Source organism: uncultured Fibrobacter sp. (genome assembly GCF_946062555.1).
Classification (GTDB): domain Bacteria; phylum Fibrobacterota; class Fibrobacteria; order Fibrobacterales; family Fibrobacteraceae; genus Fibrobacter.
This window is the reverse complement of record NZ_CAMGVQ010000002.1, coordinates 57672-115158: the sequence shown is the minus strand read 5'-3', so window position 1 is coordinate 115158 and position 57487 is coordinate 57672. Positions and strand designations below refer to the sequence as shown.

Below are 57487 nucleotides of genomic sequence, written 5' to 3'. Positions count from 1 at the left end.
TTCGCAATTTCGATTCCGTTACCCACCTTACCCTGGGCGTAAAGAATCTGGGTTGCGGTAAGTCCGATGCTGGACTGCCAGCGGTATCCCTGGGACTTCATGCCGTAAATGAGCCCGTCCATGGCTGGGGCAAGTGCGTTTGCCGCAAAAGGTTCATTGTCACCTGCATCCATAGCGGATGCGGCCTTGCTTAAACTCTTGCTGTTTTCCACATCGTCCAGCCCAAAAATGCGGGTGACGGTTGCGTCGAGGTCAATGGAGGGTAGGGCGCTTCCGTACCCGGCGTCAACCTGTGAATTTGCCGAAACGAGCTCTTCTTCGGCGGTTTTGACGTCTGAGGACTTTTCGAGGGCGATTTTGACGGCTTCTTCGCGCGTATAAGTTGTTGCACCCGCCCATTGCGGGGTTGCGAGGCACAGCGCCATGGCCGATAATGCTGCTAAATGCCTGGGCATTCTTTCTCCTATAGTTTTTTTGTGCTCCAAATGTAAAAAAAACTTGCTCTATAAAAAAGGGGATGGGGAGTGTTTAGGGGATGAAATGCACTAAAAAGGGTATGAATGGAGGGGGAATGCGAGATGAAAAATGTGAAATGCGAAAAGTGAAATGAGTGAGGTGTGAAGCAAATTGCGCTACCCGTTTAACATTTTACAAAAAGCGGAAAACGAGATTTATTTCTATTAAAAAACTTATATTTGTGTTGTAGGACGGGGTGGGATAATTCTATCCAGTATTGATGTGTTTATGAATTTCAAAAGAATCACGAAACCATCATTACCTGCAGTTGCCGCTGCATTCTTGCTTGCTGCTTGTTGCAACAGTTCCGGCGTCCCTCCCGAAGAAACGAATCCTTTGGCGACTCAGGTCCGGGGAATGTGGTGGAGCCTCAATGACCGCCATGATTCAGGAATGGGATTATTTCGCCAATGGTGGAGCCACAGTCCCTACGAGCTACAACATAAACGATGCGGATTTTACGCGCGACAACTGGTGCAATCAGGAGGCTATCTACATTTGGGATGGACAAACGAAGATAAATGACGACAATCGAAAAGATCCCAACTCCTATACGCTTGTAACCTTGCCTTGCATTCCCTTTTGGTTATGGGTTGCCGTCTACAGCGAATGTCAAGGATAAAAGTTTGCTAGGCCCGACCGGGAATGGTACAATGGTGAACTATGTGGCGCCCTGGGTAGAAATGAAAAGCGATGACAGCCTCCATCGATGGATCTTTGAAAGTCGAGGAATCCAAAACTTCGGGCAGCGATATTGCCAAAGGTGTTTTGATTGCTGGAACTAAAAAAGACTCGCCTTCGGGTGAGTCTTTTGCACATAAGAACAACGAGATGTGTTGTCGAAGAACATTCCGCTGATTACATCAGGCCGGGGATTTTCATGCCGCCGGTAATGCCGCTGATGCTTTCTTGGGTGGCGTCGTCCTTCTTCTTGACGGCAGAGTTGATTGCTGCCATGAGCAGGTCCTCGAGGGCTTCCACATCGTCCTTGTCCACGGCGTCGGGATTGATCTTGATCATCGTGACGACCCCCTTACCGTTCATGGCGACCTTCACCATTCCGCCGCCGGCTTCGGCTTCGAAACTTTGTGCCTTGAGGTCGCTCTGGGCCTTCATCATCTTGCTCTGCATCTTTTGAAGGTCGCGCAACATTTTGCTCATGTCCATAATGAAATCCTCATGGTTGTTTATTAAAAGTGTTGATTCCGCGGTAAATATAACATATTATCGCAAATAGATTGCTTCGAATTTATTTCGCCAAGTCATCCTTGACGGTTTTGGCGGCAGTGCTTGCCTTTTCCGATGCCGTTTCTGCAGCCTTCTCGATAACATCCTTGGCGGCCTCCTTGGCTGATTCCGCGGCCTTGTCGGTAGCCTCTTTAATGGCGTCTTTTGCGGCATCGGTGGCTTTTTCGGTCGCTTCCTTGGCGACTTCGTTTGCCTTCTCGGCGGCCCTGTCCGTCAGGGACTTGGTAAATTCGCTTGCCTTGCGTTCGGCAACGCCGACGAGGTCAACCGGTTCCGTGGAGTATCCGAATAACTTGAGCGCGCACTTGTAGGTGGAGTAGGCCAGGGCGTTGTCACGCTTTTCGTGGAGAACACCGCCGAAGGGCAGGATGTGCAGGATTGTCAGGATGACAAAGCAGATAAGGATTGCCTTGATGGCTCCAAAAACGCCCCCCAGGATACGGTCCGCCTTGCCCGCAGCGGTTCCTGAAATGGACTTGTTGATGACGTGGCTGATAAAGAGAAATCCCAAGAAGGGGACCAAGAATCCGATGCAGATGCAGACTAGCGTCGCGGAAAAATCGCTTGTTTCAAGGAATTCGGCTACCTTTTCCGAAAGGAGGCTGTTTGCAAAGTAGGCGCCAGCGATTGCTGCGGCCCAGGCGAGCAGACGGAAAATGCCTCGCAGGAGCCCGTGCCAAAGGCCGAGCAGCGTAAACAAGAGAATGATAACCAGACAGATGATGTCAATAGCGTTCATGTTGTTTTTACAGGTTGGTTAGTGAGCGGATCAAAAAGAAAATGAATGAAGCGACTGCTGCCCCGGAGATGGCCCCTTCGATAAAGAGCCTTTTGCGGTGGGTGGGGTAGACTGGCGGGTTCATGTAGAGCGTCTCGTCGAGGTCGTCTGTTTTCTGCTTGATGGAATCCTTGATGGCGAAAATCCAGTTTGCCATATAGGGGACCATGTCGCGGGGGAGGTTCCGCATGACGATGGAGACTTGTTCTGCAGCGTCGAATGCGGTTAGCGGGCGCTTGCGCGGATCCTTGTTTAGCAACTTCACGATAAGCTTGACTAGGCGCGTGGGAATGTCCTTGGAAAAGGCTTTCTCGGTAACCTTGAGCTTTTGGATTCGCTGGATTGTATCGCTGAAGCTTGTTCCGCGGAAAAGGTTTTGCCCTAAAAGCATTTCGCAGGCGATGATCCCGACTGCAAACAGGTCCGAGGCTGGGCTCGCTTCTTCGCCAATGGTTTGTTCGGGGCTCATGTAGGTGACTGTACCGAGAATGGCGCCGGTCTGCGTCAGGCGTTCTCCGTCGTCGTCCTTGCTGAACTTGAGTGGCGATTCGGTGTGGGCGATGCCGAAATCGAGCAGATGGATTCGTCCGTCGTTGTCAACCATGATATTCGCGGGTTTCAGGTCGCGGTGGACGATTCCCTTGCGATGGGCTTCTCCCAGGGCGCAGAGTATTTCGTGCAATATGGCGTAGACGACCCAAAGCGGAGGTTGCTTTACTTTGTCTAGAATTTGGCGGAGCGTGAGCCCGTGGATAAACTCCATGGAGAGCGAAAGTTTCCCGTCTTTTTCTTTCCACAGGGCGTATGGCTTGGTAATGGCAGGGTGGTTCAGGTGCGCAAGGATATTGCCTTCTTGCATGAATCGGCGAATGTTTGTGTCGCTGTCTTCGATATCCTGCTGCATTTGCTTGACGACCACCATTCGGTCGAGCGACTTGTCGTGGCAAAGCCATAGCTTGCCCATAGCGCCGGAACCAAGTTCCTGCGTCGGGGTATATCCACCAATCTTTGGAGGCTTTGTATTCTTCGTTTCGCTCATAAATCAAATGTTTTGGTTTGAGGGCGCTTCGCTTTGAGCTCGGGCTTTCGCCCTTTGAGTTATAATCGCGCCTTTGGCGCCTTTATTTAGCACATAGCCTTGCGAAGCAAGGCGTCCTCAGAACCTCATCGCTCAGACCCCTTTAAGTAAATCGTATGGTGTTTCGTCTTGGGGTCCAGATTCGGGTAATCAAGAATATAGTGCAGCCCGCGGGACTCCTTGCGGTGGAGAGCGGCGGTCAGGATCATCTTGGAAACTTGAAGCGCGTTCAGGAATTCGATAAAGTAGAAGTTTTCGGTTTCCTTGTTCTTGATGGCTTCGTCGACGTCTTTCTGGAGTTCTTCGATGACTTTGATGCCCTGGTTGAGGCCGGCCACGGTGCGTACGATGCCGCAGTGAGTCCACATCATGTCCTGCAAAATCTTCTTGCGCTTGCGCCAGTAGGCTGCCTTGGTGAAGGTAACCTTTTCCTTCTTGCTGGACCTGGATTCCGTGATTTTTTCCTTGAGAAGTCCGCTTTCGCTAATGTTGTCAACGGCACGGATGGCAAAGACGACGCTTTCTAGGAGAGAATTGGAGGCGAGGCGGTTTGCGCCGTGGACGCCCGTCGCGGCGACTTCGCCGCAGGCGTACAGGCCCTTGATTTCGGTCCTGGACCAGGTATCGACCAGTACGCCTCCGCACATATAATGTGCGGCGGGCACCACGGGAATCCATTCCTTCGTGATGTCGATGCCTGCGTCGAGGCACTTCGCGTAGATGTTCGGGAAATGGCTCTTGATGTCTTTCGGCGTGCGGCCCGAAAGGTCGATGAACATGTTCGGCTTGCCGAGGCGCTGCATTTCGCTGTGGATGGCGCGAGCCACGATGTCGCGGGGGGCGAGCGAATGGAGCGGGTGCACCTGGTTCATGAATTCTTCGCCCTTGTAGTTCTTGAGGATTCCGCCGAATCCGCGCACGGCTTCCGAAATCAGGAAGGGCTTCTTGAGGCTAGGGGCATAAAGGCTTGTGGGGTGGAACTGCATAAATTCGATATCTTGCAGTGCGGCACCTGCGCGTGCCGCAATCGCCATGCCGTCACCGCAGCTGTCGTGCGGGCAGACGGTGTACTGCCAGATACGGCCTGCACCGCCGGTAGAAAGGATGGATGCCTTTGCGTAAAGGTTTTCGACAAGGCCAGTCTTCTGGTGAATAATCTTTGCGCCTACGCAGCGCTTTGCCTTGCCTTCACCCTTGCAAATCAGGTCCTTGATGTAGCAGTTCTCGATGTAGTGAATGTTCTTGTGGTTGTGGAGCTCGGCGAGGAGGGCCCGCATGATTTCCTTGCCGGTGAGGTCTGCCGCGTGCAAAATGCGGTGGTGGCTGTGGCCGCCTTCGAGGTGCAGGTCGAACTGCGTCTTGTCGGTCGGATTAGGGGTGAACTGTACGCCCCACTTGACGAGCTGGCGGATGGTGTCGGGACCGCTCTTGGTCAGGATGTTCACGGGTTCCTTTTTGCAAAGGCCTGCGCCTGCTTCGAGCGTGTCATCGATGTGGAACTTGAACTTGTCGGTCTTTTCGGTAACGGTGGCGATACCGCCTTGTGCATAGTTGGATGAACCGTCCGGTTTTGCTCCCTTGGTAAGGATGACGACCGAGAGGCCTTTTTCTGCAGCATGGATCGCTGCGCTTAAACCGGAAATACCTGCACCCAGGACTAGAATATCGTACATGACCGCACTCCGTTGGAGAGTTTTAGATTTTGTTGCCTAATAGATAGAAAAAATGCGCTATTTCGGCATTATTTGAATGCAAAATAAAAGATTTTCGTTTTTTTTGCTACATTTTGCGCGACAAAATTTATATGGAGTCTACTTTATGTTAACGTGGATTAATGAAAAAGCCAAGTGGATCATCGTTATCTTTGCCGCGGGTATCGTGGTGGGCCTTTTGGCCATGGACCGCGTCCCGAACCAGGGACACAGCTACCCGGTCGGCGTGGTGAACGATAAGAAGATTACTTATGCCGAATTTGATTCCCGCATCAAGAATATCGTGCAGAACCAGTACCAGGGCCAGCACCTCGAAGACGAACAGTACAATCAGCTCCGTACTGAAGTGTTCCGTAGCTTTGTTCGTCAGATTCTCCTGAACGAACAGTTCGAAAAGGCCGAACTGAGTGCTTCGGTCGCGGAACTTGAATCCGAATTCAGCCGCAATCCGGATGCCGTTCGTGCCCGTCTGGTGCAGGAAGCCCAGCGCCACCTGTATATGATTCAGCAGCAGGCAACGAGCCAGGAAGACCTGATGCAGCGTTCTCAGGCTTATATCGCCAGTCTGCCGAAGTTCCTCACGGACTCTACCTTCAATAAAGATGAGTATGACGCTTGGCTCAAGACTCCCGAAGCTTTCCGCTGGGGTGTGATGCTTCAGTTCGAAGAAGATTTGAAGGCCAATACCATCCCGATGCGCCAACTGCAGATGCTGGTCGGAGCTTCGGTTCACCCGACTTCTCTCGAAGCGAACTGGGCAGTCAATCGTCGCTTGAACGATTACGAACTGCAGGTGGCGGTCGCCTCCAATGCAGATTTCAAGGTCGAAGACAATTCCGTGGATAGCGTGATGGTTGCCGGTTATTTCAATGCCCATCGCGACAGCTTCTTTGTGAAGAAGGATATGGTTCAGTTCGAATTTGCCTATCTTCCGGTCGATGCCACTGCCGGTGATGATGCTCGCATCCGCGAATATGCCATGACCCTTTACTACCAGCTGACCGACTCCTCTTCGACCACCACGTTTGAAGATATGGCTCGTATTTCTTCTGAAGACCAGACCACTGCCGAAAAGGGTGGCCTCCTGAGCGAAGACTATGTGGGACATGGTGTCTATGTGAAGGAATTTGAAGACGTTGCCTTCAAGCTGGATTCCGGTGCCGTTTCTGAACCGGTCCGCACCCGTTTTGGTTACCACATTATCAAGAGCTACGGCAAGTCCAAGGATTCTACCGGTGCTGAACTCGTGAAGGTCGGGCACATTCTTCTGGTCGTTAATGCATCTTCTGAAACGATTGACAGTCTCGAAGGTATTCTGAACAAGGTCAAGGCTTCTGTCGATGCTGGCAAGAGCTTTGCCGAAGCCGCCAAGGAACAGAACCTCGATACCCATACTTCGAACTGGATTTCCCGTGGTGACAATATCGAAGGTGTCGGCTATCTCAAGGGCCTTGCCGCTTATGCATGGCCGAATGAAAACCTTCCGGATGAAACCAGCAAGGTTTCTCCGATCATGAAGAACAGCAAGTGGGTGGTTGTTGCCGAAAAGGTGAAGGAACTCAAGGCCGGCGAACGTAGCCTCGACCTCTATTTCGACAATATCAAGAGTACGCTTCTTCGCAACAAGGCTACTGCTGCTGCCGAAGAATACTTGAATTCTGTTGCCGAAAAGGTGAAGGCCTGGGTCCCGGCTGACAGCGCTGCCGATTCCGCAGCCGTTGCCGCGAACAAGATTGAAAAGGTGAACATCGAAAAGGCAAATGCCTCTGTCGACGGTTATGTCCCGGGCTTTGGTTATGGCAATGTCCATCTCGCCAAGACTCTCGAAAATGTCAAGGAAGGTGAATGGTCTTCCGCTATCGCCACCGATAACGGTGCCGTGATGGTGAAGGTCGTTTCCAAGAAGGCTCCGCAGGAAGATGCCGTTAAGGAAGCGGTGCAGTCCGAAATTGCCAATACTTCGAGCTATGCGGTGATGAGCATCTTCAACGAATTTGTCGCAAATCTTGAAAATTCGACTGCTGTCGAAAGCAATCTCGACCTGTACTACAGGGACTAGTCGAGTGTAGACAAATATCTAATTGTTTGCTATATTTGGCGAACCCAAATGGGCAAACATAACGGTGCCATCGTCTAGTGGTCCAGGACACTGGCCTCTCACGCCGGTAACAAGGGTTCGAGTCCCTTTGGCACTATAAAAAAGGACGGATTCCGTGTGGAGTTCGTCTTTTTATGTTGTTATGTTCACAAAAGAATGTAAAAAAATATTAAAAAAGAAGATTTTACAAAGAAAAAAAGATATATATTTGGGTGCGGATTGGGTTGTCAATGAGAATATTCAATAGAAAGCTTTTCCTTAGAGCCTTGCTGATGTTGGCAAGCCTGTTTTTTGCTGCTTTTATTCCGGAAATTTTTGCTGCGAAGGGCCATATTTTATGGGCGATTCCCTATATTTTGGCTGTTTTTTTCCTGGTCATGGTGGCTGTCCTGTACCGTTTTCCGTCGGCGGACCGTAACAAGATGCGAGACGATGTGAAGGTGCCGCCTGCGACAACTTCGATCCCGACGCGAGATTTCCAGAAGGACCTGCAGGAACGAGATGAATTGTTCCGGATGATGGTTGATATTTCTTCTAATGGCTTTTGGACATTTGACTTTGTTACTGGCAAGGTTTACTGGTCGCAGCGGGCGTTGAACATGTTGCAGGTCGATGTTGCCAATGCGGATGATTCGTTTGATGTCCTGCGTCGGCAGATTGTCGAAAGCGACTGGGATCATTTTAGGGAACTGTTGAATTCGTCGCTTGAATCCGGAGATCGGCTCAATTGCGTTGTTACGCTGCTAAAGAGCGGATCAAAGAATGAACAGCTGACTGTTTCGGGAAATGTGCAGAAAAATGCGGATGGCCGCCCTGTGCGTGTTATCGGCTCGGTCACCACGTATTCCGACAAGCAGGCGATTGACAAGCAGAATTTCTACTACGCTTATCAGGATGCCCTGACAGGAGTGTATAACCGCAAGTTCTTCCTAGAAAAGCTGAAGGTCGATGTCGATATGGCCCTGCAGCGCCCCGATTACCTATTTGCCGTTGCCCTTTTGGATATTGACCGTTTCGGTGCGATCAATGCATCCTATTCGGTCAACGTGGGTGACAACGTGCTGCGGGTCGTGGCAGACCGAATCAAGTCTCAGTGCCGTACGGGAGATACGATTGCGCGCATCGGTCCCGACGTTTTTGCTATTGTCCTGCACGATATTCAGTCGGGTGGCAGCGATAGCGATGTGAAGTCAATTGTACGTCGCATCCATAATGCGGTCAAGTTGCCGATCCAGCTGGAAGGCCGTGAACTTTATATTGGCGTTTCGATGGCTGTTGCCCTGAACCGCGAAGTGGACTGCGTCGAGGATATCCTTGCGAATGCGACGGCTAGCCTTCGTGAAATGAAGAAAGGCGTCAACCATGGGGGCATCCAGTTCTCGTGTGGAGGCATTCGCGAAAAGGCGATGCGTCTTTACAAGCTTGAATTCGAAATCCGCAAGGCGATTCAGGCGCAGGAATTCGTGCTGTTCTACCAGCCGATTGTCGATATTACGGATGGAAACCGCATTGTTGCTTTCGAGGCGCTCGTTCGCTGGAACCAGGCGCAGAACGGTTTTATTTCGCCGGCCGATTTTATTCCCATTGCAGAAGAAACCGGACTCATTATCCCGTTGGGCGCGCAGTTGCTTGAAATGGCTTGCATCCAGATGAAAAAATGGGTGGATATGGGTTTTGATAATGTCCAGATGGCGGTCAACTTCTCGGCCAAGCAGTTTGCCCTGGATAATATGCTCGAAGACGTGAAGCAGGTCCTGTTGCGCACGAAGCTGAATCCGAAGAACCTGAAACTTGAAATTACTGAATATACCGCAGTGTGCGAAGCCGAAAAGACGGTGAAGATTATGCAGGCGCTTTCGGGAATGGGTATCCAGATTTCGATTGACGACTTCGGAACGGGTTATAGCAGTCTTTCTTACCTGAAACGCTTCCCGATCCATACTCTCAAGATGGACAAGTCCTTTATCGACCATGTGACAGACGACGAAGAAGACGCTTCGTTTGCCCGTATGGTGATCGGTATCGCGAAATCGTTGAATCTTGACCTGATCGCCGAAGGTGTCGAGTCTGAATCCCAGCTTGAATTCTTGAGAGCTGAAGGTTGCAAGCTGATTCAGGGATTCTACTTCAGTAGGCCTCTTTCTTCGGATAAGGCTCTCGAATACCTGCAGGCGCATTACCAGCCTGAAGAGCTTCAGACTGTATAGTTAGATGCCGTAGCAACGGCGAGTATTTTCGCGGCAGTCCCTGTAGAGTTGATCTATGGGGATTTGTTTTACCTGGGCGAGAGCTTGTGCAATGTAAGGAATGTAGCCCGAATGGCAGGGCTTTCCGCGGTAAGGAATGGGGGACATGTAAGGGGAGTCCGTTTCTAGGAGCATCTGGTCCATAGGCACGAGTGCCGCGGCATCGCGCACATTTTGCGCATTCTTGAAAGTCACGATTCCCGTAAATCCAATAAAGATGTTTGCGCCGCGGTACTTTAGGTCAAGTAATTGTGCGCAGAATTTAGGCGAGCCCGTAAAGCAGTGTACATGAATCTTGCTTCCGCGAAGGTCTGTGTTTCGCAATACGGCGAGCGCTTCGTCATCTGCTTCGCGCAGGTGAAGCACTAGCGGCTTTTTTGAGGCGAGACCGAGTTTTAGATGGCGCTCGAAAAGTTTGACCTGTTCGGCCTTGGTTTCGGAACCGTAATGGTAATCCAGCCCGAATTCGCCACACGCAACGCACTTGGGGTGCTTTAGAAATTCCTGCAGGCGGGCTTCGTCTTCAGCGGTTTCCGTCAAAACATATTCCGGATGAATCCCATAAGCGGTGTAGACGTTCGCGTATTTTTCAGAGAGCTCCTGGGCTCGCGTAAAGTCTGCCGGGTCGCAGGCCACGTGAATATAGGCTTCGGGGGGCTTCACATTTTCGTCGGGATCGTGGGAAAGGCGTGCAAACAAGTCGCCGACGGTTTCGCCGGAGTGCTGCTCGTAAGAATCTAGGTGACAATGAGTATCAATGAACATGGTAATTAGTTCGGAATTCGGAGTTCTGAGTTCCGAATTGAATTAATCGCGGCGTTGCCGCTTTACTTATTAATTCCGAAATCCGAATTCTGAAATCTGAATTAATAAGTGACTTCTACGATCTCGTAAGTAATCACACCCTTGGGGGCTTGCACTTGCACCTGGTCGCCTTGTTTTTTGCCCATCAGGGCTTCGCCGACGGGGGACTTCATGCTGATGCGGCCTTGCAACGGGTCAATTTCTTTTTCGCCTACGATACTGTAGGTGCGTTCGCGCTTGGTCTTGATGTCCTTCATCTTGACTGTGGCGCCAAAGCGAACCGTGCCGTCATCGCTTGCCTGCGATTCAACGACCTTGGCGCCGTCTAGGATGCGGTCCAGTTCGCGGAGCCTACGGTCGATTTCGCGCACGCGCATACGCCCATACGTGTAGGCAGCGTTTTCGCTACGGTCGCCTTCGGCCGCTGCCGCCTGCACCTGATTGATCATCGCCGGGCGTTCCACGTATTTCAGGTGTTCCCATTCCGCCTTGAACTTTTCAAAGCCTTCTTTAGAAATCAAGTGTTTCATCGACCTAAATGTAGAAAATGTGATGACGACTAGCTACATATTTCTGCTGACTGTCTATTGTCTACTTCCTACTATTGCTATATTTGGCTAGCAATGATTCAATTTAAGCACAAGCGTATCGACCGCAACGAGTCGAAGTATAAGAGACTGAGCCGTATCTATTACAACCGCTTGTTTCCCAAACGGCAAGATGCCTTGAAAGTGGCTTGGTCCGTTGCGGCGGGCGTATTTATTGGTATTTGGCCGACCATTGGTGTCGCGATTATTTTGACGGTTGCGTTCTGTGCCCTGTTCAGACTCCCGAAGGTGCCGGGAATTGTTTCTTCTTTCGTGGCAAACCCGCTCACTCAGTTCGGTTTCTTCTATCCGTCGGGATACGCCATCGGTTGCTGGCTGTTGAAGCCTGAAAAAATCAATTTCGATTTTCTGGAAGAATTTGAAGGGCTTTCTTTCAAGAACTGCTTTTCCCTGATTTCGCACTTGTGGCACGATGCCGCAGGGCATTTGGCGGCATTTATGGTCGGAATTACGATTGTGGCTGCCATTGGCGGTGCCATCTTCTTTTTCCTGGCCTATTTTATTGTAAATTATCGCAAGAAAAAATGGATGGAGGCGAAAACCGGCTACATCCAGAGCTTGATTGCTGAAGACGAAGCTTTAATTAAAGAAGCACACAAAGGAAAACACCCTATGATGCATATCTATCCGTTCAAGGCGCTGCGCCCGGTGAATCCGGCCGAAGCCGAAACGATTTCCGCCCTCCCGTACGACGTGATGAACCGCGCCGAAGCTAAGGCCATGGCCGAAGGGCTACCGCATTCCTACTTGCGCGTGACTCGTGCCGAGCTGGAACTTCCTGATTCTGTGGATGCATACGACCCGAAGGTCTATGTGCATGCTCGCGAAAATCTCGACAAGATGATTGCCGACGGCGTAATCGCTTACGACAAGAAGCCCTGCCTCTACGTTTACCGCCAGACCATGAACGGTCGCGAACAGTACGGCCTCGTTTGCTGTGTGCCCGCTGCGGACTACTTCAACGGCATTATCAAGAAGCACGAACTGACCCGCGCCGACAAGGAAGAAGACCGTCTGCGCCATGTGCTAGCCACCAACGCCAATACCGGTCCGGTGTTCCTGACTTACCGCGACCAGGGCCAGTTCGACGTGTTCGGTGCCGTGACCAAGCGTAAGCCTATTTACGACTTCGTGAGCAAGGGCGACGGATTCGGCCATACGGTTTGGATCATTGACGATGACGCCGAAATTGAAGCCATCCGCAAGTCTTTCGAAGCCGTTCCGGTGAGCTACATTGCCGACGGTCACCACCGCAGTGCTGCTGGTGCTCGCGCCGCCAGCTACCGCGCCGAACAGAACCCGAACAACACCGGTGACGAAGAATACAACCGTTACCTCGCCATTCTCTTCCCGAGCACCCAGCTCAAGATCCTCGACTACAACCGTGTGCTCAAGGACCTGAACGGTCGTACTCCGGAACAGCTCATGGACGAAATGAAGAAGGTGTTTGACGTTGCTGAACTTGACAAGATGCAGAGCCCTGCCAAGCAGAACCAGGTGAACTTCTACATGGGCGGCAAATGGTACGCTTGCACGTTCAAGGCTGAATACCTCAAGAACCTCGGCCCGGTGGACAGCCTCGACGTGGCTCTCCTCCAGAAGCTTATCCTCAAGCCGCTCTTCGATATCGACGACCCGCGTACTTCCAAGCGCATCGACTTCGTCGGTGGCATCCGCGGTCTCGGCGAGCTGGTGAAGCGCGTGGATAGCGGCGAATGCGCCTGCGCCTTTGCCATGTACCCAACCACTCTCGATCAGCTCATGAACATCGCCGACGCCGGCGAAATCATGCCGCCGAAGAGCACTTGGTTTGAACCGAAGCTCCGCGACGGTCTCTTGGTTCACTCGCTGGACTAATTGCTGAACAGTTTCGATTTGAAATAGAGTCATAAGGTTCGCCTTATGATTCTTTTTTATATGAGGTTATCGGGGGGGGGCTTCAGGAGTCAGCCTTGTGGCGTCCTCTTAATCCATCCAGCTTCCTACTGTCTACTTCCTACCATCTACAGCATCATCTTCCGTAGCGAGGAGCGACAGCGCAAAATTCATTGCTTTGTCGAGGAGTTTTTTCGCTGGGACAACGACCTTGTCCTTGATGCGGTCAGGCCACTTGATATAGCGCCCGATGAAGTCGTTATGGGTGAAGTAGCCGAATTCACGGGAGTCGGGACAACTGGTTCCTTTTGAACAGGTCAAGTAATAGCAGTCTTCGTCGATAATAATTTCGTTGAGCGGTTCTTCGAGGTATTCCACGGGCTTGGGTTCCGCCGCCGTTTCAGCCACGATCGCTGCAGTGTCCTTGACGGTAGAGTCCTTGATTGCTGCGGTTTCGGCCTCGTTTGTATCCAGCGTCTGCGGCGGTGGTGGATTTAGTTCAAGCTTGGCAGGCTTGAGACGGAAGAGCTCGCGCTTGATTTTGATGGGGGCGTTACCCGGTTCGCTTTGACGGATTTGCAACTCGATAAGGTAACGGTCCTGCCATGGGAGAAAATCAATTTCCTTAAGGCTGACCTGGCGGTTCGCGATCTTGGTGGAGCCGACACGGTCCAGGTTTATTTCGCGGTCACCTTGCCATAGGCTCGACTTGACGGCAACCTTTTGCCCGTGTGCATGCAGGTAAGAGAGAACATAATCTTGTTCGACGTCGTTTAGTTTTTCAAAATAGAGCGTGTCGCCGGCCTTGGGAATGTAAATGGTCTTACTTTGTATAAAGGAATCTTCGTTTTTCCATTTGAAGTTGCGATGCGGTGTCCGGACGATGCCTTTGTCTGTAATTTCAATGGAGTCTCCCGGCATGGCAAGAACGTTACGGACCATGGCGTCTCCGCTCTTGAGGGCGACCCAGACGATGTCTTGGTCCTGGATTCTGCTTAGGCATTGCGGAAGCTTGCACATCCAGTGGATGGAATGCTCCTTGAACTTGGGGGCCATCGATGAATCCATGATCTTTACGGGAGCGATCGCATAAAGTCGAGCCGCTAAGGCAAGCCCCAGTATTATCATGAGGATAAGGAATAAAAAGAAGATATGGCTTTGGGAATTGCGCCGCTGTAAACGTCGAACTTTTCTCGAAAGCCTGGACATCTTGTTTTAGTCCCCGTTGCTGGTGGAGTTGTCGGAGAGCGAAAGCACGGCGAGGAACGCCTTCTGCGGCACTTCCACCGAGCCGATGCTCTTCATGCGCTTCTTGCCTTCCTTCTGCTTTTCAAGGAGCTTGCGCTTACGGGTAATGTCGCCGCCGTAGCACTTGGCAAGCACGTCCTTGCGCACGGCCTTCACCGTAGAGCGGCTAATGATCTTGCCGCCGATGGCGCCCTGGATGGCCACGTCGAATTGCTGGCGCGGAATAAGGTCCTTAAGCTTCACGCAGATGGCGTTGGCATAAGTGTGGGCCTTGTCCTTGTGGATAATCACCGAGAAGGCGTCCACCGGGTCGCCGTTCAACAGGATGTCCAGCTTGACCAGGTTGTTTCTGCGGTATTCGCTTGGCGCATAGTCGAGGCCAGCGTAGCCGCGGCTTACGGATTTCAGGCGGTCGTAGAAATCGAACATAATTTCGGCGAGCGGCAGGTTGTACTTGAGAATAACCTTTTCTTCGTCGAGGTATTCCATGGTTTCGAATTCGCCGCGCTTTTCTTCGCAGAGCGTCATGAGCGCACCCACGAATTCCTTGGGCGTAAATATTTGCGCCTTCACGTAAGGTTCTTCGATGTGGTCGTAGCGGCTCGCGTCGGGGAGCTTGGAGGGGCTTTCGATTTTCACCATGGTGCCGTCGCTCATGTACACGTGGTATTCCACGTTCGGTACGGTCGTGATGATGTCCACGTTGAATTCGCGGTCGAGGCGTTCCTGCACGATTTCCATGTGCAAGAGTCCGAGGAACCCCGTGCGGAAACCGAAACCGAGCGCTTCGGAAGTTTCCGGTTCCCAACTCAAGGCGGAATCGTTCAGGCGGAGTTTTTCAAGGGCTTCGCGCAAGTCCTTGTAATCTTCCGGGTTGATGGGGTAGATACCGGAATAAATCATCGGCAGAATATCCTTGTAACCAGGAAGCGGCTCGGTAGCCGGGTTTGCCGAATCGGTCAAGGTGTCGCCGATTTTCACGTCGCTAATCGTCTTCACGTTCGCAAGTACGTAGCCCACCATGCCTTCCGAAAGTTCGGGTCGCGGGTCGCGGCGCATGCTGAAGGTTCCGACTTCGGTCACCATGTATTCGCCGCCGGTCTTCATCATGCGGATTTTCATTCCGGCCTTGAGCGTACCTTCTACGATGCGGATGTAATTGATCACACCGCGGTAAGAATCGTATACGGAGTCAAAGATGAGTGCCTTGAGCGGCTTTCCGCTATCGCCCTTGGGGGCTGGAATTTCGTCGACAATTTTGTCCAGCACCTGCTCCACGTTCAGGCCTGTCTTTGCCGAAATGCGGGGAATCTTGTCGGGATCGTAACCGAGCAAGTCGCCTACGAGCTGTGCCACATGGTCGGGCTGAGCGCCCGGAAGGTCTACCTTATTGAGCACCGGAATAATTTCCAGATCGTTTTCCAGAGCCAGGTAGAGGTTCGATAGTGTTTGTGCCTCGATGCCTTGGCTTGCGTCCACGACGAGAATCGCCCCTTCGCATGCGGCCAGGGAGCGGCTGACTTCGTAAGTAAAGTCCACGTGCCCCGGCGTATCGATCATGTTCAGGATGTATTCCTTGCTGTCTTTTTCGTACACCATGCGGATGGCGTGAGCCTTGATGGTAATGCCGCGTTCGCGTTCAAGGTCCATGTCGTCCAGGAGCTGGTTGGTCATCTCGTTTTTCGAGACCGTCTTGGTCAGTTCGATCATGCGGTCTGCAAGTGTCGATTTACCGTGGTCAATGTGGGCGATGATGCTGAAATTTCTGATATTGTCGTTTTGCGGCATAGGTGCGATAGATTTACCGGGTGAATACTGCTAATTTTCGGGGTAAATATAGAAAATGCGCAAATGGGCTTTGACAAAATTAGCTATATTACCGATATAAATTGTAGAAAAGCACCATTACTTCATGGTTGTCAGGAATATGTTTTCAAAATTTTCAAATCGCATGGTCCACCATTCCTGGTGTCGTCCGTTAGTTTTTTTTGCCGTTGTCTGCACCCTTGCATCGGGACTGTTCTGCCTATCATTTGCAGAGGGCAAGGTTTTCAATAAAGATTACTCTGGAATCAAGGCTATCGAGGCTGTCATCGAAACTCACGAAGGTAAAATCGTAATTAATCTTGATTTCAAGTCCGCCCCGAATACGGTTGCCAATTTTGTGGAACTTGCGAACAAGGGATTTTATAATGGTCTCCTGTTCCACCGTGTGATTCCGGGATTCATGATCCAGGGCGGCGATCCCGATGGTAATGGCACGGGCGGTCCCGGCTATTCGATCGACGATGAAATTTCCAGGTTGACGCATGAAACCGGAGTGATTTCGATGGCCAACCGTGGCCCGAATACGAACGGTTCGCAGTTTTTCATTACGCAGACGCCCCAGCACCATCTGGATGGTAAGCACACCGTGTTTGGCAAGGTGCTCGAAGGGCAGGATGTAGTTTGTCGCATCGAACAGAACGACCCCATTATTAACATCACTATCGTGGAAAAGAAGTAACCTATGAGTTCTAAGAAAGTCGCATCTAAGGATTCCAAGTCCAAAAAGGCTCCCGCCAAGGCTGCTGCAAAGAGTGCCGCCAAGCCGGCAGCGAAGGCTGCCGCTAAGGCTCCAGCCAAGAAGCCTGCTGAAAAGCCGGCTAAGAAGGTCGCCCCTGCTGCAAAGAAGCCTGCTCCGGCTCCTGCGAAAAAGGCCCCCGCCAAGGCAAAGCCCGCTCCGAAGGCTGAATCTAAAAAGTCAGTGACTAAGGATGCTCCTAAGACTTCTACTGCAAAGAAGGCTCCCGCCGCGAAGCCCGTTGCCACGGAGAAGAAGGTCTCTAAATCCTCCGCGAAACCTGTTGCCGCAAAGACCGTCGAAAAGGTTGCCTCAAAACCGAAGGCTGCTGAAAAGGTGGAAAAGGCCGCTCCTGCTGCCAAGAAGTCCGCGCCCGCTCCGGTAAAGGCTCCTGTCAAGGAAGAAAAAAAGGTCGCTCCGGTAGAAACACCCAAGGTTAAGGAAGAATCCGCTGCAGTCGCTTCCGTTGCTGCTGACGACAAGGGCGAAGTCAAGAAGAAGAATGCTCCGGACTACGCCTATGCCGTACTTCTGCAGGGAGTCAAGCGTCTTGCCAAGACGATCATGTTCGTAAAGGTCGATGAATCCGAAGACCGCTCCAACAAGAAGAAAATGTCCAGCGATGTCAAGAACCTGGACATGAAGCCGACTTCCCCGATCCGCCACAAGGCGTCCCTCGCCGAAGAAACGCAGGAAGAATTGACGGAACGTATCCTCAAGGAACTGGAAGAACAGAACCGCTTGTTCGAGCGTGAAGCGGCGACGCAGATGTGCACCCGTTGCAACCGCAACTTGGTGTCTCCTGAATTCTGGGTCGACAAGCACCTCGGCTTCTGTGAAGAATGCGCCGCAATCCTTAAGCTCGGCCAGTCCAAGGAAGCCCGTAAGGTGGAATACCAGCTGGGCGCTATGGACGGAGACTCCCTGGATGAAGAAGATGACGATATTATTGGACCGGACGCAGACGACCTGAAGGCCGCTGAAGAAGATCTGGCCGAAATGGACGACTAATATCTCCATTCATCGCAATTTCAAAAAACTCTCGCAAGGCTGCGGGAGTTTTTCATCTTTCTTGGACGCGCCAATGAAGAGGCTCCGGTATTTTTTTAGATATATCAATAAATTAGCGTCGATACTGATTGACAGTATAGACGCACTGGTCGAACGGTGCGACAGATGAATCTCGTCTTGGCGAGATTGCCTGTTAGTTCACCTTGCGCATGACGCCGATTAGCTTTCCTGCGATAGTGAAGTCCTTGTCGTTCTTGACGATGATGGGACGGTAGCGCGGGTTTGCTGGGCGAAGTTCTACATGGTCTGCCAGGGGATGGTAGTACTTGACGGTGGCTTCGTTGTCAATTTGAGCAACGATGATTTCACCGCGTTCGGCAGTCTTTTGCTGACGAGCGAAGATGAGGTCTCCGTCAAAGATGCCGGCGTTGATCATAGAATCGCCCTTGACGCGGAGTGCGAATACATCCGAACGGCAGGCGAGGAAGTCGCGGTCAATCGTGACGGTGCCTTCGAGGTTCTGCACGGCAAGAATCGGCGTACCGGCGGCAACTCGGCCGACGATAGGAATTTCGATCGTGTTGCTCGGGGCTTCGGCGACATTTCCGCTTTTGTCGTTGTCGATAACTTCGATGCCGCGGCTGAGTCTGGGCGAACGGTTGATGTAGCCCTTCTTGATGAGGGCTGCAAGAATGGAACGCACGCCGTTTGTCGAAGAAATTTCAAAATGGTTGCCGATTTCGCGCACTGTGGGTGGCATACGGTTTTCCTTTGAATATTTCTTGATGTATTCAAGAATTTCTTCTTGACGGGAAGTCAATTCCTTGCGTTTGGAGTTTTCCAAACCGTCGAATTTTCCGTTGACCATATTTTACCTCGCTATTAACTTTCTATACACAAATATAATGCACAAAAGGGCATTTGTCAATATTTTCACTGCACAAAAGTGCTTTTTTTACAAAAAAATATGAAAAAGTTCCGGTGGCAGCAGCATGCCACGCTGAATTACTATCTTTCGTTTCATGAATACCGCATTTTATGTCTTTATGAAGTTGTTGCCGAAGAACGCGGTAAGCCGTGTATTCGGAGCCTTTACCCGTCTTCGCGTGCCGGTGCTTTCGAAGGTGGCACGCAATAAGTTTGCCGCCTACTACAAGCTGAATATGGAAGAGTCGGAATATCCGCTCGAACATTACGCAAACATCGGTGAACTTTTTATCCGCAGGCTCAAGCCGGGAATGCGCCCGATTGCTGATTCCGAAATTGTATCGCCGGTAGACGGCGTGCTTTCGCAGACGGCCGTTTTCGACGGCAAGCAGGAACTGATCCAGGCCAAGGGCAAAACCTACACGCTCAAGGACTTGCTCCGTGACGAAGACATGGCCGCCCGCTTTGAAGGAGGCGCATTCGCGACGATTTATCTGGCTCCGTTCAACTACCATCGCATTCACAGTCCGGCTGCGGGCGAAGTTATTGGCGCGAGTTATTGTCCGGGAACTCTCTGGCCGGTGAACGTCGGCAGTGTTGAACGCGTGGAAGGCCTGTTTTGCATCAACGAACGACTCACGAGCCATATACGCCTGGACGACGGTTCTGAAATGCTGGTGGTCAAGGTCGGAGCTACGAACGTGGGCCGCATCGGAGTCGCTTACACGGACGAGCTCCTTGTGAATGCGGGCAAACTCCCCAGGGACTGCAAGCGCTACGACTGGAAACCCTCGCAAGAAATCCGCGCGGAAAAGGGCGGCGAACTCGGCCGTTTTGAAATGGGCAGCACCGTGATTCTCGTGGTTGACAAGAAGATTCGCGAAAGAAATCCGGGGCTTTTCCAGAGCCGTGTCGGGACTGCCGTGAAGGTGGGCGAGGCGCTCTAATACAGTATCGAGGCGCATTGCCTTTAGGTATTTCCGGTGGTATCTGTTAAGCGTTTTATTCACGATGAGCCGGCGTTGTTCAAGGCGACGGCTGAATTCGTGCGCTTGTTTGCGCGAATCGATGACCTGGTTCTTGCCGTCGCAACTTGTGAAAAAAATATCAATGCGCGTATTGCCTGGACGCTTTTCGGAACGGCGCTTTTTCAAGACGTTAGCTACCCTGAGTTTGTGACGCTTTTGCGGACTCTGAACGAAAAATTCCCTGGCGAAAAACTCTGGACATTGCCGGTGCCGAAGGCGCAGGACATTGAGGACTGTGTAGAAACCGCTTTCGGTTGTCGCTCCTGGTCCATGTTTGAGAACGTGTCGGGAATTTTCTGGAGTGTAGGGCTCTTTGTGCGCCGTCACCTGGATTTGCAAGGCTGGCTTAAGTCTCGCACGCCCGAAGAAATCTGGCGCGATCTGGGTGAAATCTATTTTATGGGCAAGGGGAATCCGCGCCCGAAAGTTTGTGCCGCGATTTATCGATTGCTTGCTCCTGCTCCGGTGGGGCTTGGGCTTGACTGTATTGAATGTGAATCCGGGCATAATTCCGTGAAATGGCCTCCGTTGCCTTTGACGATGGGCGCTCGCCGCTATCTCTCGATTCTTGGGCCTGCGAGCGACGGCTTTGCGGATTTAGAGTCTTCGCAAAAGCAAACGCTGGCGATCGACATGTATGTGGCGCTTGTGCGGTATTTGATGGAACAGTCCGAGAATGCCGAAGTCAAAAAGTCGAAGGTCGACACCTTGACCGCCTATGTGGCTGCTCATAGTCTGCAGTTCTACTTGGAAGACGGTACGGATGATTTTATCTGTCGACAAGCTACAAACCGGTGTCGCAAATGTCCCTTGCGCAAATATTGCAACTACGCTATTTGATTCGGATTTCGGCATTCAGATTTCGGAGTTGTTTAGATTTGGAGACTTTTGAAATTTTGACTCTTTTTTTTTCTACATTTCACGTATGTTTTTCTCTTGTAAATCCTTGGGGCTTGTGCTTGCGGCGAGTATTGCGGCGCTTGTGACTGGCTGCCAGGAGAAAGATGAAATCCCAGTCGACTATTCCGCGATTGCGTACAAATTTTTGAAGCCTGTTTCCTTTGCACAAGATTCTTCGAAAAATTCAGAAATATCTTCGCTGGAATGTCGCTTTGATTACCGTTATGCGGTTATGCTTGGCGATACTTTGGACGTGACGGTGCTTGAGTTCGAAAGCGATGTGTATGCGCTCGACTATTACATGAATAGCGGACATTTTCAGGGCAGCGTTCCGATTCTGAGGGGTAACTTCCTGGAGCAGAGTTTCCGTGCCGACAAACATATCTTTATTTTCAGACACGACAGCTACCGCCGCTATGAACGAGCAGACCTTGAAAATTACGTCCGCAAGTTCCCTGGCTACCATGGCGGCTTCCCGCAGGCATTCCTGAGCTTGCCGTTTGAATTCCGTGAACAGGGACGTTCTTCGATTCAGACGAAGTTTTTCCTCGGCGTCAAGTCGAGCTTTCCGGTGCTGGTGCAAAGCTATCGTGACGGTAATTTGCGCTGGAATGTGGCTCGCAGCTGGGACCAGGTCGAATCGGATGCGTTCAGAGCCTGGGTTTCCGGCTTGAAGCACGTGGAACCGGTCGGCATCTTCCCTGCGAATGACTGCATTTACTTTGAGGCGGGTGAGGGCTCAAACGGAATTGCAAGCCGCCTGTCCGGTGGGCGAGTGGCTGTTGTCTGGGGCTATATGTCCTGGCCGGACTTGGAACGCACGTTCTTTACCGCCGGCGACCGCATTTACGAGGCGCGATATTAGCGGTTATGAGCTCGGCACGATGTGCCTTTGAGGAATGTGCTCGCCTTGCTTAGCATGGCTTTGAGGTGAGTTAGGCGCCATCGGCGCATTTTTCAATTCTGAAATCCGAAATCTGAATTCTGAATTTGTTATATTAGTGCTATGGCTATTGAAAAACTTGCAGAAACTCTTTTGGAAAAGCTCCGTTTCATCACCAAGGCTGAAACGGTTATCGGTAACCCCATTCAGGCCGGCGAATCGACCGTTGTGCCCGTGAGCCGCGTGTCAGTGGGTTTCGGTTTTGGTGGTCATCAGTCCAAGGGAGATACTTCTGCCTCTGGCGGTGGCGCCTCGGTGGAACCGGTCGCCTTCCTCGTCATCAAGGGCGACGACGTGCGCGTGATGCCTATTAGCAAGGACAGTTCGCTTGTTTCTAAAGTCATGGACATCGTGCCCGATGTCGTGAACAAGTTTAAGAAGACAGACTCTGAATAGTGCATTGCCGTGACCGTGACTTTATATTGCGGTCGACCTCTTTTATAAAAAATGATCTGTTTGAGTTGATCGTACCTATAAGTTGTCACTTTTGAGTGTCTTATAGGTACTCTTTTTATGTGCGAAGTAATGTGCGACCTATAAATGATGGTCGGCCGTTGTTTTATAGGTGTTTTTTTCTTGAATTTCGAGATTTTGTGTGGTTAATTTGTTTGTAAAATGCAAAAAAGTACCTATAAAATGTTGCTTGTGAAAATGTTTATAGGTACATCCTTATAATCTTTTTGTTTTATGTACCTATAAAGTCCTTTTTCCGTTTGACTTTATAGGTGGTTCTTGCCAAAATAAATGCCCCAGCATTGAGCTGAGGCTTTTTGAATGGTTTTGATAGGGCTTTGGGCTAATTAGCCGAGCACCTTCTTTTCGAAGTCGCCGAGGCAGTCAACGAGGGCCTGCACGCCTTCGACCGGCATCGCGTTGTAGATGGAAGCACGGAAGCCACCCACGGAGCGGTGACCCTTGAGCTGCTGGAGGCCGCGTTCCTTTGCGAATTCGAGGAATTCCTTGGCGAGGTCATCGGCCTTGTCGGCAGCGACCACGTCCTTGTTGAACACGAACGGAACGTTCATGATGGAACGGTCTTCCTTGGCAGCGGTACCGACGAAAACCTTGGAGTTGTCGAGGGCGCTGTAAAGGAGAGCAGCCTTGCTGCGGTTCACCTTTTCGATAGCTTCGACACCACCGAATTCCTTGAGCCACTTGAGGGTGCGGTTCATCACGTACACGGCGAATACCGGAGGAGTGTTGAACATGTTGGCAGCGTCGATGTGGGTCTGGAAGTTGAGCATCGTCGGGATGGTGCGGTTCACCTTGCCGAGGAGGCCCTTCTTGATGATGGTAACAGTCACGCCAGCGCAGCTGATGTTCTTCTGGGCGCCGCCATACACAACGCCGAAGTCGGACACGTTGATCTTGCGGGCGAGGAAGTCGGAGCTCACGTCAGCCATGAGGAAGCCGGACTTCGGCTTCGGGAAGTTGTGCCATTCGGTACCGTAGATGGTGTTGTTGGCAGTCACGTGGAGGTAGGTCGCGTTGTCGGAAAGCTTCAGGTTCTTGTCGATGCGGCTGTAGGTTTCGGACTTGGTGTCGCAAGCGGCGAGAGCGTTACCGAACTGCTTGGCTTCCTTGTAAGCCTTGTTTGCCCAAACGCCAGTCAGAGCGTAGTCTGCCGTAGCGTCCTGGTCCAAGAAGTTCATCGGGAGCATGCAGAACAGAAGGGAGCAACCACCACCGAGGAAAACGATGTCGTAGTCTTTAGGGATGCCCATCAATTCGCGGAGATACTGTTCCGTCTGGGCGAACATGTTTTCAATTGGCTTTGAACGGTGACTCATGGAGAGAATGCTGATACCGCTGTTTTCGAAGTCGATGCATGCAGCAGATGCTTCCTTGAGTGCCTGTTCGGGCAGGACAGACGGTCCTGCGCTAAAGTTATAGACTTTATTTGCCATGGTTGTGTTCCTTTTTGTTTTGCCCCGCATGGTTTACGGGACTCTTAAATTACGCGCGTAAAAATAGCAAAATACGGCTTTTTCGGCTACTGTTTTTTAGACGAGAGATGAGAGACGAAAGACGAGAGATAAAGAAAAAAGACGAGATTTCTCTCGTCTCTAGTCTGTAGCCGCGTAGCGGCGTTCTTTGACGCCTTTGGCGTCAGGTACTGCGGTTCGGTCATATCGGCAAACAGGTTTGCCGCTGCGACGCTCGCCTTGTAACCTACTCGTCTAACTTACACGCCGAGGGCTTCGATAGCCGCCTGGTACTTCTTGAGGCGGAACTTGGTCTTGAGTTCACGGCGTTCCTGGCGTTTGATGTACTTGTCTTCCAAAAGAACGTTCAGAATGGCGCTCTTGGCCTTGGCCATCAGCGGATCGTTCTTGAGGGTGCCCATGAAATTTACGAATTCCTTTTCGCGGGCTTCGTAATTCGCTTCTTCGGCGGGGACGCCTTCGGCCATCAGCTTGCAGCTGTATTCGTCGATCCAGCCCTGGTTCTTGTGGTATGTCATTTTCTGGATCTTTTCGACCATATCGGCCGGAACGCCCATGGCAATCACTTCTTCTGGGGTCTTCTTGGTAGAATCGGTAATCAAGTCCTGCAAAATGGCGAGTGTCTGAACCTCTTCGGATTCACCCCTGTTCTTCAAGAAGTCCGCGACGTTTTGGAGAAAATCGATATAGGGGCCGCCGGCCTTGTCTGTTTGGTTCTTGTGGACATCGGCGGCAATTTTGTAAGCTTCTGCGTAAGAGAGCATAATGATCCTTTTAAAAAATAAAACTATCGGTGCTAATCACACTATACCTTCAATATATATAAAGATTTCAAGAAAAAGTGTCACGTTTTTGTCTTATTTTTCAAAAAAAGGATTTTTTTCAAATATAGGGCAAAAAAAAAAGCCCCAGCAAGGCTGTTGGACCATTTTGCCGGGGAGTATTCCAAGTTGGAATAGGGAGTTTTTAGGCGAAGTTTTTGCCCAAAATGTCGGAGACGTTCTTCAGGATTCCTTCGGCAACGTCCGGCTTGTTCATGGAGTAAACATGTACGTTTGTGATGCCGTTGGCGTACAGGTCGATGATCTGGTCGCTGGCGTAAATGATACCGGCCTGCTTCATGGCTTCTGGATCGCTGCCGAACTTGTCCACAAGCGATTTAAAGCGCTGCGGCATAAAGGAACCGGAAAGCTTGATGGCGCGTTCCACCTGGTTCGCGTTCGTGATGGGCATAATGCCTGGGAGCACCGGGCAGTTCACGCCAGCATCGCGGAGCTTGTAAAGGAAACTGAAGAAGAGGTTGTTATCAAAAACCATCTGCGTCGTGAGAAAGTCGGCGCCGGCGTCGACCTTTTCCTTGAGGTGTTTGATGTCTTCGGCCTGGTTGGCGCTTTCGGGGTGCTTCTCGGGGTAGCAGGCGGCTCCGATGCAGAAGTCCGCGTCTGCGTCCTTGAGTTCACGGATGAGTTCCACGGCGTAGTGGTAATCGCAGTTGTCGCGACCGTTTGCAATCAGCTCCGGCGTGAGATCGCCACGGAGTGCCATCACGTTCTTGATGCCTGCGGCCCTCATATCTTCGATGCGCTGGCGGATGGTTTCCTTGCTGCTGGAAACGCAGGTGAGGTGGGCGAGCATCGGGATGCCGAACTTTTCCTTCAGGTTCTTTGCAATCTGGAGCGTGTACTGGCTCACGCCGCCACCGGCACCGTAAGTCACGCTCATAAAGGCGGGACCGAGAGCTGCAATCGATTCGGTGGCGGCCTTTACGTTATCGAAGCTTGTCTCTTTTTTAGGCGGGAAAACTTCGAACGAAAGGCTTATCTTGTCTTGCTTCAGAATGTCTACAATCTTCATAATTTCTCCGTGGGCGGGCGAACCGGCACCCTAAGTCTATGCAAATATGTTAATACGCGCATAAATATAGTAAAAATCTAAAAATAAAGTTTAATCCGCGCAAAGTTTGTCGAGTTCATCCTTCTTTTCGAGGATGGTATCAAGCCGGCTTTTGTAATCCATGTCGGTTTCCCTGCGCAACAATTCGGTGATTTCTGCAACCGGCGTATAAATCGGCGTGAGCGAGAGGTTCCCGAGAACACCCTTTAGCGCATGGGCAGCGTCGAAGGCTTTTTTGGTTGCGAGGCGAGTCGCCAGATTCGTGCCCTGCCCGACAAGGCGAAGGCTAGCGTTCCCATTATCGCCATGACTGCGAACGCCTTTGGCGATGACCTCAAGAAGTAGAAAGACTCCGGCATGAACGCTCACCTGGCAAAGCCCATCGATGTCGGCATGCTCACAGAAACGCTTGCGCAGTGGGTGCGGTAGCAGAACGCGGGAAGAAATTATGACTTATTCAATTATTGGCGTCCTGGCGACAATCCTTTTGCTCATCGGCAACCGCGATGTGTTGCGGAAGCAGCGCGAGTCGGAGTATTCGCGTACCCGCCTGTATTATCGCTGATTCTTGCTCGGAGTACTGCGTATTACATTACCGATATGCTGTGGGGCTTGCTGGACGAACAACGCCTGACTGGCCTACAGCTTGTAGATACTACTATCTATTTCGTTGCCATGATTGCGACGGTCGTGCTGTGGGCGCGCTACGTGGTGTCCTACCTGGACCGCAAGAATTTCTTTGAACGCTGGCTCTTGCGCACGGGGCAGGCGATTTTCTGGGTGTTCCTCGTCTTTATCGCGATCAACTTCTTCTATCCGGTGTTTTTCTGGTTCGATAACCAGAGCGAATATCACACCGCCTGCATGCGGCATGCTGCACTCGTGGCGCAAATCGCAATGTTCCTTTCTACATCGATTTATACTTTGTACACAACTGCGAAGACGCAGGGCGATATCCGCCAGCGGCACTTGGCTATCGGGCTTTTTGGTCTTGCCATGGTGGTGTTTCTCGGGGTTCAGGTGTTCTTCCCGCTGTGGCCCTTCTATGCGATGGGCTACATGCTCGGCATAAGCCTACTGCATAGTTTTGTGCTCGAGGATGAAACAGAGGAATACCGCCGCGAACTGGAGCGGAGCCGCGAGGCGCTCAAGGAAGCGCTTGATTCCGCCGAAAAGGCAAGTAAGACGAAGACGGTGTTTCTTTCCAACATGAGCCACGAAATCCGCACGCCCATGAACGCCATCATCGGACTCAACTGTATCGCCATGAACGATGCCGACCTTTCGCAGACAACGAGGGTGCTCTTGCAAAAAATCGGGACATCGGCGCAGCACATGTTGGGAGTCAATAACGATATCCTGGATATCAGCCGCATCGAATCGGGCGGCATGTCGCTCAAGAATGCGGAATTCTCGTTCGTGCAAGAACTCGAGCAGAACAGCCTGCAGGCGGGCCTGAACGCTCACCTGAGCAAACCCGTGGAACCCGACGTACTCTTTGAGACGCTCGAGGAATTGCTGTAACTGTAATGAACTTGTTTATATGGGAAATGCGGAATCATTGACGCACATCCTTTTTTTGACTATATTTGTGCAACCTTATAATGAGGTTCGCTCGCGTAGCTCAGTTGGATAGAGCAGCTGCCTTCTAAGCAGCGGGTCGTGGGTTCGACTCCCGCCGTGAGTATAAAAGACTCGGACACCAACGGTGTCCGGGTCTTTTAATTTTAAGGAAGTGCGAACCCGAAGGGTTCGACCTCTGCGTAAGGCGAGTATGCCCCACGGCGAATGTTGCAGGGCTGCTTGCAGACCTATAACTGAGCCGTTTGACAAGACGCGTAGCGTCAACGCAGTGACCGAGCTAGCTCGGGCTTTGCTGAGCCGTAGCAGAGGCTACAAAGCACGAAGTGCTTTGTGAGTCCCGCCGTGACGATGTCAAAGCCGAGTAGCCTCCCGCCGTGGAAGTTTCATTGCTGAAGTAACACAAGCGGTGCAGCCTCCCGCTTTTTTCCTAAAAAACGCCCGGTTCAAGGAACCGGACGTCCATAAGGAGACTGATTTTTTGAAGTATCAGATTACATCATGCCGCCCATGCCACCCATGCCCGGGTCCATGGCCGGAGCAGCCGGCTTGGGTTCCTTCTTCTCGGTGATCACGCAGTCAGTCGTGAGGATCATCGAGGCAATGGAGGATGCATTCTTGAGAGCCGTACGGGTCACCTTGGCCGGGTCAATCACGCCAGCCTTGATGAGGTCTTCGTAGGTGTCAGTCTTGGCATTGTAACCGAAGCTATCCTTGCCTTCCTTCACCTTGTTCACCACGACAGAGCCTTCGAGGCCAGCGTTCTGGACAATCTGGCGGAGAGGTTCTTCGATAGCGCGGCGGATGATTGCGGCACCAGTCTTCTGGTCGGCGTTGTCGAACTTGAGGGCGTCAATAGCCTTTTCGGCGCGGATGAGGGCTACACCACCACCCGGAACGATACCTTCTTCGACGGCAGCGCGGGTTGCGTGCATAGCGTCGTCGACGCGGTCCTTCTTTTCCTTCATTTCAACTTCGGTAGCAGCACCGACCTTGATCACTGCAACGCCACCGGCGAGCTTTGCCAGGCGTTCCTGGAGCTTTTCTCGGTCGTAGTCGCTGGTGGTAGCTTCGATCTGCTTCTTGATCTGGGCGATACGGCCCTTGATAGAAGCTGCGTCACCGGCACCTTCGACAATCGTGGTGTTGTCCTTCGTGATGGTGATGGACTTGGCCTGGCCGAGCACGGTCACCGGAGCGTCTTCGAGCTTGGCGCCAGTGTCTTCGGAAACCAGCATACCGCCAGTGAGGATAGCGATGTCTTCAAGCATTGCCTTACGACGGTCGCCGAAGCCCGGAGCCTTGACGGCAGCGACCTTCAGGGTGCCGCGCATCTTGTTCACGACAAGCGTCGCGAGAGCTTCGCCATCGACGTCTTCGGCGATGATGAGGAGGGACTTGCCCTGCTTTGCCACGTGTTCGAGCATCGGCAGCAAATCCTTCATGGTAGAAATCTTCTTGTCGTACAGCAGGATGTACGGATTTTCGAGGGCCACTTCCATGCTGTCGGTGTTAGTGACAAAGTACGGAGAGAGGTAGCCGCGGTCAAACTGCATACCTTCGACAACGTCGAGGATGGTTTCGGCAGTCTTGGATTCTTCGATGGTAATCACACCGTCGTTACCGACCTTTTCCATAGCGTTGGCGAGGAGTTCACCGATTTCGGGGTCGTTGTTGGCAGAAATCGTGGCGACCTGGGCAATGTGTTCCTTGCCGTTGATCTTCACGGCCATCTTGCCGATTTCTTCGATGACGGCGTCAACTGCAGCGTCCATACCGCGCTTGATGTCCATCGGGTTTGCGCCGGCGGCCACGTTCTTCAGGCCTTCGCGAGTAATAGCCTGTGCAAGCACAGTAGCGGTGGTGGTGCCGTCACCAGCAGCGTCAGAAGTCTTGTTGGCGACTTCCTTGGCCATTTGGGCGCCGAGATTTTCGTAGGCGTCTTCGAGTTCCACTTCCTTGGCGACGGACACGCCGTCCTTGGTTACATTCGGGGCTCCAAAGGCCTTTGCGATCATCACGTTGCGGCCCTTAGGACCGAGGGTAACCTTAACTGCGTTGGCGAGTTTGTCGACACCCTTCATCAGGGATTCGCGAGCTGCTACATCAAACTTAAGTTGCTTTGCCATTGTTGTTGTTCCTTTTTTAAAATTTTGAAAGAGTGGTTAGTGATTTGTGGTTGGTGGTTAGTTTTTATAATCGCGACGAAGCCGCCTAACTTAACCTGTTTACTGCCTACTGTCTACTAACCACTACAGAGTTGCGAAAATGTCGGATTCCTTGACAATCAGGTAGTTTTCGCCATCGACGGAGACTTCCGTTCCGCTGTACTTGCCGTAAAGTACCACGTCGCCGACCTTGACTTCCATGGGGACGATTTCGCCCTTGTCGTTCTTGCGGCCCGGGCCCACTGCCACGACCTTACCCTGCATGGGCTTTTCCTTGGCGTTGTCCGGGATAAAGAGACCCGAAGAGGTCTTCTGTTCGGCTTCTGCCGGCTTGACGACGATTCGATCTGCAAGAGGCTTAATCATTTTCTTTTTCCTTTTTTACGGGTGGATTCGCACCCAATGTTTGAACTGTTTTGCCCAAATTGGTAGTCCAACTTGGACTATTTATTTTGTTTCGCCCATTATCAAGCAATTTCCGTGCCAAGAAAAGTTGCTGGCCTGGGCGGGTAAAAAAAACGTTGAAATTCTACTAAAACCGCAATATTTTAAGCCTAAATGCCTCCCTGCGGGGTAAAAAAGAAAAAGGAATGTTCCTTTTTGAAACACTCCTTTTAAAGCACAACCGTTTGTTTAAATTTGAAACAATTACTTGATCGTGCTAGTCAGGCGGAGGGCGAGACCCACGTCGCTCATTTCGTTTTCGCTGTAGACACTGAGCTGGATCTTGGACTTGCCGATGCTCTTGACATAGGCGACGGTCCATGCCCAGTCGTCGTAAGTGTGGTTCGGCACGGCATAAAGGTTGTCGCGCTTGTTGATATATTCCCATTCGACCATGAGGTGGCTCATCAGGGTGTTCAGGATGCCTTCGCTCGGGGCGAAATCAAGACCCAGGTAGAAGGGCTGGTAATAGATGCCCGGCTGGAAGTACTTGGATTCGGGGGCGATGTAGTTGTCCACTTCGGTGTTGATGTCGTCGTCCTGCGTGTAGATGCAGGCGTATTCACCATAGGCGCGGAGAATGGGGAAGAGGTTGAAGCTGGCGTAGGCGGCCACGCGGTGGGTCACATAGGCGGTGTTCTGTACCACGTCGACGAGGTTGGAACGGTAGGCGACCTTGACTTCCAGCGGGAAGGTGAACTTCATGTCGTCTTCGATACGGATGTAGCCCTGGTTGGCGGTGCCGTTCTTGGCGGCAACCATGGCGTTCAGCTGGTTGAGGCCGCTCTTCCAGCCGAGTTCAACGGCGTTGTGGCTATAATCGCGCATCCAGAGACCGCGCTTGGTGAGATCCTTGTCTACATAGGTACCGAAGTTGGTGGACTGCGACCAGTCAGTTTTCCAGCGACCGATTTTGAGGTTGACCTGGTCGGCTGCGCCGAGGGCCCACTTGTAGTTTACCCAGTAGAGGTCGGCGAGAATCTTGTCCTGTGCGGACTTGGTGGTCTTGGTCTTGCCGTCGGCATCGGTAGATACGTCGGTCACGTTCTTGTTGCCGAATTCAGGAGCAAAAATGCGGAGCATGATGGTTCCGTCCAGGTTGTCGCTCTTGTACTGGCCACCGATGTTGGCGCGGATCCAGCCGCTGCTGAAGTTGTTGTCTTCGTCGGCGATGGACTTGGTGACTTGAGTCTGTACGTTGCCCTTGAGGGTCATGTTGTCGACGACGTCGGCTGCGAAGGCGGAAACGCCCATGGCGAGAGCGGCCGCTGCGATTTTCCTGAAGTTCATGAATACTCCTTAGAAGTTTAATTTCGGTTCCAAATTTAGAATATGCGATGTGTTTTGCAAGGAATTTTTTTATTTTTGGCGCGTTTTTAAAGGGAGTGTTTATGAACCGTTTCGGATATGCCGCTTTGTTTGTCGTTATGTTGGCGTTCGGCCAGCCGCTGTGCGCCCGTGATCTGGAGCCGAATAAGACGCACGCCGTGTTGACCGTGACTTTTACCAATGAAGAGGATGTTCCGCAGGCGAAAAAGAAACTGATGTTCGTTGGACAAAATGATCCGAAGAAAAAAATTACGGTGACCACCGATAGCGAGGGAGAAGTGACCTTCCATATCCCGCGCGAAGATTCCTACACGATTTTTTGTGAAAGCCTGACTGGATATTTTGAATGTGGCAACACGCCGTATGTCTCGACGACGGCGAGTACGGGCGGAATTACGGTGACTTTTGACGATACCCGCGTGGAACTGACCGGCGTGACCTTCAAGGCGGGGAGTGCTGAACTAGAGCCGAATTCGCTTGCGACTCTCGACGCGGCAATCGCGGGGCTGAAGAGAAATCCGAAGGCCAGGATTGAAATCCAGGGACATACCAGTTCCGAAGGCGACGACGAGATGAACCAGAGGCTGTCGGAGGCGCGTGCGTATGCCGTGCTGCAGTACATGAAGGAAAACGGCATTGACTGGGGGCGTCTATCGGCAAGCGGTTACGGTTCTTCGCAACCACGCGCGACGAACAGCACCGAGGAAGGCCGCAAGAAAAACCGCCGCATCGAGCTTCGCGTCTTGAACGAAGACGAAGTTCCGGTGGAGTATAAATAGAACTTAGAGCTTAGAGCTTAGAACTTAGAGCCTAGAAAAAAACTAGGTTCTACCAACTAACATTTGCGGAAACCGTCGTCGCCGAGGACGATTTTACCTTCGCGGAAGAGCGTGCCCAGAATTTTCTTGAAAGTCTTCTTGGACATATTGAATTCGCGGCGAATCTCTTCGGGATCGCTGTGGTCCCCGTAGGGGAGGAATCCACCCGCTTCTTCGAGTTTCTTGAGGATAGCGGCGGGACTTTCGCTCTTCATGATGCCCTTGTAGCCTACAGGCGTGAGGTTCAGCGTAATCTTACCGTCTTCGGTGAATCGCTGGATGTAACCGGACATCGTGTCGCCAATGTAGATGCGCGGCGTGTTCGGCGTGACCATGAGGCGACCCGTGTAGCGGTAATCGACGAGGAAGTCGATGTGGTCGCGGGTGACCTCGTAGGCGGCGAGCTGCACATGCTGCCCCAGGTGAAGTTCCGAGGTGTTCGTATCGAGGAAGCTCTTGATTTTTTCGGTTGCGACGATGCGGTTGCTCTTGTCGTCTTCGAGGATGTAGACAACGCAGCGGTCTCCACGACGGAGCTCGCCGAGTTGCTGTTTGAACGGCAGGAACAGATCCTTGTTGAGGCCCCAGTCCAAGAAGGCGCCGTAGCGGTTCACGTCCTTGACCTCGAGGACTGCGAATTCACCGACGGTCGCGTAGGGCTTGTCGAGGGTCGCGATGGGGCGGTCTTCGGAATCCATGTAGACGAATACATCGAGAACTTCACCCTCCTCGAGTGAGAATTCTTCCCGTTTGCCGGGGAGCAGCACGCGCCCGCCTGTTTCAAGTTCCAGGTAGTAGCCCTGCGGCATGATTTCTTCGACGCGGGCGCGGTTGTATTTGCCTAATTCCATTTGGACCTTCCGTTCAATTTTAATTTGTATAAAGTTCTATAGTCCGTTAGCCAAAGAGTTCCGGATCGGATTCGTCGGAGCTTTCGTCTTCGCTGGATCCGTCGTCGAAACTGTCGGGCGGAGTGATTCGGGTAGCGCGCTTCACCTTCTTCGCGGTGAACTTGCTGCCCAGAGCCTTGTAGCCCTTGACTTCGGCGACTTCGGTGAGGTCCAGTTCTTCCTTCTGGACTTCGCGGCCTACCTGGTATTCCATGAGTTCGCGGGCGTCATCGGTGGCGAAGAATTCAATCATCTGCGTGTCCTTGTGGTCAGACACGAGGCTGAATTCCGTGGTCATGGGGCAGCCTTCCAAGTTGAATCGCTTCACCATGTAGTTGAAGTTGCCACCTTCGAAGTAGAGAATCGTGAAGACCTGTTCCGGATTGAACTTATGGATGTACTTGACACCGGTACCCACGAGAATCGGATCGGCCATATCGTGCACGCGGGCCGTACCGTTTTCCTTGACGATGAGAATCTTGTCCTTTTCGCCGAATTCGCCGATGCGGTCGCCCTTCTTCTGGGTGCTGATGATGCCGGCGAGGGCGTCAAAGTAGAGAACGCGGGCGCCCAAGGTGCTCACACCCTTGCGGACGCGCTTGATGCTCTTGACCGGGTACTTGGTCACAATGTTACCCATGGCGCCGCGGCCCTTCACGTCGATGGTGCTGAAATCCACCTCGAAGTTGAGCTTGGTGCGCGGACGCGGCTTGAGCGTGACTTCCACGACTTCGGCTTCGCCGTTCAGGTTGCTGGACATGTAAAGAATCTTGCTGCCCGGCTTGCCCTTACCCATAAAGTAATCCTTGTCGCGGGTAACGCCACCCACGTTGAATCGCTTGATGTAGTAGGCCCCGTCCTTGCCGTCCTGGTGAATCACGTTGTAAATGTGGCGGTCGTCGTCCTTCTTGAACTTTTCGACGAGTAAGATGTTCTTGCCCACAAAGTCCTTGTCGCTGACCTTGACGACCTTGAAGCTGCCGTCGGCCTTGAATACGATCAGGTCGTCGTATTCGGACACGTCGAAGAGGTATTCTTCCTTCTTCATGCCGGTGCCGAGGAAGCCTTCCTTGCGGTTTACATAAAGTTTCTGGTTTGCAAGAGCCACGTGCACGGCTTCCACCTTGCCAAATTCCGCAATCTGCGTGCGGCGTTCCTTGCCTTCGCCGTACTTCTTCAAGATGTTCTTGAAGTGCTCGATGGTGTATTCGGTGATGTGTTCCTGATTGTACTTGCAGGTGGCGATGCTTTCTTCGAGTTCGCGCAAAAGCTGGTCGGCCTTTTCACGGTCGTAATAGCTGGTGCGGCGGATCGGAATTTCGATGAGCTTGCCGATTTCTTCGTCCGTGATTTCCTTGCGGTGCAGACGCTTGACGTAGGGCATAAGGCCTTCGCGCACGAAGTTGATAATCTGCTCGCGGTCCTTCGCCTTCTTGATGACCTCGTAAACACCCTTTTCGATGAAGATTTTTTCGAGGGTGGTCATGTGCCATTTGTCTTCGAGGTGTTTGAGTTCGTTGGCGAGTTCCCATTCCAGGAGCTTGACCGTGTGCTCCGTGTTCATGCGCAGAATGTCGGAGACGCCGAGGAATTTCGGGTGCTTGTCGACGATCACGCAGGTGCAGGGCGAAATGGATTTTTCGCAGTCGGTAAAGGTGTAGAGGGCATCGATGGCGACCTGCGGGTCGGTGCCCGGCTGCAGGTGCACGAGGATTTCGACTTCTTTACTGGTGTTGTCGTCCACGTGCTTGATCTTGATTTTACCCTTGTCGTTAGCCTTCACGATGCTTTCGATCAGGCTTACGGTAGTGGTGCCGTAGGGAATTTCGCGGATGGCGAGTGTCTTGTTGTCGACCTTTTCAATCTTCGCGCGCACGCGGATCTTTCCACCGCGCTGGCCGTCGTTGTAGTCGCTCACATCGATGATGCCGCCGGTAAAGAAATCCGGATAGAGCGTAAATTTTTTTCCCTTGAGGATAGCGATGCTTGCTTCGCAGAGTTCGCGGAAGTTGTGGGGGAGGATCGAGGTCGAAAGACCCACGGCAATGCCGTCCACACCTTGTGCCAAGAGCAGCGGGAACTTGACCGGGAGTGTCACCGGTTCCTGGCTGCGACCGTCGTAGCTCGGGATCCATTCGGTCGTTTCAGGGTTGAATACGACATCGATTGCGAACGGCGTGAGTCGGCCTTCGATGTAACGTGGGGCTGCGGCGCGGTCGCCCGTGAAGGGGTTACCCCAGTTGCCCTGGGTGTCAATCAGCAAATTCTTTTGACCGAGGCCCACGAGGGCATCGCCAATGGAGGCGTCTCCGTGCGGATGGTAGGCCATGGTTCGACCGACGATGGTGGCCACCTTCTGGTAGCGGCCGTCGTGGTTTTCGAAAAGGGAATGCAGAATGCGGCGCTGCACCGGCTTAAGTCCGTCCTCGTAGTAAGGAACGGCGCGGTCCAAAATCACATAGCTCGCGTAGTCCAGGAACCACCCGTCGTAGAGTTTTTCAAGGTGGTTCACGTTCGAAAGTCCAAGGGTCGAATCTTTAATTTCTTCGCTCATATTCAAAAAATGCGTTTTAAGGCTTAAATTTCAACGTACGGACACAATGTAGTAAAAAATCTCGTCAAAAAAATGACACTACTGCACAAAGGTGCAAAAAAATCCCCCGGCCGAGCCGGAGGATTTGGTCTTAAGCTTGTATCGTTTCGATTAGAAGCTGAATACGGTTTCGACACCGAAGTAGAGGTTCAGGTCTTCGCCGTAATCCTTGGTGCTTACGAATGCTTCGTGACCGTCCTTTTCCCAGTCGTCCCCCATGGGGAGGATCGCCATGGCGAAGCCCGTGACGTCAAGACCGTCGACCGGAGAGAAGTAGATACGGGTACCGAAGTTGAGTGTACCGAGGTCGGTGTCATCTTCAAGAGAGTTTGTATGCAGTTCGCCGAGGAGGCCGATGGTAACGGCGTCTGTCAGCTTGATGTCGCCTTCACCGTAGGCAAACATGTATTCGGGAAGTTCGTTATCGTGAACGGTCGGAGTCTTGTCATCAAGCAGGGCGTAGAAGAAACCGCCCTTGATGTTCACATTGGAAACCTTGAAGGTCGGTTCTGCCAAGAAGGCGTGCGTGGCCTTCGGGTCGTCTTCGGTCAGACGGTCGGCATGCAAGCCGTAAACGGCGTGGATAGCGAACGGACCAAATTCAAGAGCTGCTTCCAAACCGGCGTGCAGTTCGTTGGCCTTGGCTTCCTGCCAGCTCTTGTAGTGTGCGAACGGACGCAGTGACTGACCTGCATAGTCGAACTGGTAAGCGACATGAGCGTCGTAGCTCTTGCCCATGCTAGCATAGCAGTTGGGAATCGGATTGCCTTTTTCGTCAACGGCATCGACGCAGACGGTGAGGATGTCATTGTTGCCACGACCAAAGCCCAAGCCGAGCTGCAGACCGTAGAGGTTGAGTTCAAGACCGCGAATGTCGTGTTCCTTCATACCGGCGGCATAGTCTGCGGGGTCATTGTAGTCGTAGTAGTTGAATGCGCCTTCCGCATGGGTCAGGTCACCGAACTTGAAAACCGCGTTTTCGCTATGCTGGTATTGGACAAATGCTCCGTTGTAATGGACACCCGGGGCTTCGTTGTCGGCATCGGCTTCGAGTTCTACGAAGGCAGACCAATTTTCGTTGAACTTGACATCAAAGTCCACGTCAACAGTTGACCAGTAGTCGTGGGTCAGTTCCTTCTTGTCGTCATTTTTCCAGTGGCCGTAAGCGTCAAATTCGGCCTGGCCGGAAATCTTGAATTCCATGGCCTTCTTCGCTGCAGGGGCTTCATCTGCCTTGGTGATGTTCAGACGGTCAACAAGTGAACCTTCGTTGCCTTCGGCCTTCTTAGCTTCTTCTGCTTTCTTAGCTTCTTCTGCTTTCTTAGCTTCTTCAGCCTTCTTGGCTTCTTCTGCCTTCTTGGCTTCTTCTGCTTTCTTAGCCTCTTCAGCCTTCTTGGCATCTTCTGCAGCCTTTGCTTCTTCGGCCTTCTTGGCTTCTTCTGCAGCCTTTGCTTCTTCGGCCTTCTTGGCTTCTTCTGCTTTCTTAGCCTCTTCAGCCTTCTTGGCTTCTTCTGCAGCCTTTGCTTCTTCGGCCTTCTTGGCTTCTTCGGCGGCTACGGCCTGCTGGTCTGCGGCCGGTGCGGCGCTCTGTGCTGCAGGAGCGGCGGCGGGTTGGGCTGCGTCAGCCTTGGGGGCTTCGGCTGCGGGTTGTGCAGCGGGTGCGGCAGCCGGGGCTGCATTTGCAGGAGCAGCCTGGGCAAGGGCGCTGGCGGCGGCAAGGCCGAGCACGATTGCGGAAAGTTTCATGGATTTCATTTTTACTCCTTTGGGCGGATTGGTTTATAATTCGTGCAAAATATAGTTAGTTCTTTCTCTTTTGGTGAAAAAAGTTTACAAAAAGCTTTTTTCAAATTCTGTTTTTGCGTATTTGTACTAAAAAAAAGCGTTTTTTGAGGGTGGAAAGGCTTCTTTTTATGTATTTTCGGGGTATGAAACTAGCTTTATCTTTTATTGTCTTATTCGTTGCGTTAGCCGTAGCTCTTCCGCAGACGGGAGTGTTTGTTGATAATCGTGACGGTCACAAGTATCGTACGGTAGTCATTGGCTCCAAGACCTGGATGGCTGAAAATCTGGATTACAAGACGGACGAATCGGAATGTTACGACGACAAAGCTGAAAACTGCAAAAAATACGGCCGTTTATATACTTTCGAGGCTGCACGCAAGGCTTGTCCAGTTGGTTGGCATTTGCCCGAAAACGATGAATGGATCCGCTTCAAAAACTTTATTGAAAATAGCGACGGCAAGGAGGCTGCATGGGTAAGCCTGAAATCGCGCGACAAGTGGGACGGTTCTGACCGTTACGGCTTTGATGTCATTCCGGCAGGGCGTGCAACAGATGAATTTGTCGGCTTAGGGGAGTCGGCGCATTTTTGGAGTTCAACAGATGAAGATGGAGATGCCTACGGTTGGCACCTGATGCCTCCAGGTGATTTCGCTCGTGACATAGATCCCGCCACGAATATGTATTCCGTGCGCTGTTTAAGAAACTGATTTGCGGAAAAAATTATTTCTCCACCACGTTCCCGAGGATGTGGTGGATTTTTTTGATGCCGTCGAATGCCGAGGGGTTGCTGATGTAGTAGAAGATTTGTTCTACGAGCGCGTCGGTGTTGAAATCGTAAGAGGGAATGCGCAGCAGGTAGCTTTCCATGGAGTTGTCGAAGGCGATATAGGTGGGCCCGAGGTTTGGCTGCGGGATTTCCATATTGTTCTCTTCGGCCATTTCCATGAAGATTCCTGCGACCTCGTCGTTCACGCAAATCCAGGGCATGTTGTTGCCGTTTGTCGCCTGGAATTCTAGTGCGCGTTCGGCAAGCGTCTTGAGCTTGTCCTTTTCGAGGCTGCGCGCCATGATTTCCACAGAGAGTTTTTCGACTTTCTTGCGGGCGATTTCTTTGTAATCCCAGGGGCTTGCGAATTCGGCGTCCACGTAGGGGTGCACCACGAGCCCCGATTCTTCGAGGCCGGTCAAGCGGTCCTTGGACCAGGAGCTATTGTGGTACGGAGAAAAATAACCGACTTCGGTGACTCCGAGGCCCAGCAGGTATCGGCCGATTTCTTTGCCGGGGGTCTTGCCGAAGGTGGAGTTGAAAAATATCCAGTTGTCCTTGCGCAAAAAGCTCCTGGGCACGGCGTCAATGGGGTGCTCCCACCATACGGCTACGGGGAACTTGGCCTCGGCAAAAAATGTCAGGAGCGGCCTGAAGTTCTGCACCAAAAGTGTCGAAAGCACAGCTCCCACGGCATTCGGATGTTCCGAAAGTTTGCAGGGCTTGCCGCTGCGGTCAATGAGCTTGCCCGTGGCATCGTTGATGCCGAACAGAGTCAGCTTGTAATGGTTTTTACCCGCAGTCTTGTAAATCAGTCGCAAAAAGTCCAGTTCGCGTTCACTTTCGGCGCTGAATCCGCCCCAGCTGTTGCAGCGTGTGACAAAGATGAGCTCGCTGAGGGGAGCGTCGTCTTTCTGCTGCTGTTTGCGGTAAAAGACATACTGGCGACCTTCTTTTTTCAAAATACCCAGAGTCACCTTTTCTTCTAGGAATTTGCGGAGCGTGCCTTGTGACACGTTATAGCGGGCCGAAAGTTCCTTGGAAAGCGGAAGCGGCTGCGAAGGCTTCAGGTAGCCTTGCGCAAAGTCGCGTTCGAAAGCCTTGGCGAGTTTTTCGGAGACCGTCTCGTGAATGTAGGGAACCTTGCTCCGCAGGGGAGACGTGCCCCAGAAGCAGCCCTTTCCTTGAATCTTGCAAATTTTTCCGGCGGATTCCAGCTCGGCAAGCGCCGCCTGCACCGTGCCCGACGAAGCTCCAAAACTCTTGATCATAGAACGCACTGACGGGAGCCTATCGCCCTCGGCGAGGTTCATGTCGAGCAAAGCCTTAATAATCCGCTGTTTCATACCTAAATATTAATAAAAAGTCGTGAGCCACAAAGCCCCAAGCGTTAAGCAGGGGCTGTGGCGAGAGCGCGAGCCAATGGGAAGAACCGACTTATTAGCAGCACGCGCGGTTTGTAAACAAATGACCCGCACAGGGGAGGTTCCTATGCGGGCCGGGGTTGTTTGGGGTTGGTTGATTTTCTAGAAGTTGAAGTCTACCTGGTAGTTGGCCTTGTTATTCGGGTTCACGCGAGCGCCCTTGGCGTTGACCGTTCCGCGGATTTCCTTGTTCTGGAGCTTCACGCGGGTCGGGAGGATGCTGGTCGGATCGGCAGAAGAACTCGATGACACGAACGGATTGTTTTCCTGACTGCTGGAACTCGGCGGGTTAAATTGTTCGCTGCTAGAAGACTGCTGCGAAGATCCGTTGAGCATGGCGTCCCCTTCGGGATCTTGAGGGACCTGGCCATTGAAACTTTCCTGGCCTTTCTTGGTCAAGGCGATGATGACCATGCCGTCTTTTGCATAGATGTTGTTCGGGCTGATGTCGACTCGGTTGCCATCAAAAGTCCAATCGCCCTTGCTCCAGCGGTTTGCGTCGAATGTCTTGAAATCGTCCGTCCATTGAAGTTTGAAGTCGCTTCCGTTGTCGCCCTGTCCCGGCTTGTATTCATAAACCTTGACCCAGTTGATGAACTGGTAAACGGGGAGAATGTTGTCGTTCCATGCACCAACCCATCTGGCATCTTCATGAGACCAGAGGTTGAAACGGAGACCCTGCGGTTTTTTGCCGAGGTCTTGAACCTGACTGCAGTAGCTCTGTTGTTGGCCTCCGTTTTCGGTTTTACAACCGCTTTCCTGTCCCTTGACAGTCTTGCGAACGACTTGGCCGTCAAGAGTCCATGCAACATAATCGGGAGTCCATTCCATGCCATAAGTGTGGAAGGACTGGTTCGATGCCGGATTTATGGCGTGGTGTTTTTCACTTGTAATCTTGCGGTTGGGTTGTCCATCACCGGGACCGTAACCCGTAATGATGTTCGACTGGAAGCTGCTTGGGTTCTTGCCCAAAATTTCGATATCCACTTCGACCCAGGGTTCATTGCCACCCAGGTAGGAATCGTTGTGGTAGAGGAACATGGAGCTTACCGTACCAGAGCCGGCGGCCATTTGCATACGGGCTTCAAACTTACCGTACATCCAAGTTTCGTTGGTATAGAGTTCTGCCCCGGAATAAGCTTTGTCTTGAGCCATGGTTGCTACCGCCGCGATTGCGAGTACGGAAAGAGTCGTTTTAAGATGCATTATGCCTCCAATTAACACATCCACATTCACCGATAATGAATTTATAAAGAAAAAAATGACACTGCAATATCTGCAGATGTCATAATGTTATAAGTGTGTCGTTTGATTTTTTTGAAAGGGGAAAGCCTTCCCCTCGTAAGCATTTCATTGCTTGCTACCCCTTCTGTGGGCACATCCCGCAACGCCCTTTACAGACCGCTCGACTCTATTGCATACTTTGAATTGTGATATCGTCTCGCTCTCGCCACCGCTCCAGCTTAACGCTTGGAGCTTTGTGGCTCACAATAGACCGCTCGATTCTAGTTACAAGTCGAGCGATTCCTGCATTCCGGATTCGGCGAGTGCCTTCGGAATGTTCTTGTGGAGCATCTCGTAGGCGGTGCGCGTGGCGGTACGGCCACGCGGCGTTCGCGCGAGGAGCCCTTTGCGGATAAGGTACGGCTCATAAACTTCTTCGAGGGTGTCCGGCTCCTCGCCGAGCGCGGCCCCGATGGTGCCCAGCCCCACGGGGCCACCGCCGAACTTGTCGATGATCATCGATAAAATCTTGCGGTCCATGTGGTCGAGGCCTTCACCGTCGATTCCAAGCATTTCAAGCGTCTTGCTCGCCGACATCAGGTCAATGACTCCTGTACCGCGAACCTGGGCCACGTCCCTGCAGCGGCGGAGCACGCGGTTAGCGATACGCGGCGTTCCACGGCAGCGTCCGCTCAAGAGTCTTGCCGCGTCTTCTTCGAGTCCGACATTCAGAATTTTCGCACTGCGCATCAGGATGCTCTTGATGTCATCGTCGTCGTAAAGCTCCAGTCGGTAATGAAGCCCGAATCGGTCTCGTAGCGGGCTAGTCAAAAGTCCACTTCTTGTGGTCGCGCCCACCAGCGTAAAATGCTTGAGCGGCAGGTTCACGCTCCTGGCCGCCGGTCCGGAATCGAGCATGATATCAAGCCTGAAGTCTTCCATGGCGGGATAGAGATATTCCTCGACCACGCGGTTCAGACGGTGGATTTCGTCGATAAACAGGATATCGTTTTCCTGTAAACTCGTCAAGAGTCCTGCAAGGTCGCTCGCCTTTTCAAGGACAGGGCCGCTCGTGATATGGATGTTCACGCCCAATTCTTTCGCGATAATCCCGGCAAGGGTTGTCTTGCCGAGCCCCGGAGGACCGCAGAACAGGCAATGGTCCAACGCGTCGCCACGGTGCTTGGCGGCTTCGATTGCAATCGAAAGGCTCTCTTTGATGTTCTTCTGTCCGGTAAACTCTTCGAGACTAGGCGGTCGAAGTGTTCGTTCAACATCGCTTTCGTCGCCTGATCTGCGTTCCGGAGAAATAATGCGCTGGTCGTCCATAATCAAGTTCTTCTAGAGATAGCTTTACCCCCTGGGGGGCACGCAATGACATTTAGTCTTTTTTTTATTAAAGATACTTCAAAGCCTCAGGGATAAGGGCTGCCGCATCGGCGGAATCACCCAAAATTTCGGCTGCTTTCATGACGGCCTTTTCTGCCGCGGGGTCCTTCACGCCGAGAGTATGCAATGCGAGAACCGCTTCCATCTTCGGTCCCGTGAGTGCGCCCATACTGGCGATTCCCGAGCCTTCTACACCGCCCAGGGCGGATAGCATGGCTCCCGCCTTGTCCTTGAGCGACAGGACCATCTGCTCGCAAGTTTTCTTGCCGAGTCCCTTGATTTTACCCAAGGCGCTCTTGTTGTCGCTTGCAATCATGTTCAAAAGGTCTGCCGGGGTGCTTCCGCTCAATATCCGCTGGGCGAGCTTGGGGCCGACTCCGTTCACGTCTAGGAGCATCAGGAATGTGTTTTTTTCGGTCTTTTCGGCAAAACCGAAGAGCGTCATGGAGTCTTCGCGCACGACGAGGTTTGTGAACAGCGTGACTTCGGCCCCCTCTTCGGGGAGTTTGCCTGCAGTGTAGGCGGATATGTTCACTCCGTAACCTACGCCGTTCACATCAACGACCACGAAAGTGGGGGTCTTTTCAACCAAAATTCCATGAATCTGCTCAATCATGACAGGACCTTTTGCACCATTTTGATTATAAACATCTGTTCACTGCACAAATATATACTATATCTTTGACTCTGTCAAGTTTTTTTTTGATTTTGGAGTCATTTTTGATAAGTTCTTGTCACACATTTTCGCCTTGTTCGACTTGGACTGCCCTTTAAGAGGTAGAATAATCTATATTGATGCAAAAGAAAGGAGGACGATGATGGATATTCGCAAGAGTAAAGTTGAAAAGAATCGGGAATGGTCGGTGTCTACCCAGAGGCGTCTTGCTGCCGCGTTGGGAGTCTCGGCGCTGGTTTCGCTGACAGCCTGCGATCCTGAGCCGACTAGTGGAAGCATCTCGGCTCCCGATGAAAATTCCTCCTCGTCGGAGGACGCAATTTCGTTTTCTGCGGACCAGAAAAACGTATCCTCGAGCAGTATTGCTCCTGTAAGTGGTGTGTCCTCGGCTTTTGATGATTTCCCGAAAAGTTCGTCCTCGGTCAAAATTGATTCGCTGGAGGTGACCGCTGGCGAAATCGTTCCGCCGCTGGAATCATCCAGTTCTTCGGCTAGGCTTGAGCCACCCATGAGTTCCTCGGTTGAATATCCACCCTCGGCGGGAATTCTTCCGCCGGATCTTCCTCCCGTAAAAACGCTCTCGAGTTCCTCGCAGGGCCGTATCGAGTCAAGTGCTGCGACTGCGGGCTTGTCCTCTTCGTTCAGCGACGTGGTTCCGCAATCCAGTTCATCTGAGCCTGAGCCATTGGCCGGCGATCGGGTTGAAATTGCGCCTCCTCTGGCGGACGTTATTGAGAATCAGCCTGTCGAAAAATGAATCTCGTCCTCTCTTTAACGGAACGGTGCAACCTGCGTTGCACCTACTGCTATTACAAGGTAAGCCACGAGGCGCGCAGCCTGGTGATGACGGATGACGTTATGGAGACGGCAATTCGGCTCGCTTTTGAACGAACCCTGAAGCTTGGCCAGAGTTTTTTGAATATCACTTTCTTTGGCGGCGAACCGTTGCTTTGTATGGACGCCATCCGCAGGGGCGTGGATTTTGCCAAGAATCTTGTGCGTGAACGGCTTGACGAGAGCGAATTCCGCTTGCGCTTTGCGGTGAATACGAACGGAACTTTGCTCGATGATTCCGTTGTCGAATTCTTGGAACGGGAAAATTTCCGCATCTATCTTTCGCTCGATGGTCATGAGGCTCATCACGATGTTTGTCGCAAGCAGGTCGGCGGGGCGGGTTCTTTCAAATTGATAGAACCGCATATTGCAGCACTCCGTAGACTTGATACGGTTGTTCTTTCAGTCGTGACCCGTGAAAATATGGGCTCGCTTTCGGCGGCTGTCCGCTGGATTCAATCCCAGGGGTTCAGGAACATGACGACGGCGGTCGATTTCGACGGCAAGTGGACGGGGGAGGAATTCGATGTTCTTGCCCGTGAGTACGCAAAGTTGGCTGGATTTTGGGTTGAACTTAAAAAGAATAAGGTTCCTTTTTACTTGGGAACTGTTCAGGACAAGCTAAAATTTCGATTGACGGGAGCGCGTCACCGTCTTACGAGCTGCCATGTGGCCGAAGGCATTGTCGCTTGCGCCGCGAACGGAAACCTTTTTCCTTGCACGCGTTTTATCAGCAGCAAGAAAGACGCCCCCTACGTCATGGGGAAAGTCTTTGACGATCCTGCTCAGATTTGGAATGGCTCGGTCGCACGGGATATTCTGGATTTCTTCAACCGCGACAAGGAAGATTGTGTAGGTTGCGCCCTGCGTTTCCGGTGCCATGCGCATGAATGTGCCTGTACGTCTTTTTATTCTACAGGTTCCATTCACGGAGTTTCGCCGGAAGTCTGTACGCACGAACGGATGCTCGCCGCAATTTGCGACGATGCTGTTTGTGACAATGCTTTTTTTTACAAGGCTCTCGGCGAAAACTAGAACAGGCTCGGGGGCGGATTGTTGTCGTCAAGGCCGGCCATGTTGCGGTCGGAATCTGACATTTCGTTCGCTTTATATTGGTCGAGCGGGTCTTCGGGTTCCACGATCAGGTTGTAGTAGACGTTGTTCTTGAGTTCGTCCTCAATGTAGAACAGCGTGCCACCCATGGCGGAGCCGCATCCGGCGCAGGCGCCCTGGTAGCGGATTTTCAGTCGGTTGTCGTCGGTGAGGTCCAGGATTTCTACGTCGCCACCATCGCCCTGGAGCATTCCTCGGACGGACTGGTGCAGCCAGGCTTCCACCTTTTCGATCTTCTGCACCTTGGTCAGGGCATTCCATTCGGCATCGGCTTCGGCGCGGCCTTCGGCGGTCTGCGTGCGGTACTTGATGCGTTCCATCTTTTCGCGAACGAGGATGGCGGTTGCCTTCTTTTCGGGGTACTCCGTGAGAATCTTTGCGATGAGTGTGTTCATCTGCTTGATTTCCGGAGCGGTTTCGGGGATGGCCCGCACATCGGGGGTGTCGCGGAGTTCAAGTTCGATGCTTTCGGCGGTAATGGCGCAAGCTTCGTCTACGGTTACCATCTGGATTTTCTTGCAGAATGTATCGGCAAGAGCGGTAAAGATGGGACCACCGTAGGTGAAGAATCTCGTTTCCAGAATCTTGTCGCATTCCGGGTCGATCATCAGGTAGACTTTCAGGCTCGCTTCCTTGACGTCGACGAGGGCGAGTCCCTTTTCGTCGGCTTCAATCTGGAAAATGGCTCCCCTGTACTTGGGGGCCTTCGCTAAATCCTGCAACTTTTGTGACAAATCTTCGACACTCATCTTTTAAATCCTGTTATGCTCGCACCTGGCCATTGCCGCGCAAAATCCACTTGTAGCTGCAGAGGCTTTCGACACCCATCGGGCCGCGCGCATGCAGCTTGTCGGTCGAGATGCCCACTTCGGCGCCGAGGCCGTATTCGCCACCGTCGGCAAAGCGCGTACTCGCGTTCACCATCACGCTGCTGCTATCCACGTTCGCAACAAAGTAGTCCTGCACGCTTGCGTCTTCGGCCACCACGGCTTCGGTATGGCGGCTGCTGTTCTTTTCGATATGGTCGCAGGCTTCGGCGACGTTATCGACGAACTTGACGCTAGCCTTGAGGGCGAGGTATTCGTGGTGGTAGTTGGAGTCGTCGCCAAAGTCTTTGATGCGGCTGTCGTGGCTCTGGGCGTCGTGATCGCCAAAGAGTTCCACGCCGCGGTCGGCGAGGCAATCAATCAATTTCTTCGTGGTGGCCGCGTCAATATGGCGGTCAATAATCACGCATTCCATGGCGTTGCACACGCCGGTGCGCTGCGTCTTGGCGTTAATCAGAATGTTCACCGCCTTGTCCATGTCGGCGGACTTGTCCACATACACGTGGCAGATGCCGTTAAAGTGCTTAATCACCGGAATCTTGCTCTGTTCCACGACCGCGCGGATCAGGCGTTCGCCTCCGCGGGGAATCACGAGGTCGAGGCAGTCGTTACGCTGCAAGAGCATGCCCACCAGGTCGTGGCTCGTTTCGGTCACGAGCTGCACGGCGTCTTGGTCGATGCCTTCTTCGGCGAGGGCTTCGTGGAAAATGCCGGCGAGGCACTTTGCGGAATTCAGCGATTCCTTGCCGCCGCGCAAAATTACGGCGTTGCCCGCCTTAAAGCAGAGGCAAGCTCCGTCAATCGTTACGTTCGGGCGGCTTTCAAAAATAAAGAACACTGAACCGATAGGCACGGCCACGCGGCTTATCTTGATGCCATTCTTGAGTTCGCGGCTTTCGAGTACCTTGTTCAGCGGATCGGCAAAAGAGGCGATTTCTTCGGCGCCCTTGGCCATGGCCTCGATGCGGGCATCGTTCAAGGTCAAGCGGTCCATCTTCGAGTCGTCGAGCTTTCCGGCGGCGGCTTCGAGGTCTTGCTTGTTTGCTGCAAGGATTTCCGGCTTACGGTCGCGCAGAATCTGGGCGACACGGTTCAGTACGGCGCTACGCTTTTCGCCCGGGAGGGTACGGAGCGCCTTGCTTGCCTTCTGGGCGTTTTTGGCCAGAAGGTCGGAGTATTCTTCCAAGTTGGAATATTTCAAGTTGGAGCAAGTCATAAGCCGTTTTTATCCTTTTTTGAGCATTTTTTTAACTGTTTGTCTTATTTTACAATATAGAAACTTGTTTTTTGTCACATTGGAGTATAATTTCAAAATACAGGTTTGTTGTTACCCGCGACGTTGGTGTGTTGTCGCAAGGTATCGGACTTGGGTGTTTTGACTCGGTGCAGTCCTTCTCTCTCGGGGAGGCACCGGGTCTTTTTTTGTGCCTCGGAAAAATTCTATCTTTTTACCCATGGCAAAGAAGAAAAAGATTTGGAAATCTCCGGCCATGGCACAGGCCATGCGCAGCAAAGAAGACAAGCTCCGTGAAACGCTGACGCAGATTGTAAGCGGACAGAGCAGGCTTTTACACCGCCCCGAAGACTTGTACGAGGCGATTGCAAACGGCATTGACGATATCGAAAACTTCAAGAATCCGAAAGATCAGCTGGAACTTTTGGCTTGGACGTTGCGTGCGGACTTTATTTCGTTCAAGGCCGATACGGACGAAGAAAAGGAATACTGGGACAGCCTCTTTTACGATGCGGGCACATTCTTTGTGGAACTTGCAACGCAGTATACCGACAAGGATTATGTTGCGGACTTGGTTCATGACCTCGCCATGCGCCATGTGGGTGGCGAAGGCCGCTCGGTGGTTTTCCTGAGCGTCGGAGAAATTTTGCCCAAGGAACGCGCGCAGGCCTTGCTTGAAGAATTGATTAACAAGGTGACCGAAGTTGACCAGGGCAACCGCGAAGATGTTCTTGACGCGATTTGCGATATGGCGGACTCCATCAAGGATGCGGCAAATTTTGCGAAGGCTGCACTGTTGAAAGATCCTGACAAGAGCAATGCGACGCTTATCGACATTGCCAATGCGCAGTTTATGGCGGGTAACCTTGAACTGGCCAAGCAGTGGCTCGGCGATGTGCGAAACCCTGGTTCCGAAGACGAAGAAGCGTACCTCGATTTGCAGGCCGCCATTGCCGACAAGGAAGGCCGCAAGTCCGACTGCATCAAGATTGCCCGTACCTTGTACGAAACCTTCCCGAAGGTGATGAACCTAGGGCGTTTGGCCGCCTTCTTGCCCGAAGCGGATGCTGACCGTGTACTCAAGGAACATGAACAGTTCCGTAACGGTAATACGGCGAATCTCGAATTTATGCAACTGCTCGCAGGCATGAAGCGTTACGAACAACTTTCGGGCTACGTGGACCGCTACGAAAAGGATTTAACGACACTCGATGCCGAAGAACTGACCGAACTTGCCGATGCGATCGAAAAGGATGGCCAGAAGGCTCTTGCCGACCACATCCGCGACTGGATTGTGGAAGAACCCGAGGATGCCCAGGCCTTTGATAATAGTGATAAGTAGACGAACGATTTAAGTCATCCTGGAGACCGTAGGTCGATACCGGACAGCACTTGGCAACTTGTTGCCTTAGTGCGCATGGTCCCCGAATGGGGAGGATCCAGTACTTATTATTCCAGCAACAGTTCCTGCGGGATAGCGCCTTCGATAACGAGGAAACGCCGCTTGAGGTCGAGCCCCAGGGCGTAGCCGACCAGGCTTCCGCCCTTGCCCACCACGCGATGGCAGGGGAGGATAATCTGTAGCGGGTTCGCGCGGAGGGCGGCGCCCACGGCACGCGTGGCGCGGGGCTCTCCAACTGCTCCGGCCACCTGCTGGTAGGTGCGCGTTTCTCCGTAAGGAATCTCGGCGATGGCTTCCCAGACCTTCTTCTGGAAATCGGTGCCGTACACCTTGAGTGGGAGCGAAAAATCGCGGAGTTTACCCGCTAAATACAAATTAAGCTGTTGCACGGCCTTGCGGTAGGCGCGGGCCACCGTCGAAGATAGTGTCTGAACCACATCCGGCTCGGCATAGGCGCAGGCCTGAACCGAACTCGGCACGCCTTCTCCCGTATAGCGCAGGCTACACAGTTTGGATTTCTCGAACACGAAAGTCCACTGCCCCCACAAGTTGCGGTGCGCAATCGTCGTGAATCTTGAATCCGAGAAGTTCATGGTATGAATATATAATTTGACGGTCATCTGGTTGTCAAAATTGATTGTAAAAAGACAAAAATGGTACAATTCCCTAAATTTTCCAGTTTTTTGAGCCATTTTACTATTTTTAGATTGGGTTAGGAGGTTTTTGTGGGCTTTTACAACTGGAGGTTTTCTGTGAAGATTTTTTCATAGTGTCATTTTTGGTCTGTCATTCTCGAAGCGAAGCGTAGGGAATCCATACTTCTTGCCTTGGCCCTTGTCTTTGCTGTATTTACGGCATGCGACAGCGTTTCCAGCAGTGCCGACCCTGATCTGATTGCGGAAGTTTCGAACAGTAGCGGTGATGATGAAAACCTCTCCTCGAGTTCCGTTACGGATAAAGGAACGTCTTCCGGTAGAAGTTCGAAGTCCTCTAGCTCTATAAGTGGCAAAAATAGTAGCTCCTCAGTGAACTCTGGCTCGGACACATCTAGTTCCGATGAGGGATCTCCTGTCAAATCTTCGTCAAGTAGTCTTGATTCTTGTAAAGAAGAATATGAAGGACGCGAAAAGATTTCTTTAGATGAAAATCGCCAACGTGTTGAATTTGTATGTCATGATGGCTTTTGGATTCCCTTGCCTAAATCTAGTTCGTCAGAAATTTCTAGTAGCAGCTACTACGATATGTCGAAACAGTATAATGAAAATATCAAGTATGGTGAGTTTACGGACCCTCGCGATGGAAAAGTCTACAGAACCATTACGTATGAAGATAAACCTGTGAAAGCGACGTATGTTATTATGGCGAGCAATTTAAATTATGGCGAGATGGTTCCCGTAGACTCGGCAACGAACGCCGACGGCGTTGTCGAAAAGTTTTGTTATAACGATGATCCTTGGTATTGTGATAATGGTTTTGGTGGGCTTTATTCCTGGAGCGAGGCGATGGGGTTCCACCGGGCGTGTGACACTCTTTTCCTAGGAGCATCTGCTGACTGTCCTGATGTTTTTGATAGCTTGTCTACTCGTATTCAACACCAAGGAATTTGCCCAGATGGATGGCGTGTCTTGAATGAGTTTGAATGGAGAGGACTTCCGGCGACTGGTTTTGGATCCTTTAAGATGCTTTCGAAACTTTTTATGGGTACGGATCAGGTTGGATTTTCTGCACTGCTTGGAGGCGGGTACCTTAGGGGTAAATATAAAAGTATGGGTGTGTATGGTGAATACTGGCTCCCTGCCGAAACAGGAGATGATGCCTTGTATGCGCAAACAACACTTCTAGATGAATATGAAGTTGTGTTTCGTGATTCGGAACAGAAACCGAGCAAGTTACCCATCCGCTGCGTGATGAATTATAGTGTAGACTAATCAACGATTGTCGACATCCATTTTAAACTAAAAAAACAGGGCTTTTGGGAAAAGCGTGCAAGGCTCTACTGCGCGGGCGCTTGCGCACGCATAGGAGAGCCGCCGCAGCGGACGCCGTAGGCGTCAAAAGCCTTTTGGAAGTTATTATGTCAAACAAGAACAACAAGAAGAATTCTACCCGTAAGAGCTATAAAATTGAGTCGTTAGAGCCTCGTATGCGCTAAAGCGATCTTTTTTTTACACAAGTTTTACAAACGTACTCTTGCCAAAAATGAGAGTCTTTCTATATTCTCGATGCAGTTCTGAAAAGTGTGCAGAGACATCCAAGAAATTGGATGTTTTTCTTTTTTCAAAGGAATACTGTACATGAACAAAAACCGCAAACCCTACATTGTCACGAATGCCGCCGGCGTGGAATATCTCCTGCCGACATACCCGCAGACATTCCGCGCCCTGATGGATGACAAGGAAACCGTCAAGGACGTGCTGAATAGCCTGCTCCATCTAGAAAAGTCCCGCGAAATCGTCAATCTTGAATACCAGTTCGAAAAGAACATTGATGTGTTCATGCCCGGCGCGGAGCCAATCCGTCTTGACGCCTGGATTTCCACCAAGGACAACAGGTTCATTAACGTGGAGTTGCAAAACCGCCTGCATCCGTTTTTTAGCGACAGAATGCAGCTGTACAATGCCTACCTGACCATCCGCAGCAAGCACGACTACAACGAGTCGGAATACTTCAAATCGCTGCCCGAAGACGAAAAAAAGACTCGGTATTACGAGCTGCCCGAGACGGTTTCTATTTGGCTTTGCAATTTCCCGATCCTGAAATCGCCTGAAATTTATAGGGATTCGTGGTCGGTGTTCAGCGAACATGATGTAAAAACGGGCGCCACCCTCCCCATTTTCCCCAAAAATAAATATATTGTAGTTGACCTGCCCAAGTTCATCAAGTTGCACGAAGGTGTGGATTCCCGCGAGGCGTTCTGGCTCAGGCTTCTTTCCAAGGGACCGCTTGGCGTGCCTGAGACGGAGGACCCGCTCTTTGCTGGTGCGCTTGATCGCTTGCGTGTCAGCGTCGCGAAACCGGAACTCATCGATTCCTTGGAGGCCTACATGTTTGACGAACGCCATGCGGAAGAAGCGATTATCGCCGAAGCCTACCTCAACGGCAAGGCGAAAGGAGAAGCTGACGGCCATGCTGAAGGTCTTGCAAAAGGTCTTGCAAAAGGTCTTGCTAAAGGTCGCGCAGAAGGCCGCGCAGATGGAAAACGTGAAATGGCGCGGGCTCTTAAGGCCATGGGCGATTCTACGGAAAAAATCGTGGCAGTTTCTGGGCTTACTCCGGCAGAAGTCGAAGCGCTGTAGCCCGGTATGATAGCTAAAATAGACGTCTTTTACTACATTTCCTCGCATGGAATCTTACTTTTTTATCGGTGTTGCGGGCGTAGGCATGAGTGCCATCGCCCAGTATTTGGTTGGCAAGGGTATTGCAATTAGCGGTTCTGACCGCCAGTTCGGTGAGTTTTTGGCAGGTAAGTGCGAAAAGCCCCTCGTCATGACCCAGCTCGAGGAATGTGGCGTCAAGTGTTTTGCACAGGATGGTTCTGGTGTCGTGGAGGGCCTGAATGCAGTGGTCGTGAGTACCGCCATCGAAGACACGAACCCGGACCTCAAGCGCGCCAAGGAACTGGGAATCCCGGTAATGCACCGTAGCGAAATGCTCGCGAAGATTTCGAAGGAAGCCCGCACGATAGCCGTGAGCGGAACCAGCGGAAAATCAACCGTGACCGCCATGATTTACCACATTTTGCAATATGCGGGTCTCCAGCCGTCGGTCATGACGGGGGCGGGCCTTGTGAACTTGCAGAAAGAAGGCAAGATCGGTAACGCCGTTTCGGGCAAGGGCGAATGGCTCGTGGTCGAAGCAGACGAAAGCGACGGAACGCTGGTGCGCTACGAACCCGAAATCGGTTTGATTCTGAACGTGGACAAGGACCATAAGGAATTGAGCGAACTTCAGGAAATCTTTCTCAAGTTTAGCCACAACATTTTGGACAACGGCAAGATTCTGATTGTAAACGATGCGCACCCACTGGCCAAGAAGTTTAGCGCCGGTCGCGAATTCGATTTTGGCTTCGAAAACTATGTGGGCGTGCAGGGCACGGACTTCAAGTCAGTCGGCACATCCATTCAGTTCCGTGTGCGCCACAATGCAGAACTTGTGAAGTTCGTGGTGCCGCTCCCGGGCAAGCACAATATGGAAAACGCCCTGGCCGCAACGGCCGCCGCTCTCCGCGCAGGAGTAACGCTGCATACCTGTGCCGATGCCCTTGCGACATTCCCCGGCGTGTTCCGCCGCCACCAGATTTTAGGGACATTCAACGGCGTGACGCTTGTCGATGACTTCGCCCATAATCCGGCGAAAATTGCCGCAAGCATCAGAAGCGCACAGGACTTTACCGAGGGCCGCGTCATCGCCTGGTTCCAGCCTCACGGCTTTGGCCCCACGCGATTCCTGCGCAAAGACCTTGTGGAATTTATCGCGAAGACGCTCCGCCCCAAGGACTTTGACGACGACCGTGAAAACGACGTGATGTTCTTCAGCCAGATCTACTATGCAGGCGGCACCGTCACCCGCGACATCAGCGCCGGTGATCTCGCCGACGATCTGCTCCTCAAGGGCTGCGAAGCCATCTACATCGAAGACCGCAACGAATGTGCCGAAAAGATGGTGGAATATGCCCAGCCCGGCGACACGATTTTGCTGATGGGTGCGCGAGATCCGAGTCTACAGAATTACGCTCAATATGTGCAGAAGTTACTCGAAGAAGAGTTAATGTAAGCACACCCATCGCTGTGAGCTGAACACGACTCGTATTGACGAGTCGTGTCAGCGAGAGAATCGGCGTTGGGGAAGTCCCTTGTTGATTCTAGCCGATTCGGTCTTTATAGGGTGCGCGAGATCCGAGCTTGCGGGCTTATGCACAACACGTGCAGAAGTTGCTTGAAGAAAATTTGATGTAACTCTTCTAAATAAAAAAACTGTGATTTTCAAGTCACAGTTTTTTTTGCGAGTGCGTCGGTCGTGTCTTAAGCACTTTCGTGCTTGCTCATGCAATGCAGGCTACCGCCTTCTTCAATCACGGTGCGGCAGTCCAGCCCGATGACCTTGCGGTCAGGGTACACGCTTTCAAAGTAGCGCTTGGCGACAGCGTCGTTCGGCGACTTGTACTTCGGGAAAATGAGCGCTCCGTTGGCGTAGATGAAGTTCATGTAGCTGGCCGGCAAAATCTGTCCGTCGTCGAGCTTGCGCTGCGGCGGGAGCGGCAATGTATCGACCTTCGCCGACTTGCCGTAATGGCTCTTGAGCCAGGTTTCGATCAAGTACTTCGCTTCGGTCAGAATCACGTTGTTCGGGGAGCGCTTGTCTGTCGCTTCGCATATCACGATGCGGTCCTTCGCCACGAAACGCGCCACATTGTCGATGTGTCCGTCGGTGTGGTCGCCGTGCAAACCGTGGGGGAGCACCAACATGTCGCGGAGCCCGAAGGCCTTGCAAAGCGCCTTGACAACCTTCCTGATTTCCTTCGCGTCATTACGGTTCTTGCCTGTCAGGCAATCCAGCGTAGTAATGCCGAGGCCGTCACCATTGACTTCGATAGCGCCACCTTCAAAAATGTACGGGACGCTTACGTCCTTCTTGTATTCAAAAATGTCGGCGATTCGAGCAGGAATTTCGTTGTCATTTTTCCAAGGCGGAAATTTTGCGCCCCAGGCGTTAAAGACCGTTTCAGAAACAATCGTTTCTTTTCCCTTCTTCAAGAAGAACGGACCGTAATCGCGAATCCAGATGTCGTCTGTCTTGATGGTAAAGAAACTAGCCGGGTAAGGGCGGTCGGCAACGGAAATTTTTTCTTCCGTCGTCAAAAAGTCCTTTTTAGGAATCAGCACATTCACGGGCTGGAATTCGCTAATCGTGCGAATCAAATCGACATAGAATTTGCGGATCATTTCTCCGCGTTCACCGTACCAGTTCTTTTTATTGTGTGGGAATGCGAGCCACGTGGCGGCCTGTTCTTCCCATTCGGCGGGGTAACGTACATTTGTTTTAGTCATATTTACTATCTACCATAAGAGTCATTCTTGACCGAAGGGAGGGCGGACAGCACTTGGCAACTTGTTGCCTTAGTGCGCTGGTCCCCATGGGGAGAATCCAAGACTGGTTTCCGTCGCTGCGCTCCAGGATGACTTTTGTAATCGCTTCATCCTCGACCAACGGGAGGGGATCCAAGTTGACTTAGTTCGTTCCCCAGATTTTCAGGATGTCGCCATAAAGGTCTACGCGGCGGTCGCGGAAATGCGGCCACCAGCGGCGATTTTCTTCGGTTTCCTTCAGGTCAATTTCTACGATGCTTGCACCCAAGAAATCGGTGTCGCACTTGTGAATCAAGTAGCCATCAGGGGCCGCCACGAACGATGTTCCCCAGAAGGTGAGTTCTCCTTCGGTACCGATGCGGTTTGCCGAAAGCACAAAGGTGCGGTTTGCAATGGCGTGCCCACGCATCACCGTAACCCAGCTGTCCTGCTGGCGCGGGTAAATTTCAGCGGGTTCCGATTTCATCCAGCCGATAGCGGTGGGGTAAATCAAGATGTCCGTACCCTTCAGGCTCATGATGCGGGCCGCTTCGGGGAACCACTGGTCCCAGCAAATCAGCACGCCAAGCGTACCGGCGCTCGTCTTGATGGGTTCAAAACCGGTGTCGCCCGGAATGAAGTAATACTTTTCGTAGAAAGCCGGATCGTCAGGAATGTGGCTCTTGCGGTAAAGACCGGCAATGCTTCCGTCGCGTTCAAAAACGAATGCGCTGTTGTGATAAATGCCGCGGGCGCGCTTCTCGAAGAACGGGAAAACGATTACCGCGTTGATTTCCTTTGCAATATTCTGCCACTGCTTGACGATGGGGCTATCTTTTTCGATGGCCATGTCAAAAAAGTCGGCATTTTCTTCGAACGGAAAATACGGCGTGTGGAACATCTCGGGGAGAACGACCAGGTCGATTCCCTTGCCCTTGAGCGCAAGTGCCTGGTCCACGTACCACTGGTTATTGGTTTGGCTGTTGCCCGTCCACTTGCCTTGCAGTGTTGCTGTCTTGATTTTGTTCATTTTGCAAATCTTTGTTGTTCAGTTTTAGAAACCAATAATCTTCGCTGTTAATGGAACTAGCGTTAAGGATAGGATCGTTTTCTAAATCGTTCATAGTTTAAATATAGAAATTAGCGGAGGGTGTCACGAACAAAACCGTCTTCAGGAGGTTCGCCAAAGACTGCGAAGGTTCCCGAACCGATAACGGCCCCGTTCTTGTACGCGACTTCGACGCGGTACTTGCCCGGGGGCGTGTTCTTTTTGCGTGTGAACGTCCTGAAACCCGATTCGCGGCCTCCGTTTAGCGTCATGCGTCCCGAAGAAATGCGGTCCGTCAGTTTGTACTTGCCTGTTTGAGGATCCTGGTAGTACCATAGGTATTCCAGTTCGGCCTTGAGTTTTGCCGGTGCGTAAATCGAGGCGAGGAAATAAACCTCGGAAGAATCAACCTTGTGTACGCTCGGAATCTGCAATCCGATGCTCTGGAAAATATTTGGGTCATCGATGTCGCAGGTGTAGGTTGCCTTGTCAAAATTCTGGCAGGCAATTTTTTGCTTGAGCACGAGCGGAACGGGCGGAACCCAGTTCATGATATAGGCGACCACCAGGAGAATGCTGATGAGCGCCGGGGCTACGAGAATGCTCTTTTTGCGGTGCGAAATTTTCCAAATAAACATGCAAATTCCGAACGAAAGTAACGTACTCAGGAAAAACCAGATGAATCCGATTCGATGAACCAAGTGCGGAATGGCAAAGTTCATGAACATGGTGCCCAGTAGGCAGAAAAAGGCGAGGCTCACTCCGAAGCTTTCGTATTTCTTCTGCAAGAATTCGTTCCCGACCAAAAGGATTGCTAACAAAATAACGAGTAGGAACGAGGCGAGTGATCCGCTGCTCTTGAAATAGCAGACAACAAGGGCGCTAAACAGGCCGCCGAAGCAGAACTGGACTGCCCAGGTGAAACGTTGTTTCCAGGTTTCGCTCCATTCGCGGTCCAAAAAGCGGTGGCGCACGACAATCGCATTTTCGGGAATGGCGGTCGATTCATAGCCGACGTTCTTGGCGAACTTGCAAGCGGCATCTTTCGCTTTGACTGCGGCATCCTTTGCCTGGGCGGATGCCTTGGCGGCGGCGTCTTTCGCTTCTTGTGCTGCTCGGTTCGCCGCTTCGATTGCCTTGGCGGGAGCTTTTTCTGCAAGGAGAGCAGCTGCCTTCTTGAATTTAGATTCGATGGCTGTTTCTGCAGGAGCGTGAGTTTTGGGTGGTGTAGTTGCTGATGACGTATTTTGCTTGGGTTTTGCCTGAGCCTCCGCCAGCGCTTGCAGGCGTTCTGTGGTCCAGCCTTCGGGGTGTTCCAGCTGCGCCGAAAGCAAGATTACCAGAATAAGCGCACCGGTGTAATAGGCGAGTAGGATAAGAATGTCGGACTCATAGACCATTTGCCCGAGCGTAATGGAATCCCATGCAAAACCGCCCAAAAAGGCTATCGCGGGGAAGAATTTCTCAAATTTTTTGACAGCGGGCTTTTCCCGCAACTTGTTCACGAACTCCATGTCAAAAAAATACAAAAAAGGGAGGCTTTTGATCCGAATACAAAGATAAAGAAATGTTTATTTGCTTCTATATGCTGGTGGTTCAATTATACTTGGATTTTTTGCTTGGAAACTCCAGATTTGAATTTCGATTGCGAAATATCAGGGTATGATTGTTTATTTCGGTAATCAAAGTATTCATGTTAATACAAAACAGCTTGTAGATGGCTCTTATAAATGTAAAGATGCCTTCAGCGGGGATTTATCTTGTAAAAGTGGGAGCAGAAATGCTTCGGATAAAGGTCTTTGAATAGTTTTGCAGGCCTCGATTCTTGTCGAGCGTCTTCGTTTTAGCTAAATTTACGCCGAAAAAATGTGAGCCGTTCCGACGGCGAAGGATCTAAAATGAAACTCTCCAAGTACTTTTACGTCACGCTCCGCGAAACGCCCAGCGATGCCACCATGCCCTCCCACATCTTCCTCATGCGCGGCGGCTACATCAAGCCCGTCTCTACCGGTATCTATTCCATGATGCCGATGGGTTTCCGCGTGATCCAGAAGATTGTAAACATCATCCGCGAAGAAATGAACAAGATTGGCGGTATCGAAGTGGACCTGCCGGTGGTGCAGACCGCTGAACTCTGGAGCGAATCGGGCCGTTACCAGGCCATCGGCGAAGAATTGCTGCGCTTCAAGGACCGCAACAACCACAACATGGTGCTCGCCATGACCCACGAAGAGGCCATGACCGACCTCGTGCGCTACGTGCTCAACAGCTACAAGCAGCTGCCGGTGATGCTCTACCAGTTCAAGACCAAGTACCGTGACGAAGCCCGTGCCCGCGGCGGTCTTATCCGCGTTCGCGAATTCCTGATGAAGGACGCCTACAGTTTCCACACCAGCCAGGAAGACCTGGACCGTCACTACCAGGAAGAATACGACGCCTATCTGCGCATCTACCG

Annotated in this window: 51 protein-coding genes, 2 tRNA genes and 1 pseudogene (2 of these 54 only partly in view); 23 read left to right on the top strand and 31 right to left on the bottom strand. The window is 51.9% G+C overall.

What is annotated here, in order from left to right; translation table 11 throughout:
• Nucleotides 1-455: the 5' portion of a TolC family protein gene (locus Q0P86_RS01080; RefSeq protein WP_295036805.1), read on the bottom strand. The gene continues 949 nt to the left of window position 1, outside the view; only the first 455 of its 1404 coding nucleotides appear in the window; its start codon is at nt 453-455; its stop codon lies beyond the left edge, outside the window.
• A gap of 434 nt (nt 456-889) precedes the next feature.
• Between Q0P86_RS01080 and Q0P86_RS01075 the strand changes: the two genes are divergently transcribed.
• On the top strand, nt 890-1138 hold the full coding sequence (locus tag Q0P86_RS01075) for a hypothetical protein (protein ID WP_290993290.1): 249 nt from the start codon (nt 890-892) through the stop codon (nt 1136-1138).
• 236 nt (nt 1139-1374) lie between these two features.
• On the opposite strand, the gene Q0P86_RS01070 is transcribed toward Q0P86_RS01075, so the two are convergent.
• From Q0P86_RS01070 to nadB, 4 genes are all read right to left on the bottom strand, one after another.
• Complete coding sequence (locus tag Q0P86_RS01070; protein WP_290993288.1) at nt 1375-1677, bottom strand: YbaB/EbfC family nucleoid-associated protein; 303 nt, start codon at nt 1675-1677, stop codon at nt 1375-1377.
• Nucleotides 1678-1765: 88 nt separating this feature from the next.
• Nucleotides 1766-2503: a CvpA family protein gene (locus Q0P86_RS01065; RefSeq protein WP_295036803.1), complete on the bottom strand. Its 738-nt coding sequence runs from the start codon at nt 2501-2503 to the stop codon at nt 1766-1768.
• A 7-nt stretch (nt 2504-2510) separates the two neighbouring features.
• Nucleotides 2511-3581, bottom strand: a complete 1071-nt coding sequence (locus tag Q0P86_RS01060; protein WP_295036801.1) for a serine/threonine-protein kinase — start codon at nt 3579-3581, stop codon at nt 2511-2513.
• A gap of 125 nt (nt 3582-3706) precedes the next feature.
• Nucleotides 3707-5293: an L-aspartate oxidase gene (nadB, locus tag Q0P86_RS01055; RefSeq protein ID WP_290993282.1), complete on the bottom strand. Its 1587-nt coding sequence runs from the start codon at nt 5291-5293 to the stop codon at nt 3707-3709.
• A 145-nt stretch (nt 5294-5438) separates the two neighbouring features.
• On the opposite strand from nadB, the gene Q0P86_RS01050 reads away from it, so the two are divergent.
• The 3 genes from Q0P86_RS01050 to Q0P86_RS01040 all read left to right on the top strand — a co-directional run bounded on the left by Q0P86_RS01050 (nt 5439) and on the right by Q0P86_RS01040 (nt 9637).
• On the top strand, nt 5439-7391 hold the full coding sequence (locus Q0P86_RS01050) for a peptidylprolyl isomerase (RefSeq protein WP_295036798.1): 1953 nt from the start codon (nt 5439-5441) through the stop codon (nt 7389-7391).
• A 63-nt stretch (nt 7392-7454) separates the two neighbouring features.
• Nucleotides 7455-7527 (top strand) — tRNA-Glu (locus tag Q0P86_RS01045).
• A gap of 259 nt (nt 7528-7786) precedes the next feature.
• Complete coding sequence (locus Q0P86_RS01040; RefSeq protein WP_295036796.1) at nt 7787-9637, top strand: EAL domain-containing protein; 1851 nt, start codon at nt 7787-7789, stop codon at nt 9635-9637.
• Here Q0P86_RS01040 and Q0P86_RS01035 read toward each other — a convergent pair whose 3' ends face one another.
• Together Q0P86_RS01035 and greA are read right to left on the bottom strand one after the other, a co-directional pair.
• Complete coding sequence (locus tag Q0P86_RS01035) at nt 9638-10441, bottom strand: TatD family hydrolase (protein WP_290993276.1); 804 nt, start codon at nt 10439-10441, stop codon at nt 9638-9640. It lies immediately after the preceding gene.
• Between the two features lie 101 nt (nt 10442-10542).
• Entirely contained in the window at nt 10543-11010 is a 468-nt protein-coding gene (greA, locus tag Q0P86_RS01030) for a transcription elongation factor GreA (RefSeq protein WP_294114484.1), read from the bottom strand.
• A gap of 93 nt (nt 11011-11103) precedes the next feature.
• Between greA and Q0P86_RS16835 the strand changes: the two are divergent.
• Nucleotides 11104-11604 (top strand): annotated as a pseudogene (locus Q0P86_RS16835) (DUF2062 domain-containing protein); the annotation flags it as partial.
• A gap of 96 nt (nt 11605-11700) precedes the next feature.
• Nucleotides 11701-12945, top strand: a complete 1245-nt coding sequence (locus Q0P86_RS01025; protein WP_366941285.1) for a DUF1015 family protein — start codon at nt 11701-11703, stop codon at nt 12943-12945.
• Between the two features lie 132 nt (nt 12946-13077).
• Here the strand turns inward: Q0P86_RS01025 and Q0P86_RS01020 are convergent, their stop codons facing one another.
• Together Q0P86_RS01020 and lepA are read right to left on the bottom strand one after the other, a co-directional pair.
• Complete coding sequence (locus tag Q0P86_RS01020; RefSeq protein ID WP_291022601.1) at nt 13078-14091, bottom strand: S26 family signal peptidase; 1014 nt, start codon at nt 14089-14091, stop codon at nt 13078-13080.
• A gap of 87 nt (nt 14092-14178) precedes the next feature.
• On the bottom strand, nt 14179-15999 hold the full coding sequence (gene lepA, locus Q0P86_RS01015) for a translation elongation factor 4 (protein ID WP_290993268.1): 1821 nt from the start codon (nt 15997-15999) through the stop codon (nt 14179-14181).
• Between the two features lie 292 nt (nt 16000-16291).
• Between lepA and Q0P86_RS01010 the strand changes: the two genes are divergently transcribed.
• Nucleotides 16292-16717: a peptidylprolyl isomerase gene (locus tag Q0P86_RS01010; protein WP_366513323.1), complete on the top strand. Its 426-nt coding sequence runs from the start codon at nt 16292-16294 to the stop codon at nt 16715-16717.
• A gap of 3 nt (nt 16718-16720) precedes the next feature.
• Nucleotides 16721-17785 carry a hypothetical protein gene (locus Q0P86_RS01005; RefSeq protein WP_295036789.1) on the top strand — a complete coding sequence of 355 codons (1065 nt, stop codon included), beginning with the start codon at nt 16721-16723 and terminating at the stop codon, nt 17783-17785.
• Between the two features lie 193 nt (nt 17786-17978).
• Here the strand turns inward: Q0P86_RS01005 and lexA are convergent, their stop codons facing one another.
• A complete protein-coding gene (gene lexA / locus Q0P86_RS01000; RefSeq protein ID WP_290993261.1) occupies nt 17979-18653 on the bottom strand; it encodes a transcriptional repressor LexA in 675 nt (224 codons plus the stop codon).
• A gap of 154 nt (nt 18654-18807) precedes the next feature.
• Here lexA and asd point away from each other — a divergent pair, with 154 nt between their 5' ends.
• From asd to Q0P86_RS00980, 4 genes are all read left to right on the top strand, one after another.
• Nucleotides 18808-19659: an archaetidylserine decarboxylase gene (asd, locus tag Q0P86_RS00995; protein ID WP_295036787.1), complete on the top strand. Its 852-nt coding sequence runs from the start codon at nt 18808-18810 to the stop codon at nt 19657-19659.
• A 36-nt stretch (nt 19660-19695) separates the two neighbouring features.
• Entirely contained in the window at nt 19696-20580 is an 885-nt protein-coding gene (locus Q0P86_RS00990; RefSeq protein ID WP_291022609.1) for a hypothetical protein, read from the top strand.
• A gap of 85 nt (nt 20581-20665) precedes the next feature.
• On the top strand, nt 20666-21505 hold the full coding sequence (locus tag Q0P86_RS00985) for a hypothetical protein (protein WP_294114495.1): 840 nt from the start codon (nt 20666-20668) through the stop codon (nt 21503-21505).
• Nucleotides 21506-21646: 141 nt separating this feature from the next.
• Nucleotides 21647-21979, top strand: coding sequence for a GerW family sporulation protein (locus tag Q0P86_RS00980; RefSeq protein ID WP_072978301.1), 333 nt, complete (start codon nt 21647-21649; stop codon nt 21977-21979).
• A gap of 404 nt (nt 21980-22383) precedes the next feature.
• On the opposite strand, the gene serC is transcribed toward Q0P86_RS00980, so the two are convergent.
• The 4 genes from serC to Q0P86_RS00960 form a co-directional block, all read right to left on the bottom strand.
• Nucleotides 22384-23490 carry a 3-phosphoserine/phosphohydroxythreonine transaminase gene (serC, locus tag Q0P86_RS00975; RefSeq protein ID WP_295036783.1) on the bottom strand — a complete coding sequence of 369 codons (1107 nt, stop codon included), beginning with the start codon at nt 23488-23490 and terminating at the stop codon, nt 22384-22386.
• 278 nt (nt 23491-23768) lie between these two features.
• On the bottom strand, nt 23769-24293 hold the full coding sequence (locus Q0P86_RS00970) for a hypothetical protein (RefSeq protein WP_295036781.1): 525 nt from the start codon (nt 24291-24293) through the stop codon (nt 23769-23771).
• Between the two features lie 202 nt (nt 24294-24495).
• Complete coding sequence (gene metF, locus Q0P86_RS00965) at nt 24496-25383, bottom strand: methylenetetrahydrofolate reductase [NAD(P)H] (RefSeq protein ID WP_290993240.1); 888 nt, start codon at nt 25381-25383, stop codon at nt 24496-24498.
• Between the two features lie 90 nt (nt 25384-25473).
• Nucleotides 25474-25791, bottom strand: coding sequence for a hypothetical protein (locus Q0P86_RS00960; protein ID WP_290993237.1), 318 nt, complete (start codon nt 25789-25791; stop codon nt 25474-25476).
• Nucleotides 25792-26022: 231 nt separating this feature from the next.
• Between Q0P86_RS00960 and Q0P86_RS00955 the strand changes: the two genes are divergently transcribed.
• Nucleotides 26023-26946, top strand: a complete 924-nt coding sequence (locus tag Q0P86_RS00955) for a histidine kinase dimerization/phospho-acceptor domain-containing protein (protein ID WP_295036779.1) — start codon at nt 26023-26025, stop codon at nt 26944-26946.
• A gap of 89 nt (nt 26947-27035) precedes the next feature.
• Nucleotides 27036-27109, top strand: a tRNA-Arg gene (locus Q0P86_RS00950).
• 388 nt (nt 27110-27497) lie between these two features.
• Here Q0P86_RS00950 and groL read toward each other — a convergent pair.
• From groL to Q0P86_RS00935, 3 genes are all read right to left on the bottom strand, one after another.
• A complete protein-coding gene (gene groL, locus Q0P86_RS00945; RefSeq protein ID WP_291022620.1) occupies nt 27498-29132 on the bottom strand; it encodes a chaperonin GroEL in 1635 nt (544 codons plus the stop codon).
• Nucleotides 29133-29255: 123 nt separating this feature from the next.
• The gene (gene groES / locus Q0P86_RS00940; protein WP_290990948.1) at nt 29256-29537 is read right to left on the bottom strand and encodes a co-chaperone GroES; all 282 of its coding nucleotides are present in this window, start codon (nt 29535-29537) and stop codon (nt 29256-29258) included.
• A gap of 282 nt (nt 29538-29819) precedes the next feature.
• Nucleotides 29820-30905, bottom strand: a complete 1086-nt coding sequence (locus tag Q0P86_RS00935) for a hypothetical protein (RefSeq protein WP_290990945.1) — start codon at nt 30903-30905, stop codon at nt 29820-29822.
• Nucleotides 30906-31006: 101 nt separating this feature from the next.
• Between Q0P86_RS00935 and Q0P86_RS00930 the strand changes: the two genes are divergently transcribed.
• Entirely contained in the window at nt 31007-31723 is a 717-nt protein-coding gene (locus tag Q0P86_RS00930; RefSeq protein WP_072978598.1) for an OmpA family protein, read from the top strand.
• A gap of 56 nt (nt 31724-31779) precedes the next feature.
• Here the strand turns inward: Q0P86_RS00930 and Q0P86_RS00925 are convergent, their stop codons facing one another.
• The 3 genes from Q0P86_RS00925 to Q0P86_RS00915 form a co-directional block, all read right to left on the bottom strand.
• Nucleotides 31780-32613 (bottom strand): S1-like domain-containing RNA-binding protein, encoded by an 834-nt coding sequence (locus Q0P86_RS00925; protein WP_290990941.1) that lies wholly within the window; start codon nt 32611-32613, stop codon nt 31780-31782.
• 46 nt (nt 32614-32659) lie between these two features.
• Nucleotides 32660-35206, bottom strand: coding sequence for a DNA gyrase/topoisomerase IV subunit A (locus tag Q0P86_RS00920; protein WP_295036773.1), 2547 nt, complete (start codon nt 35204-35206; stop codon nt 32660-32662).
• A gap of 150 nt (nt 35207-35356) precedes the next feature.
• Nucleotides 35357-37000 (bottom strand): hypothetical protein, encoded by a 1644-nt coding sequence (locus Q0P86_RS00915; RefSeq protein ID WP_295036771.1) that lies wholly within the window; start codon nt 36998-37000, stop codon nt 35357-35359.
• A 173-nt stretch (nt 37001-37173) separates the two neighbouring features.
• Here Q0P86_RS00915 and Q0P86_RS00910 point away from each other — a divergent pair, with 173 nt between their 5' ends.
• Entirely contained in the window at nt 37174-37737 is a 564-nt protein-coding gene (locus Q0P86_RS00910) for a fibrobacter succinogenes major paralogous domain-containing protein (RefSeq protein WP_291022627.1), read from the top strand.
• Nucleotides 37738-37750: 13 nt separating this feature from the next.
• Here Q0P86_RS00910 and Q0P86_RS00905 read toward each other — a convergent pair whose 3' ends face one another.
• The 4 genes from Q0P86_RS00905 to ruvA form a co-directional block, all read right to left on the bottom strand.
• Nucleotides 37751-39142 carry a GntR family transcriptional regulator gene (locus tag Q0P86_RS00905; RefSeq protein ID WP_295036768.1) on the bottom strand — a complete coding sequence of 464 codons (1392 nt, stop codon included), beginning with the start codon at nt 39140-39142 and terminating at the stop codon, nt 37751-37753.
• 180 nt (nt 39143-39322) lie between these two features.
• A complete protein-coding gene (locus Q0P86_RS00900; protein ID WP_295036765.1) occupies nt 39323-40426 on the bottom strand; it encodes a glycoside hydrolase family 16 protein in 1104 nt (367 codons plus the stop codon).
• A 303-nt stretch (nt 40427-40729) separates the two neighbouring features.
• Nucleotides 40730-41773, bottom strand: coding sequence for a Holliday junction branch migration DNA helicase RuvB (gene ruvB, locus Q0P86_RS00895; RefSeq protein WP_290990928.1), 1044 nt, complete (start codon nt 41771-41773; stop codon nt 40730-40732).
• A gap of 67 nt (nt 41774-41840) precedes the next feature.
• On the bottom strand, nt 41841-42449 hold the full coding sequence (gene ruvA / locus Q0P86_RS00890) for a Holliday junction branch migration protein RuvA (protein ID WP_290990925.1): 609 nt from the start codon (nt 42447-42449) through the stop codon (nt 41841-41843).
• 199 nt (nt 42450-42648) lie between these two features.
• Here ruvA and Q0P86_RS00885 point away from each other — a divergent pair, with 199 nt between their 5' ends.
• Nucleotides 42649-43266, top strand: a complete 618-nt coding sequence (locus Q0P86_RS00885) for a hypothetical protein (protein WP_295036762.1) — start codon at nt 42649-42651, stop codon at nt 43264-43266.
• On the top strand, nt 43263-44378 hold the full coding sequence (locus tag Q0P86_RS00880) for a radical SAM protein (RefSeq protein ID WP_295036760.1): 1116 nt from the start codon (nt 43263-43265) through the stop codon (nt 44376-44378). The genes Q0P86_RS00885 and Q0P86_RS00880 overlap by 4 nt, the downstream gene beginning before the upstream one ends.
• On the opposite strand, the gene Q0P86_RS00875 is transcribed toward Q0P86_RS00880, so the two are convergent.
• Both Q0P86_RS00875 and Q0P86_RS00870 read right to left on the bottom strand, forming a co-directional pair.
• On the bottom strand, nt 44375-45205 hold the full coding sequence (locus Q0P86_RS00875) for a NifU family protein (RefSeq protein WP_295036758.1): 831 nt from the start codon (nt 45203-45205) through the stop codon (nt 44375-44377). The genes Q0P86_RS00880 and Q0P86_RS00875 overlap by 4 nt on opposite strands.
• A gap of 13 nt (nt 45206-45218) precedes the next feature.
• Nucleotides 45219-46499, bottom strand: a complete 1281-nt coding sequence (locus Q0P86_RS00870) for a glutamate-5-semialdehyde dehydrogenase (protein ID WP_295036756.1) — start codon at nt 46497-46499, stop codon at nt 45219-45221.
• Nucleotides 46500-46737: 238 nt separating this feature from the next.
• Here Q0P86_RS00870 and Q0P86_RS00865 point away from each other — a divergent pair, with 238 nt between their 5' ends.
• Nucleotides 46738-47859, top strand: coding sequence for a hypothetical protein (locus Q0P86_RS00865; protein WP_294114104.1), 1122 nt, complete (start codon nt 46738-46740; stop codon nt 47857-47859).
• A 107-nt stretch (nt 47860-47966) separates the two neighbouring features.
• On the opposite strand, the gene Q0P86_RS00860 is transcribed toward Q0P86_RS00865, so the two are convergent.
• Nucleotides 47967-48539: a methylated-DNA--[protein]-cysteine S-methyltransferase gene (locus Q0P86_RS00860; RefSeq protein ID WP_295036754.1), complete on the bottom strand. Its 573-nt coding sequence runs from the start codon at nt 48537-48539 to the stop codon at nt 47967-47969.
• A 207-nt stretch (nt 48540-48746) separates the two neighbouring features.
• Between Q0P86_RS00860 and Q0P86_RS00855 the strand changes: the two genes are divergently transcribed.
• From Q0P86_RS00855 to murC, 3 genes are all read left to right on the top strand, one after another.
• Entirely contained in the window at nt 48747-49847 is a 1101-nt protein-coding gene (locus Q0P86_RS00855) for an FISUMP domain-containing protein (RefSeq protein WP_295036752.1), read from the top strand.
• A gap of 366 nt (nt 49848-50213) precedes the next feature.
• Nucleotides 50214-51215 carry a PD-(D/E)XK nuclease family transposase gene (locus Q0P86_RS00850; protein WP_295036750.1) on the top strand — a complete coding sequence of 334 codons (1002 nt, stop codon included), beginning with the start codon at nt 50214-50216 and terminating at the stop codon, nt 51213-51215.
• 46 nt (nt 51216-51261) lie between these two features.
• Entirely contained in the window at nt 51262-52692 is a 1431-nt protein-coding gene (murC, locus tag Q0P86_RS00845; protein WP_295036748.1) for a Mur ligase family protein, read from the top strand.
• A 248-nt stretch (nt 52693-52940) separates the two neighbouring features.
• On the opposite strand, the gene Q0P86_RS00840 is transcribed toward murC, so the two are convergent.
• The 4 genes from Q0P86_RS00840 to Q0P86_RS00825 form a co-directional block, all read right to left on the bottom strand.
• Nucleotides 52941-53966: an agmatine deiminase family protein gene (locus Q0P86_RS00840; protein WP_295036746.1), complete on the bottom strand. Its 1026-nt coding sequence runs from the start codon at nt 53964-53966 to the stop codon at nt 52941-52943.
• A gap of 181 nt (nt 53967-54147) precedes the next feature.
• Entirely contained in the window at nt 54148-55014 is an 867-nt protein-coding gene (locus Q0P86_RS00835) for a carbon-nitrogen hydrolase (protein WP_290990898.1), read from the bottom strand.
• Nucleotides 54953-55108 (bottom strand): hypothetical protein, encoded by a 156-nt coding sequence (locus Q0P86_RS00830; protein WP_295036743.1) that lies wholly within the window; start codon nt 55106-55108, stop codon nt 54953-54955. Before Q0P86_RS00830 ends, Q0P86_RS00835 begins: the two co-directional genes overlap by 62 nt.
• A 16-nt stretch (nt 55109-55124) precedes the next feature.
• Nucleotides 55125-56546, bottom strand: a complete 1422-nt coding sequence (locus tag Q0P86_RS00825) for a DUF2914 domain-containing protein (RefSeq protein ID WP_295036741.1) — start codon at nt 56544-56546, stop codon at nt 55125-55127.
• A 354-nt stretch (nt 56547-56900) separates the two neighbouring features.
• Between Q0P86_RS00825 and Q0P86_RS00820 the strand changes: the two genes are divergently transcribed.
• Nucleotides 56901-57487, top strand: partial view of a proline--tRNA ligase gene (locus tag Q0P86_RS00820; protein WP_295036739.1) — the 5' end (the start) only. 1138 nt of this gene lie beyond the right edge of the window; 587 of the gene's 1725 nt are visible here — the first part of the coding sequence; it begins with the start codon at nt 56901-56903; its stop codon lies off the right edge, out of view.

Coding starts and splice junctions, on each gene's coding strand:
- Q0P86_RS00835 (WP_290990898.1), bottom strand. CDS start 55,014: ATGAACAAAATCAAGACAGCAACACTGCAAGGCAAGTGGACGGGCAAC.
- Q0P86_RS00985 (WP_294114495.1), top strand. CDS start 20,666: ATGTTTTTCTCTTGTAAATCCTTGGGGCTTGTGCTTGCGGCGAGTATT.
- groES (WP_290990948.1), bottom strand. CDS start 29,537: ATGATTAAGCCTCTTGCAGATCGAATCGTCGTCAAGCCGGCAGAAGCC.
- Q0P86_RS00860 (WP_295036754.1), bottom strand. CDS start 48,539: ATGACCGTCAAATTATATATTCATACCATGAACTTCTCGGATTCAAGA.
- groL (WP_291022620.1), bottom strand. CDS start 29,132: ATGGCAAAGCAACTTAAGTTTGATGTAGCAGCTCGCGAATCCCTGATG.
- Q0P86_RS00925 (WP_290990941.1), bottom strand. CDS start 32,613: ATGGAATTAGGCAAATACAACCGCGCCCGCGTCGAAGAAATCATGCCG.
- Q0P86_RS00875 (WP_295036758.1), bottom strand. CDS start 45,205: ATGAGTGTCGAAGATTTGTCACAAAAGTTGCAGGATTTAGCGAAGGCC.
- Q0P86_RS00865 (WP_294114104.1), top strand. CDS start 46,738: ATGGCAAAGAAGAAAAAGATTTGGAAATCTCCGGCCATGGCACAGGCC.
- Q0P86_RS00930 (WP_072978598.1), top strand. CDS start 31,007: ATGAACCGTTTCGGATATGCCGCTTTGTTTGTCGTTATGTTGGCGTTC.
- Q0P86_RS01025 (WP_366941285.1), top strand. CDS start 11,701: ATGATGCATATCTATCCGTTCAAGGCGCTGCGCCCGGTGAATCCGGCC.
- Q0P86_RS01075 (WP_290993290.1), top strand. CDS start 890: ATGACCGCCATGATTCAGGAATGGGATTATTTCGCCAATGGTGGAGCC.
- Q0P86_RS01020 (WP_291022601.1), bottom strand. CDS start 14,091: ATGATAATACTGGGGCTTGCCTTAGCGGCTCGACTTTATGCGATCGCT.
- Q0P86_RS00955 (WP_295036779.1), top strand. CDS start 26,023: ATGCTGTGGGGCTTGCTGGACGAACAACGCCTGACTGGCCTACAGCTT.
- Q0P86_RS00840 (WP_295036746.1), bottom strand. CDS start 53,966: ATGACTAAAACAAATGTACGTTACCCCGCCGAATGGGAAGAACAGGCC.
- Q0P86_RS00905 (WP_295036768.1), bottom strand. CDS start 39,142: ATGAAACAGCGGATTATTAAGGCTTTGCTCGACATGAACCTCGCCGAG.
- serC (WP_295036783.1), bottom strand. CDS start 23,490: ATGGCAAATAAAGTCTATAACTTTAGCGCAGGACCGTCTGTCCTGCCC.
- Q0P86_RS01060 (WP_295036801.1), bottom strand. CDS start 3,581: ATGAGCGAAACGAAGAATACAAAGCCTCCAAAGATTGGTGGATATACC.
- greA (WP_294114484.1), bottom strand. CDS start 11,010: ATGAAACACTTGATTTCTAAAGAAGGCTTTGAAAAGTTCAAGGCGGAA.
- Q0P86_RS00980 (WP_072978301.1), top strand. CDS start 21,647: ATGGCTATTGAAAAACTTGCAGAAACTCTTTTGGAAAAGCTCCGTTTC.
- Q0P86_RS00920 (WP_295036773.1), bottom strand. CDS start 35,206: ATGAGCGAAGAAATTAAAGATTCGACCCTTGGACTTTCGAACGTGAAC.
- Q0P86_RS00970 (WP_295036781.1), bottom strand. CDS start 24,293: ATGCTCTCTTACGCAGAAGCTTACAAAATTGCCGCCGATGTCCACAAG.
- ruvA (WP_290990925.1), bottom strand. CDS start 42,449: ATGATTGAGCAGATTCATGGAATTTTGGTTGAAAAGACCCCCACTTTC.
- Q0P86_RS00825 (WP_295036741.1), bottom strand. CDS start 56,546: ATGGAGTTCGTGAACAAGTTGCGGGAAAAGCCCGCTGTCAAAAAATTT.
- asd (WP_295036787.1), top strand. CDS start 18,808: ATGAATACCGCATTTTATGTCTTTATGAAGTTGTTGCCGAAGAACGCG.
- Q0P86_RS01050 (WP_295036798.1), top strand. CDS start 5,439: ATGTTAACGTGGATTAATGAAAAAGCCAAGTGGATCATCGTTATCTTT.
- Q0P86_RS01070 (WP_290993288.1), bottom strand. CDS start 1,677: ATGAGCAAAATGTTGCGCGACCTTCAAAAGATGCAGAGCAAGATGATG.
- Q0P86_RS00870 (WP_295036756.1), bottom strand. CDS start 46,499: ATGACTTGCTCCAACTTGAAATATTCCAACTTGGAAGAATACTCCGAC.
- lexA (WP_290993261.1), bottom strand. CDS start 18,653: ATGGTCAACGGAAAATTCGACGGTTTGGAAAACTCCAAACGCAAGGAA.
- Q0P86_RS00885 (WP_295036762.1), top strand. CDS start 42,649: ATGATGGATATTCGCAAGAGTAAAGTTGAAAAGAATCGGGAATGGTCG.
- Q0P86_RS00910 (WP_291022627.1), top strand. CDS start 37,174: ATGAAACTAGCTTTATCTTTTATTGTCTTATTCGTTGCGTTAGCCGTA.
- nadB (WP_290993282.1), bottom strand. CDS start 5,293: ATGTACGATATTCTAGTCCTGGGTGCAGGTATTTCCGGTTTAAGCGCA.
- ruvB (WP_290990928.1), bottom strand. CDS start 41,773: ATGGACGACCAGCGCATTATTTCTCCGGAACGCAGATCAGGCGACGAA.
- lepA (WP_290993268.1), bottom strand. CDS start 15,999: ATGCCGCAAAACGACAATATCAGAAATTTCAGCATCATCGCCCACATT.
- Q0P86_RS01035 (WP_290993276.1), bottom strand. CDS start 10,441: ATGTTCATTGATACTCATTGTCACCTAGATTCTTACGAGCAGCACTCC.
- Q0P86_RS00850 (WP_295036750.1), top strand. CDS start 50,214: ATGAACAAAAACCGCAAACCCTACATTGTCACGAATGCCGCCGGCGTG.
- Q0P86_RS00880 (WP_295036760.1), top strand. CDS start 43,263: ATGAATCTCGTCCTCTCTTTAACGGAACGGTGCAACCTGCGTTGCACC.
- murC (WP_295036748.1), top strand. CDS start 51,262: ATGGAATCTTACTTTTTTATCGGTGTTGCGGGCGTAGGCATGAGTGCC.
- Q0P86_RS01065 (WP_295036803.1), bottom strand. CDS start 2,503: ATGAACGCTATTGACATCATCTGTCTGGTTATCATTCTCTTGTTTACG.
- Q0P86_RS00935 (WP_290990945.1), bottom strand. CDS start 30,905: ATGAACTTCAGGAAAATCGCAGCGGCCGCTCTCGCCATGGGCGTTTCC.
- Q0P86_RS01005 (WP_295036789.1), top strand. CDS start 16,721: ATGAGTTCTAAGAAAGTCGCATCTAAGGATTCCAAGTCCAAAAAGGCT.
- Q0P86_RS00915 (WP_295036771.1), bottom strand. CDS start 37,000: ATGAAATCCATGAAACTTTCCGCAATCGTGCTCGGCCTTGCCGCCGCC.
- Q0P86_RS00900 (WP_295036765.1), bottom strand. CDS start 40,426: ATGCATCTTAAAACGACTCTTTCCGTACTCGCAATCGCGGCGGTAGCA.
- Q0P86_RS00830 (WP_295036743.1), bottom strand. CDS start 55,108: ATGAACGATTTAGAAAACGATCCTATCCTTAACGCTAGTTCCATTAAC.
- metF (WP_290993240.1), bottom strand. CDS start 25,383: ATGAAGATTGTAGACATTCTGAAGCAAGACAAGATAAGCCTTTCGTTC.